Source organism: Stappia sp. G46H5W (assembly GCF_058448995.1).
In genome coordinates, this window is record NZ_JBZFLL010000002.1 from 893,390 (window position 1) to 948,825 (window position 55,436).

At 65.3% G+C, this 55,436-nt stretch carries 56 protein-coding genes (1 of these 56 cut by a window edge); 26 read left to right on the top strand and 30 right to left on the bottom strand.

The features are described from left to right. Both parC and ACVJ6E_RS09820 read left to right on the top strand, forming a co-directional pair. Positions 1–508 carry the 3' end of a DNA topoisomerase IV subunit A gene (gene parC, locus ACVJ6E_RS09815; protein ID WP_120268085.1) on the top strand. 1,742 nt of this gene lie to the left of the window's left edge, so only the last 508 of its 2,250 coding nucleotides appear in the window; the start codon falls outside the window, past its left edge; its stop codon occupies positions 506–508. 21 nt (positions 509–529) lie between these two features. Further along, a complete protein-coding gene (locus tag ACVJ6E_RS09820) occupies positions 530–967 on the top strand; it encodes an acyl-CoA thioesterase (RefSeq protein ID WP_120268086.1) in 438 nt (145 codons plus the stop codon). An 87-nt stretch (positions 968–1,054) separates the two neighbouring features. Here ACVJ6E_RS09820 and smpB read toward each other — a convergent pair whose 3' ends face one another. Together smpB and dapA are read right to left on the bottom strand one after the other, a co-directional pair. Beyond that, positions 1,055–1,534 carry an SsrA-binding protein SmpB gene (gene smpB / locus ACVJ6E_RS09825; protein ID WP_120268087.1) on the bottom strand — a complete coding sequence of 160 codons (480 nt, stop codon included), beginning with the start codon at positions 1,532–1,534 and terminating at the stop codon, positions 1,055–1,057. A gap of 52 nt (positions 1,535–1,586) precedes the next feature. Beyond that, positions 1,587–2,465, bottom strand: coding sequence for a 4-hydroxy-tetrahydrodipicolinate synthase (gene dapA / locus ACVJ6E_RS09830; RefSeq protein ID WP_120268088.1), 879 nt, complete (start codon positions 2,463–2,465; stop codon positions 1,587–1,589). A gap of 205 nt (positions 2,466–2,670) precedes the next feature. Here dapA and ACVJ6E_RS09835 point away from each other — a divergent pair, with 205 nt between their 5' ends. Then, complete coding sequence (locus tag ACVJ6E_RS09835) at positions 2,671–3,555, top strand: alpha/beta fold hydrolase (RefSeq protein WP_120268089.1); 885 nt, start codon at positions 2,671–2,673, stop codon at positions 3,553–3,555. A gap of 18 nt (positions 3,556–3,573) precedes the next feature. Here ACVJ6E_RS09835 and pbpC read toward each other — a convergent pair whose 3' ends face one another. After that, positions 3,574–5,691 carry a penicillin-binding protein 1C gene (gene pbpC / locus ACVJ6E_RS09840; protein ID WP_120268090.1) on the bottom strand — a complete coding sequence of 706 codons (2,118 nt, stop codon included), beginning with the start codon at positions 5,689–5,691 and terminating at the stop codon, positions 3,574–3,576. 24 nt (positions 5,692–5,715) lie between these two features. After that, complete coding sequence (locus tag ACVJ6E_RS09845; RefSeq protein WP_120268091.1) at positions 5,716–11,229, bottom strand: alpha-2-macroglobulin family protein; 5,514 nt, start codon at positions 11,227–11,229, stop codon at positions 5,716–5,718. A 253-nt stretch (positions 11,230–11,482) separates the two neighbouring features. Between ACVJ6E_RS09845 and ACVJ6E_RS09850 the strand changes: the two genes are divergently transcribed. Further along, positions 11,483–12,181, top strand: coding sequence for a glutathione S-transferase C-terminal domain-containing protein (locus tag ACVJ6E_RS09850; RefSeq protein ID WP_120268092.1), 699 nt, complete (start codon positions 11,483–11,485; stop codon positions 12,179–12,181). Between the two features lie 27 nt (positions 12,182–12,208). Here ACVJ6E_RS09850 and ACVJ6E_RS09855 read toward each other — a convergent pair whose 3' ends face one another. Continuing rightward, positions 12,209–12,841, bottom strand: a complete 633-nt coding sequence (locus ACVJ6E_RS09855) for a glutathione S-transferase N-terminal domain-containing protein (protein WP_120268388.1) — start codon at positions 12,839–12,841, stop codon at positions 12,209–12,211. Positions 12,842–13,107: 266 nt separating this feature from the next. Here ACVJ6E_RS09855 and ACVJ6E_RS09860 point away from each other — a divergent pair, with 266 nt between their 5' ends. From ACVJ6E_RS09860 to ACVJ6E_RS09885, 6 genes are all read left to right on the top strand, one after another. Beyond that, positions 13,108–13,683: a YceI family protein gene (locus ACVJ6E_RS09860; protein ID WP_120268093.1), complete on the top strand. Its 576-nt coding sequence runs from the start codon at positions 13,108–13,110 to the stop codon at positions 13,681–13,683. Positions 13,684–13,755: 72 nt separating this feature from the next. Then, positions 13,756–14,343: a cytochrome b gene (locus ACVJ6E_RS09865; RefSeq protein WP_120268094.1), complete on the top strand. Its 588-nt coding sequence runs from the start codon at positions 13,756–13,758 to the stop codon at positions 14,341–14,343. An 87-nt stretch (positions 14,344–14,430) separates the two neighbouring features. Further along, a complete protein-coding gene (locus ACVJ6E_RS09870; protein ID WP_120268095.1) occupies positions 14,431–15,003 on the top strand; it encodes a YceI family protein in 573 nt (190 codons plus the stop codon). A gap of 142 nt (positions 15,004–15,145) precedes the next feature. Beyond that, positions 15,146–16,780, top strand: coding sequence for a fumarate hydratase (locus ACVJ6E_RS09875; protein ID WP_120268096.1), 1,635 nt, complete (start codon positions 15,146–15,148; stop codon positions 16,778–16,780). Between the two features lie 330 nt (positions 16,781–17,110). Further along, positions 17,111–17,701, top strand: coding sequence for a L,D-transpeptidase (locus ACVJ6E_RS09880; protein WP_120268097.1), 591 nt, complete (start codon positions 17,111–17,113; stop codon positions 17,699–17,701). A gap of 346 nt (positions 17,702–18,047) precedes the next feature. After that, complete coding sequence (locus ACVJ6E_RS09885) at positions 18,048–18,284, top strand: hypothetical protein (RefSeq protein WP_120268098.1); 237 nt, start codon at positions 18,048–18,050, stop codon at positions 18,282–18,284. Positions 18,285–18,286: 2 nt separating this feature from the next. On the opposite strand, the gene ACVJ6E_RS09890 is transcribed toward ACVJ6E_RS09885, so the two are convergent. Together ACVJ6E_RS09890 and ACVJ6E_RS09895 are read right to left on the bottom strand one after the other, a co-directional pair. Beyond that, on the bottom strand, positions 18,287–18,937 hold the full coding sequence (locus ACVJ6E_RS09890) for a L,D-transpeptidase (RefSeq protein WP_120268099.1): 651 nt from the start codon (positions 18,935–18,937) through the stop codon (positions 18,287–18,289). Between the two features lie 136 nt (positions 18,938–19,073). Beyond that, entirely contained in the window at positions 19,074–19,445 is a 372-nt protein-coding gene (locus tag ACVJ6E_RS09895; RefSeq protein ID WP_120268100.1) for a gamma-butyrobetaine hydroxylase family protein, read from the bottom strand. Positions 19,446–19,672: 227 nt separating this feature from the next. Between ACVJ6E_RS09895 and moaA the strand changes: the two genes are divergently transcribed. Together moaA and ACVJ6E_RS09905 are read left to right on the top strand one after the other, a co-directional pair. Further along, positions 19,673–20,674: a GTP 3',8-cyclase MoaA gene (moaA, locus tag ACVJ6E_RS09900; protein ID WP_120268101.1), complete on the top strand. Its 1,002-nt coding sequence runs from the start codon at positions 19,673–19,675 to the stop codon at positions 20,672–20,674. A gap of 1 nt (position 20,675) precedes the next feature. Then, positions 20,676–21,017 (top strand): hypothetical protein, encoded by a 342-nt coding sequence (locus tag ACVJ6E_RS09905; RefSeq protein WP_120268102.1) that lies wholly within the window; start codon positions 20,676–20,678, stop codon positions 21,015–21,017. Between the two features lie 36 nt (positions 21,018–21,053). On the opposite strand, the gene ACVJ6E_RS09910 is transcribed toward ACVJ6E_RS09905, so the two are convergent. After that, positions 21,054–21,815: a DUF3306 domain-containing protein gene (locus ACVJ6E_RS09910; protein WP_158592642.1), complete on the bottom strand. Its 762-nt coding sequence runs from the start codon at positions 21,813–21,815 to the stop codon at positions 21,054–21,056. Next, complete coding sequence (locus ACVJ6E_RS09915) at positions 21,812–22,348, bottom strand: DUF3305 domain-containing protein (RefSeq protein WP_158592643.1); 537 nt, start codon at positions 22,346–22,348, stop codon at positions 21,812–21,814. Before ACVJ6E_RS09915 ends, ACVJ6E_RS09910 begins: the two co-directional genes overlap by 4 nt. Before the next feature lie 248 nt (positions 22,349–22,596). Between ACVJ6E_RS09915 and ACVJ6E_RS09920 the strand changes: the two genes are divergently transcribed. Further along, the gene (locus tag ACVJ6E_RS09920; protein ID WP_120268105.1) at positions 22,597–24,636 is read left to right on the top strand and encodes a 4Fe-4S dicluster domain-containing protein; all 2,040 of its coding nucleotides are present in this window, start codon (positions 22,597–22,599) and stop codon (positions 24,634–24,636) included. Between the two features lie 51 nt (positions 24,637–24,687). Here the strand turns inward: ACVJ6E_RS09920 and ACVJ6E_RS09925 are convergent, their stop codons facing one another. The 18 genes from ACVJ6E_RS09925 to ACVJ6E_RS10010 all read right to left on the bottom strand — a co-directional run bounded on the left by ACVJ6E_RS09925 (position 24,688) and on the right by ACVJ6E_RS10010 (position 41,775). Then, on the bottom strand, positions 24,688–24,990 hold the full coding sequence (locus ACVJ6E_RS09925; protein ID WP_120268106.1) for a DUF3144 domain-containing protein: 303 nt from the start codon (positions 24,988–24,990) through the stop codon (positions 24,688–24,690). Between the two features lie 58 nt (positions 24,991–25,048). Next, positions 25,049–26,467 carry a multicopper oxidase family protein gene (locus ACVJ6E_RS09930; protein ID WP_120268107.1) on the bottom strand — a complete coding sequence of 473 codons (1,419 nt, stop codon included), beginning with the start codon at positions 26,465–26,467 and terminating at the stop codon, positions 25,049–25,051. A gap of 111 nt (positions 26,468–26,578) precedes the next feature. Continuing rightward, entirely contained in the window at positions 26,579–27,802 is a 1,224-nt protein-coding gene (locus tag ACVJ6E_RS09935; protein WP_120268108.1) for a multidrug effflux MFS transporter, read from the bottom strand. 57 nt (positions 27,803–27,859) lie between these two features. Further along, positions 27,860–28,762 (bottom strand): DMT family transporter, encoded by a 903-nt coding sequence (locus ACVJ6E_RS09940; RefSeq protein ID WP_120268109.1) that lies wholly within the window; start codon positions 28,760–28,762, stop codon positions 27,860–27,862. 44 nt (positions 28,763–28,806) lie between these two features. After that, entirely contained in the window at positions 28,807–29,820 is a 1,014-nt protein-coding gene (locus ACVJ6E_RS09945) for a DUF6352 family protein (protein ID WP_120268110.1), read from the bottom strand. Further along, complete coding sequence (locus tag ACVJ6E_RS09950) at positions 29,820–30,308, bottom strand: DUF6505 family protein (RefSeq protein WP_120268111.1); 489 nt, start codon at positions 30,306–30,308, stop codon at positions 29,820–29,822. The genes ACVJ6E_RS09945 and ACVJ6E_RS09950 overlap by 1 nt, the downstream gene beginning before the upstream one ends. Next, on the bottom strand, positions 30,305–31,105 hold the full coding sequence (locus ACVJ6E_RS09955; protein ID WP_147421836.1) for a biotin/lipoate--protein ligase family protein: 801 nt from the start codon (positions 31,103–31,105) through the stop codon (positions 30,305–30,307). The genes ACVJ6E_RS09950 and ACVJ6E_RS09955 overlap by 4 nt, the downstream gene beginning before the upstream one ends. A 73-nt stretch (positions 31,106–31,178) precedes the next feature. Continuing rightward, positions 31,179–31,370 (bottom strand): DUF6494 family protein, encoded by a 192-nt coding sequence (locus ACVJ6E_RS09960; protein WP_120268113.1) that lies wholly within the window; start codon positions 31,368–31,370, stop codon positions 31,179–31,181. Positions 31,371–31,462: 92 nt separating this feature from the next. Next, positions 31,463–32,380 carry a trypsin-like peptidase domain-containing protein gene (locus ACVJ6E_RS09965; protein WP_158592644.1) on the bottom strand — a complete coding sequence of 306 codons (918 nt, stop codon included), beginning with the start codon at positions 32,378–32,380 and terminating at the stop codon, positions 31,463–31,465. Next, entirely contained in the window at positions 32,377–32,541 is a 165-nt protein-coding gene (locus ACVJ6E_RS09970; RefSeq protein WP_158592645.1) for a hypothetical protein, read from the bottom strand. Before ACVJ6E_RS09970 ends, ACVJ6E_RS09965 begins: the two co-directional genes overlap by 4 nt. Beyond that, positions 32,538–33,926, bottom strand: a complete 1,389-nt coding sequence (locus tag ACVJ6E_RS09975) for a c-type cytochrome (RefSeq protein ID WP_208996648.1) — start codon at positions 33,924–33,926, stop codon at positions 32,538–32,540. The genes ACVJ6E_RS09970 and ACVJ6E_RS09975 overlap by 4 nt, the downstream gene beginning before the upstream one ends. A gap of 13 nt (positions 33,927–33,939) precedes the next feature. Beyond that, positions 33,940–35,097 (bottom strand): formate dehydrogenase subunit gamma, encoded by a 1,158-nt coding sequence (locus ACVJ6E_RS09980; protein WP_491676438.1) that lies wholly within the window; start codon positions 35,095–35,097, stop codon positions 33,940–33,942. A gap of 55 nt (positions 35,098–35,152) precedes the next feature. Beyond that, complete coding sequence (locus ACVJ6E_RS09985; RefSeq protein WP_147421837.1) at positions 35,153–35,350, bottom strand: hypothetical protein; 198 nt, start codon at positions 35,348–35,350, stop codon at positions 35,153–35,155. 107 nt (positions 35,351–35,457) lie between these two features. Next, positions 35,458–36,057 (bottom strand): formate dehydrogenase FDH3 subunit beta, encoded by a 600-nt coding sequence (gene fdh3B / locus ACVJ6E_RS09990; RefSeq protein ID WP_067214644.1) that lies wholly within the window; start codon positions 36,055–36,057, stop codon positions 35,458–35,460. Between the two features lie 12 nt (positions 36,058–36,069). Beyond that, positions 36,070–39,051: a formate dehydrogenase subunit alpha gene (locus ACVJ6E_RS09995; protein ID WP_120268115.1), complete on the bottom strand. Its 2,982-nt coding sequence runs from the start codon at positions 39,049–39,051 to the stop codon at positions 36,070–36,072. A 121-nt stretch (positions 39,052–39,172) separates the two neighbouring features. After that, positions 39,173–39,364, bottom strand: coding sequence for a twin-arginine translocation signal domain-containing protein (locus ACVJ6E_RS10000; RefSeq protein WP_120268116.1), 192 nt, complete (start codon positions 39,362–39,364; stop codon positions 39,173–39,175). 84 nt (positions 39,365–39,448) lie between these two features. After that, complete coding sequence (locus tag ACVJ6E_RS10005; RefSeq protein WP_199681042.1) at positions 39,449–40,120, bottom strand: molecular chaperone TorD family protein; 672 nt, start codon at positions 40,118–40,120, stop codon at positions 39,449–39,451. 473 nt (positions 40,121–40,593) lie between these two features. Further along, on the bottom strand, positions 40,594–41,775 hold the full coding sequence (locus ACVJ6E_RS10010; RefSeq protein ID WP_120268117.1) for an Mrp/NBP35 family ATP-binding protein: 1,182 nt from the start codon (positions 41,773–41,775) through the stop codon (positions 40,594–40,596). Between the two features lie 269 nt (positions 41,776–42,044). Between ACVJ6E_RS10010 and ACVJ6E_RS10015 the strand changes: the two genes are divergently transcribed. The 10 genes from ACVJ6E_RS10015 (at position 42,045) to ACVJ6E_RS10060 (ending at position 50,428) form a co-directional block, all read left to right on the top strand. Continuing rightward, complete coding sequence (locus tag ACVJ6E_RS10015; protein WP_120268118.1) at positions 42,045–42,500, top strand: BLUF domain-containing protein; 456 nt, start codon at positions 42,045–42,047, stop codon at positions 42,498–42,500. 131 nt (positions 42,501–42,631) lie between these two features. Beyond that, positions 42,632–43,090, top strand: coding sequence for a BLUF domain-containing protein (locus ACVJ6E_RS10020; RefSeq protein WP_158592646.1), 459 nt, complete (start codon positions 42,632–42,634; stop codon positions 43,088–43,090). A gap of 133 nt (positions 43,091–43,223) precedes the next feature. Then, positions 43,224–44,144, top strand: coding sequence for a formate dehydrogenase accessory sulfurtransferase FdhD (gene fdhD / locus ACVJ6E_RS10025; RefSeq protein ID WP_208996649.1), 921 nt, complete (start codon positions 43,224–43,226; stop codon positions 44,142–44,144). After that, positions 44,141–44,767 (top strand): molybdenum cofactor guanylyltransferase MobA, encoded by a 627-nt coding sequence (mobA, locus tag ACVJ6E_RS10030; protein WP_120268120.1) that lies wholly within the window; start codon positions 44,141–44,143, stop codon positions 44,765–44,767. Before fdhD ends, mobA begins: the two co-directional genes overlap by 4 nt. After that, on the top strand, positions 44,764–45,318 hold the full coding sequence (gene mobB, locus ACVJ6E_RS10035; protein ID WP_120268121.1) for a molybdopterin-guanine dinucleotide biosynthesis protein B: 555 nt from the start codon (positions 44,764–44,766) through the stop codon (positions 45,316–45,318). The genes mobA and mobB overlap by 4 nt, the downstream gene beginning before the upstream one ends. After that, the gene (locus tag ACVJ6E_RS10040) at positions 45,293–46,582 is read left to right on the top strand and encodes a molybdopterin molybdotransferase MoeA (protein WP_120268122.1); all 1,290 of its coding nucleotides are present in this window, start codon (positions 45,293–45,295) and stop codon (positions 46,580–46,582) included. Before mobB ends, ACVJ6E_RS10040 begins: the two co-directional genes overlap by 26 nt. Before the next feature lie 195 nt (positions 46,583–46,777). Continuing rightward, positions 46,778–47,554: an ABC transporter substrate-binding protein gene (locus tag ACVJ6E_RS10045; protein ID WP_120268393.1), complete on the top strand. Its 777-nt coding sequence runs from the start codon at positions 46,778–46,780 to the stop codon at positions 47,552–47,554. Between the two features lie 64 nt (positions 47,555–47,618). Further along, positions 47,619–48,332, top strand: coding sequence for an ABC transporter permease (locus ACVJ6E_RS10050; RefSeq protein ID WP_120268123.1), 714 nt, complete (start codon positions 47,619–47,621; stop codon positions 48,330–48,332). Continuing rightward, complete coding sequence (locus ACVJ6E_RS10055; RefSeq protein ID WP_120268124.1) at positions 48,329–49,165, top strand: ABC transporter permease; 837 nt, start codon at positions 48,329–48,331, stop codon at positions 49,163–49,165. Before ACVJ6E_RS10050 ends, ACVJ6E_RS10055 begins: the two co-directional genes overlap by 4 nt. 99 nt (positions 49,166–49,264) lie before the next feature. Beyond that, positions 49,265–50,428, top strand: a complete 1,164-nt coding sequence (locus ACVJ6E_RS10060; protein ID WP_120268125.1) for a trans-sulfuration enzyme family protein — start codon at positions 49,265–49,267, stop codon at positions 50,426–50,428. Here the strand turns inward: ACVJ6E_RS10060 and ACVJ6E_RS10065 are convergent. After that, on the bottom strand, positions 50,425–51,315 hold the full coding sequence (locus ACVJ6E_RS10065; RefSeq protein WP_120268126.1) for a LysR substrate-binding domain-containing protein: 891 nt from the start codon (positions 51,313–51,315) through the stop codon (positions 50,425–50,427). The genes ACVJ6E_RS10060 and ACVJ6E_RS10065 overlap by 4 nt on opposite strands. A gap of 433 nt (positions 51,316–51,748) precedes the next feature. Between ACVJ6E_RS10065 and ACVJ6E_RS10070 the strand changes: the two genes are divergently transcribed. The 3 genes from ACVJ6E_RS10070 (at position 51,749) to ACVJ6E_RS10080 (ending at position 54,193) form a co-directional block, all read left to right on the top strand. Beyond that, entirely contained in the window at positions 51,749–52,627 is an 879-nt protein-coding gene (locus ACVJ6E_RS10070) for an NAD(P)-dependent oxidoreductase (protein WP_120268127.1), read from the top strand. Positions 52,628–52,849: 222 nt separating this feature from the next. Continuing rightward, positions 52,850–53,701 carry a helix-turn-helix domain-containing protein gene (locus ACVJ6E_RS10075; RefSeq protein ID WP_158592647.1) on the top strand — a complete coding sequence of 284 codons (852 nt, stop codon included), beginning with the start codon at positions 52,850–52,852 and terminating at the stop codon, positions 53,699–53,701. Positions 53,702–53,773: 72 nt separating this feature from the next. Beyond that, positions 53,774–54,193 carry a VOC family protein gene (locus ACVJ6E_RS10080; protein WP_120268129.1) on the top strand — a complete coding sequence of 140 codons (420 nt, stop codon included), beginning with the start codon at positions 53,774–53,776 and terminating at the stop codon, positions 54,191–54,193. Between the two features lie 24 nt (positions 54,194–54,217). Here ACVJ6E_RS10080 and ACVJ6E_RS10085 read toward each other — a convergent pair whose 3' ends face one another. Then, entirely contained in the window at positions 54,218–54,721 is a 504-nt protein-coding gene (locus ACVJ6E_RS10085; protein ID WP_120268130.1) for a DUF302 domain-containing protein, read from the bottom strand. Positions 54,722–54,746: 25 nt separating this feature from the next. Beyond that, positions 54,747–55,241 carry an Lrp/AsnC family transcriptional regulator gene (locus ACVJ6E_RS10090; RefSeq protein WP_185926488.1) on the bottom strand — a complete coding sequence of 165 codons (495 nt, stop codon included), beginning with the start codon at positions 55,239–55,241 and terminating at the stop codon, positions 54,747–54,749. Between the last annotated feature and the right edge of the window lie 195 nt (positions 55,242–55,436).

The following is a 55,436-nucleotide window of genomic DNA, read 5'->3' on the forward strand; positions in this document are numbered from 1 at the left end:
CGAACCGATCCGCCTGATGGTCGACATGGAGGAAGGCCAGGACGTCGTCGACGTGTTCGTCTATCGCGGCGACCGCAAGCTTCTCGTCGTCTCCGACGAGGCGCGGGGCTTCGTGGTCAACGAGGCCGACGTCATCGCCAACACGCGCAAGGGCAAGCAGGTCCTCAACGTCACGATGCCCGTTGAGGCGCGGCTTTGCGTTGCCGCCGAGGGCGACCAGGTGGCGATCATCGGGCGCAACAGGAAGCTGCTCGTCTTCCCGCTGGCGCAGGTCGCGGAAATGTCGCGCGGACGTGGCGTGCGACTGCAGCGTTACCGCGATGGCGGCGTGTCCGACGTGACGGTGTTCAAGTCCGAGGAAGGCCTCTCCTGGGTCGACTCGTCCGGGCGCAGCTTCAACCGCAAGATGGAAGAATTGACGGACTGGCGCGGCGACCGAGCCCAGGCCGGGCGCCTGCCGCCCAACGGCTTCCCGCGCACGAATACGTTCGGGCGCCGGACGCTCTGAAGTTTCCGAGGAGCGATCAGAATGCCCCGCGCCGTACCGCTGACCCGCAACGACTTCCAGCTCTTCCGGGAAATCCCAACGCGCTGGATGGATGTCGACATCTACGGCCACGTTAACAATGTCGAGTATCTGAGCTATTTCGACACGGCGGTGAACGGATGGCTGATCGAGGAAGGCGTGCTCGATCCGCGCCACTCCGAGACGGTGTTTCTCGTCGTCGAGACGCAATGCGCCTACTTCGCCGAGCTCACGTTTCCGGGCACGGTGACCGCCGGCATCCGGGTTAGCCGGCTTGGCGGCTCGTCTGTGTCCTATGAGATCGCCCTGTTTGCGGACGAGAGCGGCAGCGCCAGCGCACAAGGGCGTTTCGTCCACGTCCAGGTGGATCGATCCACAAGGCGGCCGGTTCCGATCGAAGGCGAAAGACGGGATCTTTTGGCCACGATCCTTCGAGGCTAATTCTTCAAACTTGCGAATCTGTTGAGGCAGTTTCTTCAAGTAAATTCAGAAGAACGAACCGAAAACCCGCCTTCAGCCATTCACAGCTTATCCAGCTGTTTTCAACAGGCGTGCCTTCTCGCGATTCCAGTCGCGCTTGCGCTCGGTCTCGCGCTTGTCATGCAGCTTCTTGCCCCTGGCAAGCGCCAGTTCCAGCTTCGCCCGTCCCTTGTCATTGAAGTAGAGCTTCAGCGGAACGATCGTCTTGCCGTCCTTTTCTACGGCAAGGGCAAGCTTAGCCATCTCCCGCTTGTGCAGCAGGAGTTTGCGCTTGCGGCGCGGCTCGTGGTTGAACCGGTTTGCCTGCAGGTATTCGGGAATGTAGGAGTTGATCAGCCAGAACTCCCCGCCCTCGAAGCTGGCGTAGGATTCGGCGATCATCGACTTGCCGTCGCGCAGCGCCTTCACCTCGGTTCCCTTGAGCTCGATCCCCGCCTCCAGCGTGTCCTCGATCTCGTAGTTGAACCGAGCCTTGCGGTTGTCGGCGATAAGCTTGCGATTGCTGTCGGCGGCGCTCTTGCTGGCCATCGTCACTAGCGGCGCCGGGCAGCGCAAAGCACCGCCCGGCAAGCCGTCCTTGTCAGTTAAGCAGGCCCGCGTGCGTCATCGCATCGCGGATCGCGGCCTTGGTGGGCTCGGAGACCGGAACCAGCGGCAGGCGCAGCTCGTTCTCCAGCTTGCCGAGCAGCGACAGGGCGTATTTCGCGCCCGTCGGGTTCGGCTCGATGAACAGCGCATTGTGCAGCGGCGCCAGCCGGTCCTGGATCGACAGGGCGGTCGCGAAATCGCCCGCCAGCATCGCTTCCTGGAACTGCGAGCATAGCCGCGGCGCGACATTCGCCGTGACCGAGATGCAACCCGATCCGCCATGAGCGTTGAAGCCGAGCGCGGTGATGTCCTCGCCCGACAGCTGTACGAACTCCGGCCCGCACAGCTCGCGCTGGCGGCTGGCACGCGCCATGTTCGCCGTTGCGTCCTTCACGCCCTTGATGTTGCGCGACGTCCTGAACAGCTCCGCCATCGTCTCCGGCTGCATGTCGATCACCGACCGGCCGGGGATATTGTAGATGTAGATGGGGATGCCGACGGCGGCATCGATCGCACGATAGTGGGCGATCAGGCCGGCCTGGTTCGGCTTGTTGTAATAGGGCGTCACGATCAGCAGCGCATTCGCGCCGGCCTTCTCGGCATGGGTCGCGAAATCGATGGCCTCGACGGTGTTGTTCGAGCCTGCGCCCGCCATCACCGGAACGCGGCCGCCGGCGGCCTCGATGCACAGCTCGATGACGCGCTTGTGCTCCGCATGGCTGAGCGTCGGGCTCTCGCCCGTGGTGCCCACCGGAACGAGGCCGTGGCTGCCCTCTTTTATCTGCCAGTCCACAAACTCCTGGAACGCTTTCTCGTCGACCGCTCCGTTGCGAAACGGCGTGACGAGTGCGGGGATGGATCCCTTGAACATGCTGGACCTCTTGGAGTGTGGCGTTTGACCGGACTGACCGTCCGGGAGGCGCACAATAGTCGTCACACGGGACCGACGCAACATCGACCCGGCTTTCGCGGTGCATCCGCGGCGGACTTCGCCGGCAAGGCACTTTTCGCCGTATCGTGGCGATGTCTATGATCTCTCCGAGTTGAGCGAATCCTGGAAAAACGTGGTGGTGGAAATGGATACAGCAGAGACAGCAGGTACGCAGCCGCACTACCACGAATGGCGTTCGGACGATGGCATCCCCCTGTCCGCGACCCTCTGGGAACCGCAGAACGGCATCGCTCTCGACGTCCTCTGCCTGCCCGGCCTGTCGCGCAACACGCGCGACTTCGCGCCGCTCGCCCGCTATCTCGCCGGCTGCGGACATCGGGTCATCGCCATGGACTATCGCGGCAGGGGGCGTTCGGGACGGCACCCGGACTGGCGGACCTACTCCATCGAACGCGAGGCACAGGATATCGATGCGGGACTCGAGTCCCTGTCGCTCGGCCGCCTTGCCATCATGGGGACCTCGCGCGGAGGCCTGCATGGCATGCTGCTGGCCTGGCGCGCACCCGATCGCGTCGCAGGCCTCGTCCTCAATGATATCGGGCCGGCAATCGAGCGCGGCGGGCTGAAGCGCCTCTCCGGCGAAATCGGCAGCAACATGCGCGTAGACACCTGGCAGGAGGCGGCGGAGCGGTTGCATGGCGCACTCGGTAGCCAGTTTCCCGATGTCGAAGCGCAAGGCTGGTTGCGGCTCGCCCGGCAGCTCTACGTGGAGACCGAGGACGGGATCCAGCTCGACTACGACGCGCGTCTCGCCAACACGCTGGGTACCATCGACGACGAGACCGCATTGCCGGATCTCTGGCCCGTCTTCGATGCGATCGCCAGCGTGCCGATGCTGGCGATCCGGGGGGCTCTCTCGGATATTCTGAGCACCGAGACCTACGCGCAGATGAAACAGCGCAGTCCGGGGCTCGAGCGGCACACGATTGCCAACGAGGGTCACGCCCCGTTGTTGTGGGACGCAGAAACCCAGGGCGTGATTGCCAGGTTCCTGTCGCGTCTTCGGTAACAGACGCGGCGCCTGCCCCTACCTCAGATCCAGCGTCACGCGGGCGGAGTTACCATCGGCATCGATGACCGAAATGGTCGAGGCGCCCGGCCCGTCCGGCTGCCAGACGAGCGAGGTCGCGAAGGGGCCGCTGGCAACGGGCGCCCCGTTGGCCAGCCAGAGAAACGGGGCCCTGCCCCGCCGCAGCTTCACGACGAGCGACGCCTCGCTGCCTTCGCCAAGACCAAGATCGACCGTCGCGCCATCCGGCGGATAGAAGATCTCCGGCCCGCTCTGCGTGTGCATGCCGTCGGGACGCGTCGCCGTGCGGGCATAGCGCAAGGGCGCGGGCACGGCGTCCGCCACCGGGTCGAACTCCTTCGGAGGCTGCGGCAGCGGTGTCCTGCGGGCTGCCACCCGCTGGAAAGCGTCGAACAGAAGCGGTGCGGCGGACTTGTAGCCCGTCAGTCCCGGCACCGGCGTGCCGTCTGCGCGGCCGACCCAGACCCCGATGGTATGGCGCCCGTCGAACCCGACGGCCCAAGCATCGCGATAGCCGTAGGAGGTGCCGGTCTTGTAGGCGATTCCGGCACCATTCGCCGTATCCGGCGGCGGCACTTCGGACAGGATGTCGGCGATACGCCAAGCGGCCATTTCCGACAGAAAACGGCGGTCGTCGCTGCGCAAGGCCTCGCCCACTCCCGGTTCATCCGTACCCGCTGCCAGGCTCTCGTGCAGCGAGATGGCCGTGCCTCCGCGCGCGATTCCGGCATAAAGGGCAACGAGCTCGCGAAGCGAGATGCCGAAGCCGCCGAGCGCCACGGCCAAGCCCGGCGCCTCGCCCTGCGGGAAACGGGGCGTCGCCCCGGCCCGCTTCAGGCGCGACACGAAGCGCGACACACCGACCGCGTCGAGAAGCGTCACCGCCGGCACATTGAGCGAGGCGGTCAGCGCCTCGCGAACGCGAACAGTTCCTTGAAACGACAGATCGAAATTGGTCGGGCTGTAGCCGGCGACTGTGGTCGGCCGGTCCTCGATCAGGCTGTCGGGATGGGCCACGCCCTGCTCGAAGGCCAATCCGTAGATCAGCGGCTTCAGCGTTGAACCCGGAGAGCGGATCGCACCGCTCATGTCGACATGGCCGCGGCGTGCTTGCGACAGCAGGTCGGCAGAGCCGACACGCGCCAGGATCTCGCCGCTGGCATTGTCGGCAACGATCAGCGCAACGGACACATGGCTGCCGAGCCGGCCGGCCCGCTCCGCCACCATCGCTTCCAGCCGCGCCTGCAATTCCGCTTCGATGGTCAGCCGCTGGTCGGTCGCCTCATTGCGGGCGAGCGCCTGCCGCGTCGCGTGCGGGGCAAGCATCGGCACCGGCCGCCGGCGCGCGGGGACCGCCTCACGGCTGGCTGCTGCGACGTCTCCGGGGGGCAAAAGACCTGCCTCCATCGCCGTCTGCAGGACCCGGTTGCGGGCACTGCGCGCAGCTTCGGGGAACCGGTCGGGCCGGCGCGCCTCCGGCGATTGCGGCAAAGCCACCAGCAGCGCCGCCTGCGCCGGGGTCAGCCGCGCCGGTTCCTTGCCAAACCACGCGTGGCTTGCCGCCCGCACACCCTCGATATTGCCGCCGAAGGGTGCGCGCGCGAGGTAGAGCGACAGGATCTCATCCTTGTCGAGATGCCGCTCGAGCGCCAAGGCCAGCACGATCTGGCGCCACTTCGACAAGGGCGAGCGCGTCGGCGCTTCCGTCAGAAGCCGCGCAGTCTGCATGGTCAGGGTCGAGGCACCCGAAACGATCCGCCCGTTGGTCGCCAGTTGCCAGCCGGCCCGCAGGATCGCCAGCGGATCGACACCGTGATGGTCGTGAAAGCGCCTGTCCTCGTAGGCGAGCAGCATCGACAGGTAGAGCGGGTCCACCTCATCGGGCGACACAGGCATTCGCCACCGGTCGTCGCTGGTCTGGAACGCGCGCAACAGGCGCCCGTTGCGATCGCTGACCGAGCGGGACATCTCGACAGCGCCGGGCAGATCCTCCCGGCCGAGAGAGAGGACCTGAACGCCCAGGGTCGCGCCGATGGCGAGGACGCACAGAACGACGATGCAGCACAGGCCGATCGCCAGCCACCACCATCGCCTGCCCTGTCCGGTCCGCGCCACCTGCCGCCCCTTCCGGTTGCGGCGTCAGCGCAGCGGGCCGAGCACCTCGAGCCGCCCCGTGTCGGTGCGGGCCGCGAGGTCGGGCCGGTACATGTCCTCCACGGTTGCCGGCGGATGGGCGAAGCTGCCCGGCAGCGCCGCCCTCGCCAGATAGGCGAAGGTCATGACGTCGATGTTCTGCTGGGACTCGTCCAGCGCGACAACGAAGCGATCGTCGCGGAACTCGACATGGTCGGTATTGTCGACCGTCGACAGCCAGTCGAGACCGCCGAGATCACCCGAGCGGACCAGCCTCGGATTGTCGATCACGAGACCGGCCGGCAAGCGGTCGACAACCATGATCCGCCCCTTGCCCGGCCGGTCGCGCGTGACCGTCAGCACGACCGCGACCCGGGTATTGAGCGGCACCGCATCAGGCGAAAGCTCGTTCCCATCGAGGTCGTAGAGCGCACGGGTGATGCTGTAGCCCGTTCCGCCCGCCGGCTCCGGCTCGACCGGGCGTCCGGTGACGGTGATCACCACATCGGCGGCCTTATCACCCCGGTTCTCGACCCGCATGGGCTGTCCGGAGACGGTCTCGCCGGTCATGCGCCGGTACAGCCGCCCGCTCACTGCCGTCCCGTCGACCGCAAAGCTTGCGGCCTCCGCCTTCTGCTCCAGTTCGTGACCGGCCACCAGCAGCCAGGCCATGTCCTGGGTGGACAGAGCAGGCGTCGAATCCTGCCGGTTGGCGACCTCGCGGGTCAGGGCAGCGGTATCGACGGAGGCAGCGCTGGCACGGGTCACATAGGCCAGCACACCGGCGGAGTCGCGCAGGGCCGTTCCATAGTCGGTACGATAGCTCGTGTTTTCCGGCTGACCGGTCCCATCGACCGCGTTCTCGAAGGCGCGCTCCGCCCGACCGCTCTCGCCGTAAAGGGAGAGCGCTGCGGCGATCTGCGACTTGGCAAGAGGCGTCGCGAAATCGCCGAGCTTCACATCCGCATAGTAGCGCAGGTCGCCGATGGAGGCGCGCCCGGCACTCGCCAGAACGTAGAGCGCATAGGCGATCCCCTCTCCGCCATCATCGAAGTCCGAGGCGTAGGCGATGCGGTTTTCCAGGTTCTCCAGAGCCGATTCCAACGCCTGGGTCGGGATGTTGTAATCCCGGTCGCGGGCGCGCAGCAGGAAGTCGGTGACATACGCATCCAGCCAGGTGTCCTGCGTACCGAAGCTGGACCACAGGCCGAACGAGCCGTTCGAACTCTGGTTGCCCAGCACCCGCACGATGGCCTGCTCGATCCGACCGCGGATCTCGCTGTCGGTCTTCAGGCCGCTCGCGACGGCCAACTCGTTGAGATAGAGCAGCGGCAGAGCACGGCTCGTCATTTGCTCCGTGCAGCCGTAGGGATAGCGGTCGAGAGCCCCGAGAAGTCCCGGAATGTCGATCCGCGCAGCCCCGCCGGCGGCAACGCTTACACTGGCGCTCGCCGGAACGACCCCGGCCAGCGTGCCGTCGTCGAGCGTCAGGCCGGCACCGGCTGCCAGCGTCACGAAGGACCGGCGCGTCAGCGGCGGCATCGTGTCGCGAACACCGAGCGACAGCACCTTTTCGGCAACCGGGCCGTCCGGCCCTTCCAGCGTCAGGGTCAGGGTCGCGTCGCCCGTGCCGGTCTCCGCCATCAGCGGCATGCGCAAGGTCTGGCGCTCGCCAGCGGCAAGCGAAAGAGTGCGGGAGGCGTCTTCCGCCTGTAACCAGACCGGTCCTTCGACGGCAGCCTGCAGCACGTAGTCGCCCGCAGCCCCTTCAACGTTGTCGATCTCCACGAGAAGGCGCGACTGGTCTTCCGGAGCGAGGAAGCGCGGCAGTGTGGCAGTCACCACCACCGGATCGCGCACCGTCACGTCCTTCTCGGCATGTCCGACGCCGCTCTCGCTCCAGGCAACCGCCGTGAGCCGCACAGTGCCGTTGAAGTCGGGCACCTCGAAGGTCACGGTCGCCTTTCCGTCCGCATCCGTCTCCACGACGCCGGAGAAGAGCGCCATCGGCTCTTCCTGCGGGGGCGGAGCAGCAAAGGAGAGGCCTCCGCCGTCGCCGCCCGAGCGCACCAGCCCGAGATCGCCGACCGTGCGGTCGATGAGCTCGCCGTAATAGTCGCGGATCTCGACGCCAAGCCGGCGCTGACCGAAATACCAGCCCGCCGGATCCGGCGTCTGGAAGCGCGTGAGGTTCAGGATGCCGACATCGACCGCTGCGACCGTCACGAAGGCCGGCTTGCCTGCGGGCTGGCCGGAGATCGTCAAACCGACTTCCATGGTCGAGCGCGGGCGCATCGTCTCCGGCGCATCGATTTCCACCGTATGCCGGCGCTCGCCGGGATCGACGGACAACCACTGCAGGCCGAGAGCGCGCGAGGGCATACGCTTCGCCTCGATATCCATCGGGCGCAGAAGGGTAGCGGTAACGTAGGCGCCGCTCCCCCAGTCGTCGGTCACGGCCAGATCGATTTCCGTCTCGCCTTCGGAGACCTCGACCACTCGGCTTTCGATCAAGCGGTCGGCCATCACGGAGACCAGCGCGATACCGTCGAAACGCGGCTTCAGCCGCAGCTTCGCCGTGTCGCCAGAGCGGTAGGCCTTCTTGTCCAGGCCGACATCGAGCACGTCCGGCGTCTGCGAAGAGGCAGACGAGACATACCATCCGGCATTGAACGTGATGCTGGTCGCAGCCGGCTCGGCACCGTTCGCCGCGACTTCGAGGCGATATTCGCCCCACTCCACGGGCACGGACAAGCGCCCGGCCTGATCCGCGGCAAGGCTCAGCTCGCCGGTCGCAACGCGCCGGCTGGTGGTCACCGGTTCGAAGGACCAGCGACCGTCGGCGCGATACCACTGGTAGCGCGTGTCGATGCGCGACAGCGTCCACTGGACGTCGGCCGCGATCCGCTCTGCCTGCCGGTCGAGCGCCACGAGCTCGAACTCGGCCGGAGCACCCTCATCGACACCGCCGTCGAATGCCGGCTTGATACCGATCCGCCGACCGTCTGCAAGAACGGGAAGATCAAGACTGCGCTCGACATAGCGCCCGCCGGCCTCGACCACGCGTGTGACCACCTTGGCGGTGTAACCTGCCGTCGTCGGCTGCAGCTGCGGAACAGGCAGAGTGAAGCTGGCCTTGCCTTCCTCGTCGGTCACCACGCCATCCGGCAGGGGCGTGCGCTCAGGCCAGATCTGCTCGTCGGCGAGGCCAAACGTGTAGCCGGCATAGCCGGGGAACTGGCGGGTGGGCGAAACGACGACCTCGCCCTCGACCCGCTGGGCCGATGCCGGAGCCCCGTAAAGGAAGCTCGCCTGCAGCGAGAGGGTCGGCGGCGCCTCGGGGTCGAAGACCTTGGCTTCCGTCTCCGGCGTGAAGTCGACGCGCTCGGGTTGGTAATCCTCGACCAGGAAGGAAAGACGCGCCAGCGCCTCGCCCTTGGGATCTGCATGGACACGGACAGACCAGCTGCCCTGCTGGGCGCTTGCGGGTATCTCCAGCGCATGGGCACGGCCGCCCGCGCCCGCCTCGGAGACCTGGACCCGGCTGTACTCGACGCCATCAGGCCGCTCGTAGATGAAGGTGAGCGGCAGGTCGGCGACAGCCATGGCCTCGCGGTCGCGCGCCATCGCGCCGACGTGAACCGTCTCCCCCGGTCGGAAGACACCCCGGTCGAGCCAGGCGAAGACATCGACAGGGCCCGGCGCTGCGCGCCCTTCCACACCACGGTCGGAAAGATCGAAAGCTGGTTTGGTCAGGTCCAGGAACGCGTAGTCCGCGTTACCCGGCGTCTCGACACTGACGAGGGCAGGCGCACGCCCGCCGGTTCCGCGCGACAGGCCGGGAGCAAAGCGCGCAAAGCCCTGCGCGTCGCTGGTGGTCTCCCCGAGAATGTCGTTGTTGACCGCAACCAGCCGCACCTTGGCGCCCTCGACGGGGCCGGCATCGGACAGCTTGCGAACGGAGACGACGGTTTCCTGCGAGCCAGTATAGGAGCTGATGCCAAGATCGGACACCAGGAACCACTGTGTCGCCCAGGGCCCCCATTCGTTCTGCTTGTCCTCGCGGGCGCGGGCCACCATGGCATAGATGCCGGGCTGCATGGTCAGCCCGAAATCCGCCACCGGAACCGCGGTCGTCACGTCCTGGTTCAACCGAAGTTCCGTCTCGACGGTGCCGGACCAGAGCTTCTCGCCGTACTCGTCGCGCACTTGCTCCGACTGGTAGTTGTTGAGCTGCGACAGGATGCGGCTGTCCCTGAGGGCCGGCGTCAATCCGCGTTCGCCGATACGGTAAATCTCCGTCTCGACGGTCTTGGTGTTCACCGTGACAAGGGGGATCGTCGCGCCATCGCCGGCCGGCAGCACATAAGCCCGACCAAGGAAGCGCACGGTCGGCGCGCGGTCGCGCACATAGACCGTCAGATTGGCTGATTTTTCCAGCTTTTCGCCATCGGCGGACGGGATGCCGGAACGCAGCTGCAGCGCGTAGCGCTCGCCGTGACGGATCCCGTCGACGCAGACCTGGGCCCCATCGCCTTCGACCGAATAGGTCCCCTCGCCTGTCACCTGCACGAAGGGCGAGAAGTCGGCGCCCCGTTGCAGCGTGTCGGAGAAAACCACGCAGATACGCGGGTTCACCGCGTCGGAATCGACCTGGTGATCGAGAATGCGGAAGCCGTGGGTGGCGACCATGACGTCATAGCGTTCACGCCGCGCGGGTACCTCGTCGAGCGCCAGTCCGGCACGCAGTGCCTTGATGGCGGGCTTGTAAAGCTGGCGGCGCTCGAGCGAAGACGCCAGCAGGTCGAGGGCACTCACCCGCTCGTCCTCGCTGGCCGCCGTCAGATAGGTGTTGATCGCTGCCAGGGTGCTGTCGGTTTCGACCTGGTTGCGCCGCTGCCAGTCAGAGGGTTTTTGCGCCAGGAGCGAGCCGACCAGCCCCGACCAGAGGTCGTTGCGCTCGACATCCAGGGTGAGTGCGCGGGCAAACTGACGCTCCGCCTCGTCGAAGTTGCGGGATCCGAAGGCAGTGCGCGCCTGCGATTCAAGCTGACCGACGCTCTCGCCGCCCGCCTTGAAGTTACGTGGCAGGCGACGGGCATAGGCGGCGGCATCGTCCATCAGCGAGCGCGAGAGGAAGGAAAGCTCCTCGCTCCGCGCCTTGCGGCTCGCATCGTCCCGGCGCGCCACCGTCACCACACGGCCGGCCACCGCACCGGCGAAGGACTGCATCTGCCCGACATCGGACTTCATGAAGCACCAGCGGGCGGAGGTGTTGTAGGTGAAGGCCCGGCACTGGTTGCTGTCGAGGCAAGCGGTCTTGCAGGTGTCGAGATCGACCTCCTTCAATGTGCGGAAATCGGCGCCGAAATAGTCGGCATCATCGACCGTCACGATCCGCCGCTCACCGGCCTCCTGAGCCAGCGCATGCGGAGTGGCCGCGAGAGCGAAGGCGAGTACCCCGGCCAATGCCGGGACAAGAATGCCGCCGAGACCGAATGTTCCGAACCTGCCGTGCATGACGTCCCCCCGAGCTACCAGCTGGCTTTCCGGTCCCTTGCGGACCGTCCCTCCCTGGGGCGCCATTCGCCGGTGCGGTTCTGATTTCACATCGGAGCGGATCGGAGCATGCAATCGTGACAAGTCCAAGACCAAAATGCACCTTCGCTCAACTGAGGCGCCGCGGCTGACGCTCTTCCCTCAAACATGCCGCGACAGGTCACCGGAGATTTCCTAAGAATGGCGCACCCAACCGCTTTCCGGGAGCAGACCCATGGCGTCACTTGCCGACTTTCCGATCACGCGCCGCTGGCCGGCAGCCCACCCTGACCGTCTTCAGCTCTACTCGCTGGCAACCCCGAATGGCATCAAGGTATCCGCAGCTCTGGAAGAGCTTGGCCTTCCCTATGAGGCCCACAAGGTTTCGTTCGACACGAACGACCAGATGACGCCGGAATTCCTGTCGCTGAACCCTAACAACAAGATCCCGGCGATCCTCGACCCCAACGGGCCGGACGGAGAGCCTCTGGCCCTGTTCGAGAGCGGCGCAATCCTGCTGTACCTTGCGGAGAAGACCGGCAAGCTGATCCCCGCCGATGCGGCGGGACGCTATCACTGCATCCAGTGGCTGATGTGGCAGATGGGCGGACTGGGGCCGATGTTCGGCCAGCTCGGCCATTTTCACCATTTCGTCGCCGATAAGGTCAAGGATCCCTATCCGCGCGAGCGCTACACGGCGGAGGCGAAGCGCCTTCTTGCCGTGCTGGAGCAACGTCTGGACGGGCGCCCCTACATCCTGGGCGACGACTACTCCATCGCAGATATCGCGGTCTGGCCCTGGATCCGCACGCTCGGCGGCTTCTACGGCGCGGGCGAGATCACCGGCCTCGACACGCTGGCGAATGTCCAGCGCTGGTTTGCCGACTGCTCCGAGCGCCCTGCCTCGCAGCGCGCCGTATCCATTCCGTCCTGACGGAAAGAGACCTTCCCTGTGCCGGCCTCAAGCCGGCATGGGGATCCCGCTCGTAACGCTGGGTACGTCGTAGCCGCTCCGCACTGCCGGCCGTGCCGCCACCTCGAGATACCAGCGCCGAACGTTGGGATAATCGGCGAGGTTGATGCCCTGCCATTCGAAGCGGCTTGCCCAGGGCCAAATCGACATGTCGGCGATGGAATACTCGCCCGCCACGAACTGGTGTTCCGAGAGCTGGCGATCCAGCACGCTGTAAAGGCGCTTGGCCTCGCTGGCATAGCGCTCCTCGGCGTAGGGTGCCTTGCCGGGATTGAAATGCAGGAAATGGTGGGCCTGGCCCAGCATCGGGCCGAAACCACCCATCTGCCACATCAGCCATTCGATGACCCGCAGCCGCTCCGGCCCCTCCGGAGGGAGAAAACGACCGGTCTTTTCGGCGAGATAGAGCAGGATGGCACCCGATTCCATCAGGCTCACGCCGGCTTCGCGGTCGATGATCGCCGGGATCTTGCTGTTGGGAGAAATGTGGACGAACGCCGGCGCATGCTGTTCGGCATTGGTGATATCGACCGGGAACACCTCATAGGGAAGCCCGCATTCTTCCAGCATGATCGAGACCTTGCGGCCGTTCGGCGTGCTCCAAGTGTACAGGTCGATCATATTCCGCATCTCCATTCCCGATCCGGCCGGCCCGTCCAAGGCCTTATTGCCGCGCAGCCTGCGCGCGGCCAACGCGAAGGTGCCCGACCTGACGATCTTGCGCAAGCGTCATACAGTGAGCCCCCACATCCTTTTATTGTTCACCTCGCGCGTACAGTGAATTCAGCTGCATGCGGTTGATGACGCCGCGCCTTCATACGATCTCCTGCCGAGGCCGCAATCGCGGTCGCTGCCCACTACCGCAAACAAAATGCCAGGAGTTCTGTATGATCCGTCTGACCGCCGCCGCACTGGCGCTCGCCCTTGCCGCCGTTCCCGCAATTGCCGAGCCGGTTGCCTACGACTTCGACAAGTCCCACGCCAACCTGACCTTCTCCTACAACCACCTCGGCTATTCGACGACCGACGGCCGCTTCGGCGACTGGGAAGGCGAACTGGTGATCGACCAGGAGACGCCGGCCAACTCGCGTATCTCGATGACCGTCAACACCGACAGCCTCGACACGTTCTGGGGCGAGCGCGACACGCACCTCAAGAGCGCTGACTTCTTCGAGGTCTCCGCGCACCCGACCGCGACCTTTGTCTCCACCAATGTCGAGAAGACCAGCGAGAACACGCTGGCCGTCTCCGGCGACCTGACCATCAAGGGCATCACCAAGCCGGTGGTGTTCGACGTGACGGTCAACACCATCGGCGAGCATCCGATGGCCAAGACCCCGGCCGTCGGCCTGGATGCGACCACCGTCGTCAAGCGTTCGGACTTCGGCATGAACATGTTCGTGCCCTATGTCGGCGACGAGGTTACGATCTCCTTCAGCGCCGAAGCTCTGCAGGCGAAGTAATTTGGAGTTTTCGGGAACGGGCCTCCTCCCAGGCTCGTTCCCGCCCCTCCGGCAGCGAGGAATGGATACGCCATGCAACTGCGCAATACCCGCTCTGGCTATGGCCTTGTTGCCATCCTGTTTCACTGGACGATGGCGCTGCTCATCATCGGGCTGTTCCTGTTCGGCAAGTACATGTCGGGGCTCGACCCGATGGCGCCGGACACTTTCACGCTCTACCAGTTGCACAAGTCGCTCGGCTTCCTGGTGCTCGCGCTTGTGCTGGCACGGCTCGCCTGGCGTTTCGCCAATCCCTCACCGGCCCTGCCGGAGACGATGCCGAGAATCGAGCGTCTCGCAGCCCATCTCGGACATGCCGGCCTTTACGCCTTGATGCTGGCGATCCCGCTGTCCGGCTGGCTGATGGTCTCCGCGTCGCCTTGGGGAATTCCGACCGTGGTGTTCGACACCCTGCCTGTCCCTCATCTGCCCGTACCATCGGCGCTGGGCACAAAGGCTGAGGCCGAAAGCGCGCTGAAGGAGGTCCATGAGCTGTTGGCCAACGGATTGCTTCTTCTTGTGCTGCTCCACGCGGCGGCCGCGCTCAAGCACCATTTTCTCAACAGGGACGATGTGCTGCGCCGCATGGTCCGTACCGCCTCCACAGGGCGCAAGGACTGACCTCCACCGCCCCTGACAGCCCTCAAGCTGCGCCTCGCACCGCGTCCCCTCCCGTCGCGGCGATGCGGAAGCCTAGACACAAGGTTCATGACGATGTTCGCATATCGAAATTTCCACGGCCGTGCTCTCGGCCTCGCCCTGGCGAGCCTTCTTGCCGCCGGTCCGGCGGCTGCCAGCGACTGGTCCGTCGACGCGGCCCAAAGCAGCCTTTCCTTCGTCGCCACGCAGAACGGCAGCCCGGTCGAGGGTCGTTTTGAAAACTGGTCGGCGGAGATTTCACTCGACCCGGACAACCTCGCCGATGCCCGTATCCGCGCTGTCATCGAAACCGGCACTGCCGGCACCGGTCAGCCGCAGATCGACCAGACGCTGTCGAGCGCCTCGTGGTTCGACCCGTCCAGCCATCCGCAGGCGGTCTTCGAATCCTCGCAGATCACGGCCCTTGGCGATGGGCGCTATCAGGCCGCCGGCGAGCTGTCGATCAAGGGCAAGGCAGTCCCGCTCACCCTGCCCTTCACGTTGGAGATCGACGGCGACACCGCCCGTGCCCAGGCCGAGGTTCCGTTGATGCGCCTGGTCTTCGGCATCGGCTCGGACATCCCGGCCTCCACGGTCGGCGACGAGGTCTCCGTCAAGATCGGCATCACCGCCACGCGGTAACGACGGGTGCCGCCGGGAGGGCGCGGGAGCCTGCGCTCGCCTCCCGTACTCCCTCCCGCGCAAGTCGACTTGGCGGGCGGCAAGGTGATGGCGTAAAAGGCATCCAAACCTATCCACCTCAGCTTCCAGCCAAGGCAGACCGATGTCCGAGACCACGCCTCCCGACTATCGCCACTCCACGCTGTTCCCCCTTGCGGCAGACCCCACGCCCTACCGCAAGCTCACCTCCGACTACGTCTCGACCGCAACGTTCCAGGGCGAAGAGGTGCTGGTGGTGGAGCCGGAAGGGCTGCGCATCCTCGCAGAGGAAGCTTTTGCCGATATCAACCACTACCTGCGGCCCGGGCACCTGGAGCAGCTGCGCAAGATCCTCGACGACCCGGAGGCAACCGAGAACGACAAGTTCGTCGCCTTCGACCTGCTGAAGAACGCCAATATCTCGGCTCATGGCGTGTTGCCGATGTGTCAGGACACCGGCACCGCCATCATCATGGGCAAGAAGGGCCGCCGCGTGTGGACCGACGGCAGCGACGAGGCGAAGCTCGCCGAAGGCGCGCGCGACGCGTATTTCAAGAAGAACCTGCGTTATTCGCAGCTCACCCCGCTGTCGATGTTCGAGGAGAAGAACACCTCCAACAACATGCCGGCGCAGGTCGAGCTCTATAGCGAGGGCGACGACGCCTACAAGTTCCTGTTCATGGCCAAAGGCGGCGGCTCGGCCAACAAGACCTTCCTCTACCAGGGCACCCCGTCGCTGCTGACGCCGGACCGGCTCGTCGAGTTCATCAAGGAGAAGATCCTGACGCTCGGCACAGCCGCCTGCCCGCCCTATCACCTTGCCATCGTCATCGGCGGCACTTCCGCCGAGACCACGCTCAAGACGGTCAAGCTCGCCTCCGCCCGCTACCTCGACCAACTGCCGACGACAGGCTCCGAACTCGGGCATGCCTTCCGCGACCTGGAGATGGAAGAGCAGATCCACAAGCTGACCCAGGCGACCGGTGTGGGAGCGCAGTTCGGCGGCAAGTATTTCTGCCACGACGTGCGCGTTATCCGCCTGCCCCGTCACGGCGCCTCGCTGCCCATCGGCATCGGCGTCTCGTGCTCGGCAGACCGCCAGGCGCTCGGCAAGATCACCCGCGACGGCATCTATCTGGAGCAGCTGGAGCGCGAGCCGCACAAGTACATGCCCGAGGTGACGGACGACACCCTGTCCGATCACGTCGTCAAGGTCGACCTGACCCGGCCGATGCCGGAGATCCTGGCCGAGCTGACCCGTCATCCGATCAAGACCCGCCTGTCGCTGAGCGGACCGCTGATCGTGGCGCGCGACCTCGCCCATGCCAAGCTGCGCGAGCGGCTGGAAAAGGGCGAACCGCTGCCCGACTATTTCAAGAACCACCCGATCTACTATGCAGGTCCCGCGAAGACGCCGGAAGGCTATGCCTCCGGGTCCTTCGGCCCGACCACGGCCGGTCGTATGGATGCCTATGTCGACCAGTTCCAGGCAGCCGGCGGGTCCATGGTGATGCTTGCCAAGGGCAACCGCTCCGCGCAGGTGCGCCGCGCCTGTCAGGCCCATGGTGGCTTCTATCTGGGCTCCATCGGCGGCCCGGCCGCCCGTCTTGCCCAGGACTGCATCAAGAAGGTCGAGGTCGTCGAGTTCCCCGAACTCGGCATGGAAGCGATCTGGCGGATCGAGGTCGAGGATTTCCCCGCCTTCATCGTCATCGACGACAAGGGCAACGACTTCTTCAAAGAGCTCAATCTCGGCTGACGGCCGAGGCACCTACCTACCTGCGAGCGTGACGACGGCATTGCGACCACCTTTCGGTCGGCAAACTCACGATCATGTGACCGCCGTCACGCCAACCATTTTCCGATTATGGCAGTTTCCTGTCCGTCGAGACCTTTGCATTAACCGCATTGCAAGGGACACTGGGAAGTATCGTTACGGAGCCAGATCGTTACACAGCGCCACGCAGGCAACGCACCGGAGCCTCCTCCGCAACACCATTCCTCCGGGGACGGGTTGTCATCCGAGTTTCATCGCGTTGTTGCATGGGTTCAGGCTGGTTCGGACGACCACCGGATGGGGAAACTGGATATGCGCCTTTTCAACCTGCTTGCCGCCACGCTCGTCGCCGCGACCATCGCGACGCCTGCGGCTGCGAACAGCTTCTTTGATCCCGCCACCCGCAAGTGGGTGGACTTCAGCGCTCACGGCGCCCCGAGCGGCAAGTCGCCGATCCCTCGTGAAACCGTGCGCTACAATGGTCCCCATGCTCCGGGCACGATCATCATCGATACCGGCGAGCGCCGCCTCTACCACGTCCAGGAAAATGGCCGTGCGATGAAGTACGGCATCGGCGTCGGCCGCGAGGGCTTCCAGTGGGCCGGCACCCAGCGCATCAGCCGCAAGGCCGAGTGGCCGGGCTGGACGCCGCCGCCGCAGATGCGCGCCCGCGAGCGCGCCAAGGGGCGCGTGCTGCCGGCGCATATGCCGGGCGGTCCGAACAACCCGCTGGGCGCGCGCGCCATGTATCTCGGCAACACGCTGTACCGCATCCACGGTTCCAACGAGCCCTGGACCATCGGAACCGCGGTTTCGTCGGGCTGCATTCGCATGGCCAATGACGATGTCGTGCATCTCTACGACCGCGTCGATGTCGGCGCGCGGGTGGTGGTCAAGCGCTGAGCTGCGAACCAGCTTCGAAAATGATAAAGGGCCGGCGATTGCGCCGGCCCTTTTTCGTTGATCCGCCCGCATTCCAACGCAATCCTTCATCCTGACAAGCACGCGCAGGGAGAGCGGGCACATGACGGGACGCAGGACGCAGCGGCGGCACGCCGCATCTTCTCATCAGCTGACAGGATTCCAGACCGCTGTCCTTGGGGGGCTTTTCGCTGCCACCCTTTGCCCTGCGCTGCTGGCGCCCGGGTCAGCTGCCGCGCAGACGCCCGACGATGCGCTTGCACAGCGCGGCAAGGCCCTATCGCAACTCCATTGCGCGCGGTGCCATGTGGTGACGCCGGAGAACCGGATGACCGGCATCTCCTCCACCCCGTCCTTCATGATCATGGTCAGTGCGCTGGACGACTGGCACGACCGGTTTGCCACCTTCCTCGCGCGCCGTCCTCACCCTGCGCATCTGCGCTTCGAGAACGAGCCGCCCCGCCCCCAGGACAGTCCGGCCACGCTGGCCGAGGTCATCCTGACCCAGGACGACCTTGAGGCGATCCTTGCCTATGCCGAAAAGCTGGCAGTCACGTCGCGCTGATCTCAGCCGAGCACGACCACCTTGGCGCCCACCTCGACCCGGTCGTAGAGATCGATGATGTCCTGGTGCCACATGCGGATGCAGCCCGACGAGGCGTTGGTGCCGATGGAACGCGGCTGGTTGGTACCGTGGATCCGGTACAGCGTGTCGACATTGCCCTGCCACAGGTAGAGGCCGCGCGCGCCGATGGGATTGCGCGGGCCGCCGTCCTGGCCATCGCGATACTTCTCGAGGGATGGATCGCGGTCGATCATCTCCGCCGGCGGGAACCACTTGGGCCATTCGCGCTTGAAGCGGATCGTCGCATCGCCAGACCAGGCAAAGCCGGCACGGCCGACACCGATGCCGTAACGGATCGCCTTGCCGCCCGGCTGGATCAGATAGAGAAACTTGGCATGCGGGTCGACGACCACGGTTCCCGGCTCGTGGCGGCTCATGTAGCGAACCGACTGGCGGAGATAGCGCGGATCGAACTCCTTCCACGGAATGGCCGGAATATTGAAGCCGCCGTCGCGTCGCGCCGCATAGGCCAGCGCATAATTGGGCGCCCCTTCCGTCGTCACCTCGAGGCCGGCATTGCGGATCGCGCCGCTCTTGGTCTGGCATGCCGCAAGCAAAAGCGGCAGACCGGCCAGAAGCGCCCGGCGGCTCATCCCGCTTGCATTGCTTGCGACCTGCTGTCCGGCCGACCGGACTGTCGCTCCATCACCGCTCACGATTCGCACTCTCCGAAGTGATTCCAACTGCTGCAACTATGCAGACGATTCCAAGCGGCTGTCGACGCCAGTTTCAGCGGCTCGGCTCGCGGGAAAGGCCCTTTTCCTCCAGCTCGCGCAGATAGCCGCCCCACAGTTCCTCGCGCTCGTTCGCCAGCTTGAGGAAATAGTCCCAGGAGAAGATCCCGGTATTGTGAAGGTCGTCGAAATGGATGCGCACCGCATAGTTGCCGACCGGATCGAGCTGCAGGATCCCCACATTCATCTTGCCGGGCACCGTCTTGCGCTGCGCCGGAGAATGTCCCTGCACCTCGGCAGAGGGGGAGCAGACCCGCAGATACTCAGCGGAGTATTCGTGCGCCTCGCCAGTGTCGAAGGTGACGGTGAGCCGCTTGCGGTCCTTGCTCAGGCGGAGTTCCGTCGGCCAGGGCTTGCTGTCGGTCACGTTTCACATCCTTCCCGGTTGCGTTGCTTGCGTTGGTCGCGACGATAGAGCGGCTGCGGCAAACTGCAAGCACGACCGAGGCTGTCGGCCTCTCCTTCCTGCGCACAATTGACGCAAGTCTTCTTTCCGCTACCTTCATACCCAAAATGGGGAGGAGTCCGGAGGCACCGCGCATCCGGCGTCCAGGTATCAAGAGGCCGCACCGGCGGCCGGGCAAGGAACACACGATGTCCCAGCAGATGATCGACCCGTTCGGGCGAACCGTCAGCTATCTCCGCGTTTCCGTCACCGACCGTTGCGACTTCCGTTGCGTCTATTGCATGGCCGAGGACATGACTTTCCTGCCGAAGCGGGAGGTTCTGAGCCTTGAGGAACTCGACCGGCTGTGCTCCGCCTTCATCGTCAAGGGTGTGCGAAAGTTGCGCCTGACCGGCGGCGAGCCGCTGGTGCGCAAGAACATCATGAGCCTGATCCGCTCGCTCTCGCGCCATATCGACAGCGGCGATCTGGAGGAGCTGACGATCACCACAAACGGATCGCAGCTCGCCCGCTACGCCTCGGAACTCTACGACTGCGGCGTGCGCCGCATCAACGTGTCCATCGACACGCTGGACCCGGCGCGGTTCCGTGCGATCACCCGTTGGGGCGACCTTGCCAAGGTGATGGACGGGATCCGCGCGGCCACCGAAGCCGGCCTCTCGGTCAAGATCAACATGGTCGCCCTGAAGGGCGTCAACGAGCACGAGATCGTGCCGATGATCGAATGGTGCCACGGCAACGGCTACGATCTGACGCTGATCGAGACCATGCCGCTCGGCGAGATCGAGGAAGACCGGACAGACCAGTACCTGCCCCTTTCTCTGGTACGCGCCAACCTTGCCGAGCGCCTGACCCTCGAGGACATTCCCTACAAGACCGGCGGCCCGGCCCGGTACGTGCGCATCGCCGAAACAGGCGGACGGCTGGGTTTCATCACGCCGATGACCCACAATTTCTGCGAAAGCTGCAATCGCGTCCGCGTGACCTGCACCGGCATGCTCTACATGTGCCTCGGCCAGGATGACAGCGCCGACCTTCGCGCGGCGCTGCGGGCCTCGGAGAGCGACGAACTGCTCTATTCCGCCATCGACGAGGCGATCGGGCGCAAGCCGAAGGGCCACGACTTCATCATCGACCGGCGCACGCGCCAGCCCGCTGTTTCCCGCCACATGAGCGTGACGGGCGGCTGACATGACGGAGGCTCCCGTCGCCCCCCGCTCCCCGCGACCGCGAGCCATCGACGGGATCGCCGCACGTCTTGCGGCGCTCGCGATCGCCGCGGGACTGGCGGGGGCCATGGTCTGGATCGGAAAGGTCGGATTTGCCGGCGTTGCCATGACGCCGTTCGAAAGTTCGGGCACCGTCGCTGCCGGCATGGCCTCGTCCGGCAACCCGCAGCTCGATGCGTGCCTCGCCGAGCGTGTCGGCGCTGTCGACCAGATGCGCAAGGAAGGACTGGTCGACGCGGCTCGCTACGAGACGTTCCGCTCCCGAGCGGTCAGCTATTGCGAGAGCCAGTTTCCGCCCCAGTAGCACCCCGCCTCAGCAGGACTACCTCGGTTCGTCCTTTCAGGTGAAGCGAACCCGCCGGCGCGCCGGGCGGGCCGGCTCTTGAACGGCCTGCGTTCGAGAAGGCACCGTGTCATCGTCGTCGCGGGCCTGCGGAACGGCGAGCGAAAGCGACCCCTCCTGCCCGTCCTCGGCCTCTGGCGCCTGCGCCGTCAGGGCGTGCGGTTCCTCATCCTCCGGCGGCGCACTTTCGGCGACCTGCGCGTCGGCGCCTTCGGGAGCGTCCGGCTCAGCCACGTCGGAAGCGGGTTCGTCCGCGTCCTCTGAAGTCGCAACGGTATCGACCGCATCCGCGACCGCCTCCAGCTTTTCCTCCACCTCGGACATCCAACTGTAGCCTTTGCCGACCTGCCAGGACGAGCGGATCCCATCGGCGAAGGTCTCGACCGTACGATAATCCTCGTCGTAGTCGTTGAGGCCGTCGACGCAGGCCAGAACCGGGTTGGAGCGCCAGAGCTTGCGCAGCGCCGCGTTCTTTAGCTGGGTGGACACGCCGTCCTTGAGGAACAGCGAGAAATCGGAGTCGAAGCCGAGTGTCTCGAGATCGACAGCCTCCGCTGCCGCCCGGTTGGCGTCGGCGATTTCCTCCCGGGTCGGCTGCTGACGCCCAACGCCTCCCTCCGGCTCGCCGCCGGCAAGCTCGGAGACGGGCTCCAGGGGCTCCGCGCGCTCCTCTTCGGCACTCTCGTTGACCTGCTGACGCGCCGCCTGCTTGCGCTGCGACCAGCGCGAGAGAAAGCCGCGGTCGGTCTCGGTGCTCACGACTCCCGCTCCTCTCTGCGGCCGAGCGGCGAGAAGATCGGCTCCTTGCCGAAAATCTGCTTCTCGGTCTCGATGCGGTCTCGGCGGCGCTTGCGGAAGGCCGGCGCCTCCGGCAACGAGGCAAGGTACTGTGCCATCCAGGCAACCGTCTCCCGGGGCATCGCCACCCGCTCCACCAGTCCGGCGGCGCTGTCGAGAACACCCTGCGCCTCGTAAGGGTCGGCGGTGACACCGCGCGGCCTGTAGGGCGGCATGGCAGGTGTGATCTCGTCATCCAGCATTGCCCAGATCGACGGGGAGCCGGTCTCGATATTCGCGTCGTAGGCCTCCACCATCTTGTGATGAAGCACGAGCATGTGCGGCGAGGACAGATAGCGCGTGACGCCATCGTCTTCGTGGATGACCGTCCAGCCGTCGGTTGCCGGAGCGTCGGAGATCACTTCCGTGATCTTCCACGACCAATCCGCCCATTTCGAAGAGGACGGACGACGCTCCAGCACGATGCCGAACGGCGCAATCACTTCCCTTTGCACGTAAATTCCTCCCCGCAAGGTGCGGTCCGATATTGTTGTATCTGCGTAATTCTGGGGCACCCGAGAGGGAAAGGCAATGCGGCCGTATCGGCTCCCGCCCTCACCGCCCCTCGACTTCCGACAAGGATGCGCACAAGTTCAGGCAGGTAAGGAAAATCCTCACGAATTGCGCTAGTGTCGAGCAAATCGAACAAGAGCGGCTCGCCAGTGCTCCAGAGCAGGACGGGCACGCGCCACGGAGGAACGACATGGCGTCGAGCAAACCCCGGATCATGCTGTGCAACTGCGAAAAGACCATGCGTCTCGACGCAGGCCGGATTGCAGGACTGGACAAGGACCACACCGTGCACACCCAGCTGTGCCGCGCGCAGATGGCCTCGTTCGAAAAGGCGCTGGCGACCGGCGAGCCCCTCCTTGTCGCGTGCACGCAGGAAGCCCCGCTGTTCCAGGAAGTCGCGGAGGAACGTGGCGCCGAGCAGGAACTGTCCTTCGTCAACATCCGCGAGCGCGCCGGCTGGTGCGCCACCTCGACCGATCCCCATCCCAAGATCTCAGCCGTGCTCGCCGAAGCGCTGGCACCCTCGGTCCCTGCCGCCCTGCACTCGATCGAGTCTGATGGGGTCTGCCTCGTCTATGGCGCGGGCCAGCAGGCGCTCGATGCGGCCCGGGCCCTGGAGGGGCGGCTGTCGGTCTCTCTGCTGCTCAGCGATGCCTCGGATCTAATCCTGCCCGGCACGCTGGAAATCCCGGTACATATGGGACGCATCCGCACTGTTGGCGGGTCGTTGGGCGATTTCGAGGTCACGGTCGACGGCTATGCCCAGATGCTGCCATCCTCGCGCGGGGCTCCCTCCTTCGCCCTGCCCCGTGACGGCGCACGCGCCAATTGCAGCCTGATCCTTGATCTGTCCGGCGAGACCCCACTGGTCAGCGCCCCGTCCAAGCGCGATGGATACATCCGTGTCGATCCGGGCAATCCGGCCGCGGTGGCGCGGGCGATGTTCGACATGGCCGACATGGTCGGCACGTTCGAAAAGCCGCTCTACGTCACCTACGACGCTTCGATCTGCGCCCATGGCCGCTCGGGCAAGACCGGCTGTACCAACTGCCTGGACGCGTGTCCGGCAGGAGCGATTTCCAGCACCGGGCGCGAGATCGCCATCGATCCGGGCATTTGCGGCGGCTGCGGCTCCTGCGCGGCGCACTGCCCCACCGGTGCGGTCAGCTACCGCTACCTGAACCGTAGCAGCCAGATCCGCCGCCTCCAGGCCTTGCTCGGCACCTATCGCGAGGCCGGCGGCAAGAATGCCGTTCTCCTCGTCCACGAAAGCCAGCATGGCGGCGACATCATCAATGCGCTCGCCCGCCTCGGCGAGGGCCTGCCGGGCAACGTGCTGCCGCATGGCGCCCATGCCGTCACGAGCTTCGGCCATGACGCGATTCTTGCCGCCGTGCTTGCCGGTGCACAGCGCATCGTCTTCCTCTGCCCGCCCTCCAAGGCGCACGAGCTGGATGCCCTGCGCATGGAAATCGAGCTGTGCGAGAGCCTGCTGGCCGGCATGGGATACAAGCCGTCCGGCACCTTCGCCATCGCTGTCGAAGACGACCCCGACGCGGTGTCCGGCTATTTCCCCGTCGAGGCGAATGCCCTCGCCGTCCGGTCGGCAAGCTTCGATCCAGTCGGTGGCAAGCGCGACGTCGCGCGTAGCGCGATCGCCCGTCTGCTGGAAGGTGCCCCGGCGTCGCAGGAGTTGATTGCGCTGCCCGCGCACGCGCCTTATGGCCGCATCCAGATCGCTTCCGACGGTTGCACGCTCTGCCTTGCCTGCGTTTCCGCCTGCCCGACGGCTGCGCTTTCCGACAATCCGGACAAGCCCCAGGTCAGCATCACGGAAGCGGCCTGCGTGCAGTGCGGTCTGTGTGCCAATACCTGCCCGGAACAGGTCATCACGCTGGACGCGCGCTACAACGCCGCTCCGAGCGCCATGCGGCCCGAGGTCTTGCACGAAGAAGAGCCGGCGACCTGCGTTTCCTGCGGCAAGGCCTTCGGCACGCGCTCGTCCATCGCCCGCATCCGCGAAAAGCTGTCCGGCAAGCACTGGATGTTCCAGCGTGCCGACCAGATCGCCCTGATCGAGATGTGCGACGACTGCCGGATCTCGGCCCAGTGGGAAATGGACGACACGCCGCTGCGGGGCGGCGCAAGGCCGCGGATCGTCACGACCGACGATTATCTGGCGATGGAAAAGGGCTCGCTCACCGCGGACGATTTCCTCAAGGACAACTGAAATCGACCGGTCGCTGCCGCCCGGCGGCGACCGGTTTTCGCCCCAGCGGCGTCACGCACTTCCAGCCGGCGGATCCAGCTCCGGATCGGCAAGGTTCTGACGCAGCATTTCCCGGTAGCTCTCGACCATTTTGGTCACGAAGTCCTCGTGATCCTCGACGCCGACCACCGCCTTTGCCACATGGGCGTTGTAGCGGGCCGCCGCCCAGAGGAAGGCCATCTGCAGGTCCGTGGCCGGGATCTTGCGGTTCTCGCGGTTCGCCACGTCGATGAACTTGCCCGCGACCTGCAGGAAACCGGTCGTATCGAGTGTCCCTGACGCGCGTCCTGCGCGCCGTTCCTGTCTGTTGGCCATGCGGGAAACGTTCCTCTCCTGTTGATGTGGTCTGGACCTGTCCGCCTTGCAGCGAAGGTCAGCTTATCTCGAACCAGCTCATCATCCCGGCTTCCTGATGTTCGAGCATGTGACAGTGAAGCATCCACTTGCCGGGATTGTCGGCAACGAAAGCGATCTCGACGCGCTCGCCCGGCGCGGTCAGCACCGTATCGCGCCACTCTTCCCGTGCGACCGGGGCACCGTTTCGGCTGAGAACCCGGAAGTGGTGTCCATGCAGGTGGATCGCATGCGGCCAGCGCGTGTCGTTGACGATGGGCATGCGCACCGTTCGGCCGAGCGCGGTCGAAAACAATGCCGGGTCATGATGGCTGCCGGCGACGCCGTTGAAGCTCCAGAGCTTGCCGGCCTCCATGAGGTCGCGCATGCCCTTCCTCTCGCCATGCAGCATCGCGGCGCCCATGCGCCCCATCGCCCCACCCTCCATCAGGAGGTCGACCGAAAGCGCGCCTTCGAGATCGAGCGCGCTCGCCAGCGGGTTCCCCGGCAGCCGCAAAGTCTCGGGCAGCGGTGCCGTACGAGCGATCGGCTCGCCTTCTGCGCGCAGCTCGCAGGCCGCGAAGGGATCGCGCGAGACTTCCTCGATCTTGAACACGCCCGCCTCGCCCGGCACGTCGACCACAAGGTCGCAGCGCTGCGCCGGCGCGATCTCCAGCGTCTCCTCTGCCAAGGGATAAGGCTCGACCGGCTGGCCATCCAGCGCCAGGACGACCGGCGCTAGCCCGGCAAAGCGGAGCTGGAGCACACGCGCATTGGCGGTGTTGAGGACACGCAGACGCAGGCGCTCGCCGGGCCTGACAGTCTGTTTCAGATAGGGCTGGCCGTTGACGGTCAGCACATTGCCGAGACGCCCCGCATGGGCCCAGTCGTGCAGCATCCCCAGGCTTGCGACATCGATCTGCCGCGCCTCGTCGAGCCGCCAGTCGTCGAAGGCCAGGACAATGTCCTGATCGACAGCCACCGGCTCCTGCTCCTCCACGATCAGAACGCCGTAAAGGCCGCGCGCCAACTGTTCCCAGCTGCGGTTGTGCGGGTGATACCAGAAGGTGCCCGCGTCCGGCGCCTTGATCAGATACTCGAAGGTCTCGCCGGGCTCGACGGGCTCCTGCGTCAGGCCGGCAACACCGTCATAGGCATTGTCGATCCGGATGCCATGCCAATGGATGGTTGAGGGCTGCTCGAGTTCGTTGCGGAAGCGCACGCTCAGGGTTTCACCCTGGCGCATGCGCAGCACCGGTCCCGGCACGCCGCCGTCATAGCCCCAGATGTCCGCCAGCGGGCCGCCCTCTTCCCAAAGCGAGGCCTTGCCCGGCTTTGCCACCAGCTCCGTCGGCCCGGACGTGCTCGCCAGCGAGAGGCGCGGCAGGAACGGCAGGGCGCTTGCGGCAAGCGCGGACTGGAGCAGGAAACGGCGCGACGGCCCGGAGCTTCTCGTCATTGCAGAACCTCGTGTGGCTTTTGGCTTCACGGACTGCCGGTAAATGGTGCAAGGCGCAGCGCCGGCAAGCAGCATATGGGAGACGAAGATACCGTCTGCCGCACGGCTTGCCTATTCCACCGCTTCCAGCAGCCTCGCAAACACGCCGGAGGCGACGGCAACGCAGCAGCAGACAGTCATGACAAGAACCAGCGGCCAGATGGTTCCCGGCCAAAGAACACCTGTCAGCAGCCAACCGACCAGCGCGGAGGTGATCGCACCGGCGCCGATCTGCATGCTGCCGGTAAAGCCCGAGGCGGCGCCGGCAAGGTCCGGCCGGACGCTGACGGCACCGGCGATCGCATTGGGCAAGGACATGCCATTGCCGATGCCGACGAGGAACATCGGACCGAACAGCGAGAGCGGACGCGGCTCCCCCATCCAGAACGCGGTCGCCATGATGATCACCGCAAGACTGAGGACGATGTTGCCGCCGTTGATCATCCGGCCGATGCCGATCCGTGCCGAAAAGCGCCCCGACGTCCAGTTTCCGACGATGTAGCCCCCGGCGACCATCATAAAATAGAGCCCATAGGTCGAGGGCGTCATGTTCATGAGTTTTGCCGCGATGAAAGGCGCGCCTCCAAGGAAGGAGAAGAACACCGCGGACGTGAAGGCCGAAGTCAGCGCATAGCTGACGAAGAGCGGCGAGCGGGCGAGCACGCCGTAGCTGCGCGCCAACCCGCGCAATCCGCCGCCTGCGGCAGCGCGGTTGTGATTGGTCTCATGCAGCTCGAACCAGGCCCAGATGAAGACGATGATGCCGAGAACGACCATCAGATAGGAACTGGTGCCCCACCCGAAATTCTCATCCAGCGCACCACCTATGGCCGGCCCGACCATCGGGGCGACGGCCAGGCCCATGGTGACGTAGCCGATCATGCTGGCCGCCTGGCTGCGGTCGAACAGGTCGCGCACGATGGCGCGCCCCAGCACGATGCCGGCGCAGCCGCCAGATGCCTGCAACATGCGGCCGACGAGCATCGTCTCGATGGTGTCCGCCAGCGCACAGATGATGCTGCCGACGATGAAGATGCCAAGGCCCCACATCAGCACGGGACGCCGCCCGTGCCGGTCGGACAACGGGCCGATGCCGATCTGCGCGATCGCCACGGCGGCGAGGTAGAGCGACAGCGTCAGCTGCACCATGCCTGCGGTCGTGTCGAAGATATCCACCAGCGTCGGCATCGACGGCAGGTAGATATTGAGAGCAAGAGGATTGACGGCGGAGACGGCAACGAGGAGCGCAATGGTGGGGCGCCGCTCCGGCACTGCCGAAGGGAGAGGATTTGTCATACGATCTGCTTTAGGGCGTGCGATGGCACGTTGGCAAGCCTTGGAAAATCCCGCCGCTCATCGCGGCAAGTCGGCCGTTGCGGCAGGTCCGGCCTCTTGCAACTTCTTGCGCTCGCGCATCAGGCTGTAGAGCCCCGTTGCCACGACGATGGCAATACCCACGAGCGTCGGCAGGTCGGGCACGTCGCCCCAGACGAAGTAGCCGATGATGATTGCCCAGACGATGATCGAATAGCGGAACGGAGCGACCAGGGAGATATCGCCGATACGCATCGCGTTGATGATGCAGACGAAGCCGATGAGGATGAAACAGGCTGCCGCGGCAAGGAATGTCAGATCGAGGAGCGACGGCATCGTCCAGGTCTCGCGGAGCGAAAGCGCAAGCCCGGTCACGGTGACCCCGACAAGCGTCGCGAAGGTGACGCCGAGCGTCGGAACGTTCTTCGGCAGTACATTCGTCGTGAGATCCCGCAGCGCCATGAACAGAACGCCGGCAAGCGCCATCAGCGCCCACGCGTTGAACCCCTCCATGCCCGGGCGCACGATCAGCAAGACGCCGCCAAAGCCGACCGCGACGGCCGTCCAGCGGCGCCATCCCACCGGAGCGCCCAGGAATACGGCGGCTCCTGCCGTGACCAACAGCGGCAGCGCCTGCAGGATCGCTGTCGCGTTGGCGATCTCCATGTTGAACAGCGCTGTGAGATAGAGAACGGTTGCCGTCACCTCGGCAAAGACGCGCTGACCGACAAGCCTGTTCGCCAGGAGGTAAAAGCGCCTCACCTCTCCGTTGGCTATGCCAAGGCCCAGCACCAGGGCGAGCGCCATGATGCCGCGCACGAACATGATCTCGCCAAGCGGCAGACGCTCGGAAACCAGCTTCACGAAACTGTCGTTCACGATGAACCCGGCCATGGCCAGCATCATGAACAGGATGGCGCGGCCGTTTTCCGAAGTGAACATGGCGATGTCCGATTGCTTGCGGACACGGGCCGCGGGCGGGACGTTCAGTTTCGAGGCCGAACGGGCAGGTTTGTCAACAGGTTCTGAGGCTTCATGCGCACGATATTGTCGGCGCCCATCGCAAGTCCCATCCAGACCGGCTTGCCGCGCATGCTCTCGATGGCGTCCCCCCGATTGTCGAAGTCCATGCGGAACAGGGCGACGATCCGGCCAAGATCCGTCTCCCCGACCTGCTGCCCCTGATAGAGGGCATTGAGGATGCGTGTTGCTTCCGCATCGAGCCCGACATGCCAGGACCAACGCTCGTCGCGGACCGACTGTTGCGGCTGAATGCGCACGGACACCCCGTGGAAATGGCCGATCCAGCTTTCCAGAACCCGGGCGAAGGCGTCCAGCGCAGGCTCGGTAAAGCGGAAGTCGATGGCCGTGTCGAAGCGGTCCGACCGATCCCAGTAGATCGAGGCATTCTCCTCGGTCAACACATCGAGCGAGACCGACGGCACGGGCGTTCCCGCCTCGGCGAGCAGCGCGCCGAGGCCACCCAGACCGCCGGTGCGCGAATAGGTCTCCACCGTCTCGGCGTCGGCCAGCATCAGCTGTCCATCCGCGGTCGTCACGGCCTGCTCCCGGAACAGGAGCTCGCCGGCGCGTACCCGCATCGGGTCCGCCACCTTGCGCAGCACGTTGTGGGCGATCAGGTGGACGAGTTGGTCGATGAACATCGGCGGGATGTCGATGCCATTGCCCTTGAACAGGGCAGCATAGCCACTCTCGATGCTGCCATGGGCGACCAGGTGGTCCCGGAAGCGTAGGACGACGCGATAGTTGTCGGCCGCATCCGGATCGACGATGGCCGCAAGATCGTCATCGCCAACCGCGGCGAAAGGATCGGTCATCAGCCGTTCGAAAAGGCGATGCTCAGCCTCGCAGGACTCCTCCACGGGATGGATCTCGGGCCTGGTGAAATAGGCTCGCAGGAAGTCCGGCGTCACCTGGAGGTAGCCGCTGGCATCGCGGCTCAACAGGTGCGCCCCTGACGATTTCCAGAATTGCGGCATCAGTCGTCCTCGGTCACGTCCCAGATGCGGGCATGGGGCGCATCGTCCGGGGGCGTCACAAGATGGAAGCTCTCTCGGATCGTTCCGTCGTCCTCATCGATCTCCCGGCTGACCGCCAGCAGCGCGTTGAGGTCGAGCTCGGACGCGATCTCGGCCGTATCGTTCAGCTCCGCCTCGGCGACGGGACGCGCCGCCTCTATGGATGGGGCGCCGTGCTCCTCGACGAAATGCTCGCAGAGCCGATCCAGCAGCCGCTCCCGCTCCTCTTCGGAGATCTCGGCAGGGGTCGCAAGCGTCGACCAACCGAAGTTCTCCAGCGACAGGAAACCGGAGACGAATGCCTGCCGCAGCTTCCCGGTCAGCCCCTCATCGGTATAGGCACGAAAGGCAAAGGTTCCCGGGATGACCCAGTCTCCCGCCTCCGCCGCAAGCGGAAACACCTTCGTATCCGATACATCGAGCCGGATCGCCTTGAGCAGCCGGGTCATTGGTCCATTCCCTTGTTGTGCAGCGCCAATGCGGCATCCTCGCTGTCGCGATGATCGAGATGCGCCAGGTGCTCATCGAGCGCCAACGCCACGGCGGAGCCGCCGTCGGCGGGCTTGAGCAACAGGCTGCCGGCCTCGTCGATCCCCAGGAACGTGCCACGCCGCTCGCCTTTCGGCCCGGGTACCACGATCTCCTGCTTATAGCCATCGGCACGGAACAGCCAGTTGTCGAGAACCGGAGCGAAGCCGTCAATGTCCCAGGAATGGATCCATGTCAGCATGTGCCGCGACAAGGATTCGACCGCCAGCCTGTGCCCAAGGTCGGCCGCGCCCTCGTCGACGAGGCTTGTGAGATGCGGCATCTCGCCAGGCTCCATCGCCCCATCGACGGGCGCAAGACGCAACTCGATCCCCACCACCAGCCAGAGCGGTGCCCCGTCCTCGCCGGTTTCTTGCGCCTGAGCGAACCGAGCTCGACCGACGCGCGCTCCGTTCGCGCGCAGCACCGCCGGCCATTCGTAGGTCAAGGCAACCTCCGGCGGGATCAACGCACCCATGGCGTCCGTCGTCGCGACCATGGCGAGGAACAGCATCTCGATGCCGCGCGCCGGCTCCACATCGGGCTCCAGCACCAGCGCGATGCGGACATGAGCGGGATCGGAAGACCACAGCAGGTCGCCGGCGGAGTAGTGCCGGCTCGCAGCGCCTGCCACCGCTGCCTCGAACGGATGAGCGCCGCCGTCCAGCCTGTGCCCCTTGAGCAGAGGCGGAAATACCGGCTCCGGGAGCTCGTTCATGTTGTTTTCCAGCAAGATGACAGCGTTCCTTCAAAAACTGAATCCGTCAGCGCCGAGCGCGACGATATCGATCTCATCCCAGGTCGATCTTGCCGGTGACGACGTGCTCGAACTCCTGCCCGTCCAGCGTCAGCACGACCTTCGCCGTGAGGGTGCCATCCGTCAGCCCATTGGTGCGAACATGAGTCTCCAGAGCCTGTTGCGAGGTCACGCCGACCTGCTTCAGAAACTTCCTGAGGGACATATTGAAGGTTTCGTCGTTCATGGACCTAGCCTTTCGATACGGGGCTGGAGGAGCCCCTGGTTGCACGAGATATTCTTGAGAAACTGAATCCGGGAGGGGCTCCAAGAGGTTGTTCAATCTGAAAGATCGAGCTGCACCTCAGAAACTGATTCACCCCGGCGCAACGTCAGGGCTCCGGTTGCGTCAGCCCGTTCCAGCCGACCGCGCAGGAGCGCGACGCTTGCGACCGGCCAGCCGTCGACCGCCAGGATCACGTCGTCGGCCTGAAGCCCCGCGCGTGCAGCCGGACTGTCCTCACGGACCGAAAGCACCCGCAGGCCGGCTGCAAGCGGTCCCGCTCGGGTCGGGCGCAGGCTCGCCCCGAGCGTACGGCGCGGCGAGCCCCCGGACCGGGCCACCTCGACCACCCGGCGCGCCAGCGGCTCCGACACGGCGAAATTGACGCCGATATCGCCGTCGCCGGACTTTGTGTAAATCGCGGAGAGAATGCCCACGAGACGCCCCTGGCCGTCGACCAGAGCCCCACCAGACGCGCCCGGATTGACGGCGGCATCAGTTTGCACGAAGTCCTCAACGGCATTGAAGCCGATGCCTCCACGGCCGGTTGCAGAGACGACACCGCAGGTCACGGAGACGCCAAGACCGAAGGCATTACCGATTGCACAAGCGGGACTGGCAGGCTGCGGATCGGATGCCGCCTCGAGCACCGGCAGGTCGACGTTGGCGCGAAGCAGTGCGAGATCCGTTTCCGTATCCCTGTGGACGATCTCGGCCGGATGCACGCTGCCGTCGCCAAGGCGAATGCGGACGCTTTTTGCCGCGCCGAGCACATGGTCGGCTGTCAACAAAAGACCGCCCTCACCGACTGCCACGGCCGAGCCTTCAGGCTCCTCCGTCCGAGGCTGGCTCGCCGGCCAGTCCGGCAACAGGGCGACGACGGATCGTGTTGCGGTGGCCGGGCCGGACGTCTGCGCCAGGGCCGCCGGCGCACCAGCGAAGAGGAACGCCAGCGCCGCCGCCAGGCGGATCATTCGCCCGGTCGCTTGCCGGAATCGGGCGACAGGCGGACTGCGCCCGGATTGTGGGACGAATAGACCGAGGCCGACGAATAATCGAGCTCGCGGGTCAGGTAGGCCCAGGCCCCGGTCCCGATCACCGCGAGCGCCACCATCGCGCTCAGGAACGCCTTCATTGCTTCTGTTCTCCTTGCCTCGCCGCGTCGCCTTCGGCGGGCGCGGTCGCATGTTTCAGATAGGCCACCAGCGCATCACGCTCCTCATCGCTCCGCAGACGCTGGATCGGCATCTTGGAGCCCGGCGTCACCACGTCGGGGCCATGGTCGAAAAGGTCCGAAATCGTCTGTTCGTTCCATACGAAATCGAGGCGCTTCAGCGCGGGCGAGTAGGGATACCCCGGCAAGGTCCCGACCCGTCGCCCGAACACGCCGTAAAGCGTCGGCCCGGCCCGGTTGCCGCCATCCGGCGTCAACGTATGGCAGACAGAGCATTTGCGCGCGAACTGCCGGCGTCCGAGATCATCCTCCGCCGAGACCTGGAAGCGGCGCGGAAACTGGCTGTCTACCGGTTCGAACGGCTTGCGCGGCGCCACCTGCCAGATGTTCACATAGTCGTCGAGACCCGCATACAGCGCCACTGTCCCGTCCGCCGGGAGAGCCAGACCCCAGACCGGGCCGTAAGGATTCTCGAATTCCTCCAGCAGCCCCCACTCGCCGGTATCGTAGACGCGAATACGCCCGTCGCCCCCGCCGCTGGCAAGCCGGCTGCCGTCGTGCGACAGCGCCAGAGACAGGACCGGTCGCTCGTGGCTGGCAAGCTGCTTGAACACGCTCCCTTGCGCGATGTCGACCACGGCCACGGCGCCATCTGTCGCGCCGAAGGCAAGATGCGCCTCTCCAGGCAGAAGAGCCATCACGTTGACGCCCCAGCCGTGGGAATAGACCTCTCGCAACAGTTCGCCGGTCTCCCGGTCGAACACCCGGATGGCGCCGTCGTAGGACGCGGTGAACACACGGCTTCCATCGCTGGAGAACTCGGCGGCATTAACGTTGCCGCGATGACCCTCCAGTACCGCGCGCTCGGACAGCCGGTCACCCTCAAGCGCGTAGATCCTGGCGGTACGGTCCCAGGAGGCCGTTACCGCGAAGCGCCCGTCGGCGCTGACGGACACCGCCAGCGTCTTGTCCTCGCCGGTGTCGATGCGGTCGAGCATCGCGCCATCGGCAAGGTTCCAAAGGATGACCGCGCCATCGTCTCCGACAGAGACGGCGCGCTCCCCGCCGGCAAAGGCGGCATCGTTGGCCGCCGCCTCGTGACCGATCATCCGATGGACGACGCGTCCCTCGCCTGCCTCGAACGCCCACAGGATGACCGAGTAATCGAAGGACGTTGTCAGCGCGCGCCCATCGTCTCTATCGAGCACGACAGAGCGCACCGGGCCACCGTGCCCTTGCAGCCGCTCCGGCCAGGCCGGCACCGGGTCGTCACCGGCGGCGACCGCATGGCCGCCTGCCAGTGCCAGAACCAGCGAAACGACGAAGGTTCTGACCACTGCCGACACGACGCGCTCCCGGCTACTCTGCGGGCTGGACCTTGCTCGGTCCCTTGTGCTCCGCCTCGCGGGCCATCACTTCGTCGACCCAAAGCGAATGGTGCTCCTTCGCCCAATTGAGATCGACCTCGCCGGAGCCCATGGCGTCGAAGGCGCCCTCCATGCCGATGGTGCCGATATAGATGTGCGCGATGATCACGCAGATCAGGAACACACTCATGATCGAGTGCCACAGCGAGGCAAGCTGCTGTTCCTGCAGCGGCGACAGGGAGGCCGGCAGCGAGGTTCCGAACACGGTATTCACCAGCTCGAACGTGCCGGAGAAGAAGTGCGTGGTGTACGGGAAAAGGAGGGTCCAGCCGGACATGGAAATCGACAGGCCGCCAAGGATCGTCAGCCAGAAGATCACCTTCTGACCGGCATTGAACTTCTTCGCAGGCGGATGGAGCTTGCGCGAGAAGATGCCCCCGCCCTGCAGGACCCACTTGATGTCGGTCTTGTGCGGCAGGTTATGGCTGACCCACATCACGAAGATGATGACGAGACCCGCCATGAAGGCGAAGGCGAGATAATTGTGCAGATACTTGCCGAAGATCGTCAACGCTCCGAAGGCCTCGGGACCGATGACCGGCAACAGCACATACCGGCCGTACATCACGTTCAGGCCGGTCAGCGCCAGGATGATGAAGGACGAAGCCAGAAGCCAGTGGCCGAAGCGCTCGAAGGCGGCAAAGCGGGTGATGGTCTGTTCGGACCGTCCATGCTCGATGCGGATCCGTCCACGGATCGCAAAGAACAGGCTCAGAACCACGACCATGGCCAGCATCGCCCAGCTTGCATAAAGCGCCAGCGGTCCATTGCGGATGGAGCGCCAAAGTTCGCCTTCCGACTGAACGAGCGTTGCCGCGTTCTTGTCCGGGATGGAAACCTGCCCGGCGACGCCCTGGCGGACCGCACGCCACATCTCGGTGTCGGAATCCGTCCCCAGCGTGTTGCCCGGCACCTGTCCCTGAACGGGCGATACGGTTGCCGGATCGTTGTCGACCGGCTGCGCCAAGGCCGAATCCTGGACCGAGAGCGCCAGGACCAGAGCGGCGACCACCACCATGAGCGCGGTGCGAAGCCGCCAGACAATGCCGTTCGAGATGTATGCGGGGCGCATGGTTCCCGTGTGGTACATCCTAGTCCCTCCCCTGTTCCGTCCGCAGGTTTGATCTTCAGGCTGTCGACGCGCCTCAGAAGCGCTGCCGGTTGCCGCGTTCTTGCAGCGCGCGGCGCTCTTCCGCGGTGAGCGGAGCATCGTCCGCACCCTGATAGACGCCCTTTTCGAGATGCAGCGGGCGATTCTGCTCATCGTCCCGGCACCCCGGAACGAGCACCAGCAGCGCTCCCGCGACGACCAACATGCCCCACGTGGCTGATCCCGATTTCACGTCACTCTCTCCTCAGTCGGGTTTCGGCGGGTTCCATGCCCCACCGACGCAACAGAGGCGGCCGCAGGCCGCCCCTGTCATTCTTAACGGCCTTAAAAAGGTACCGATCAGAAGCTGCCTGCCTTCTGCTCGTAGGCAGTGCCCCAGCCCCAGGCTCCGGAGCCGAAGCCGCGGGCCACGACGCGCTCACGATAGATCGACGAGACCACGTCGCCGTCGCCAGCCAGCAGAGCCTTGGTCGAGCACATCTCCGCGCAGAGCGGGAGCTTGCCCTCGGCCAGACGGTTGCGGCCGTACTTGGCGTATTCGGCCGAGGAGTTGTCCGCCTCGGGACCGCCGGCGCAGAAGGTGCACTTGTCCATCTTGCCGCGCGAACCGAAGTTGCCGGCCTGAGGATACTGCGGCGCGCCGAAGGGGCAGGCGTAGAAGCAGTATCCGCAGCCGATGCACAGGTCCTTGGAGTGAAGGACCACACCCTCGTCGGTCTGGTAGAAGCAGTCGACCGGGCACACCGCCATGCAGGGCGCGTCGGAGCAGTGCATGCAGGCGACGGAAATCGAGCGCTCGCCCGGCTTGCCGTCCTGAATGGTCACCACGCGGCGACGATTGATGCCCCACGGCACCTCGTGCTCGTTCTTGCAGGCAGTCACGCAGGCATTGCACTCGATGCAGCGCTCGGCGTCACAGAGGAATTTCATCCGTGCCATGGTTTTTCCCCCTTACGCCACGCGCTCGATGCGGCAGAGCGTGGCCTTGGTTTCTTGCATCTGGGTGACGCTGTCATAGCCGTAGGTCTGGGCGGTGTTGGTCGCCTCGCCGAGCACATAAGGATCCGAACCGGTCGGATACTTGTGCCTCTGGTCCTCGCCCTGGAAGTGACCGCCGAAGTGGAAGGGCATGAAGGCCACGCCCACACCGACACGCTCGGTCACCATGGCCATCACCTTGACCTTGCCGCCCTCCGGACCGTGCACCCAGACCATTTCCCGGTCGCGAATGCCGAGATTGTTGGCATCGCGCGGGTTGACCTCGACGAACATGTCCTGCTGCAGCTCGGCTAGCCACGGGTTGGAGCGGGTCTCGTCGCCGCCGCCTTCGTATTCCACCAGGCGCCCCGAGGTCAGGATGATCGGGAAGTCCTTGGAATAGTCGTTCTCCTGGATCGACTTGTAGCGGGTGGGGACGCGCCAGAAGGTCTTGTCCTCATAGGTCGCATACTTGTCGAGCAGGTCACGACGGCTGGTGTAGAGCGGCTCGCGGTGCAGCGGCACCGGATCCGGGAAGGTCCACACCACTGCGCGGGCCTTGGCGTTGCCGTAGGGCGCGCAGCCATGCTTGATCGCAACGCGCTGGATGCCGCCGGACAGGTCGGTCTTCCAGTTCACGCCGCCGACCTTGTCATTGTAATCGGAGGGGATATCCCCGGTCTGCGAGGTCTCGCCGACCTCTTCCGACGAAGGCATGGCATCCACCATGCCGGCGACCCATTCGATCATCCGGCGCTCGTAGGGCGTCAGATCCTTGTCCCAGCCCAGCTTGATCAGCATGGCCATGGTGAACTCGGGATAGCCGTCCTCGATCTCCGAACCGACCGGCCAGGAGCCTTCGGCCAGCAGGTTGTCGCCATCCTTCTCGACGCCGAAGCGGGCGCGGAAGCCCATGCCACCCTCGGCAACCGGCAGCGACGTATCGTAAAGCACCGCCGAGCCGGGATGCTTCATCTCCGCCGAGCCCCAGCACGGCCAGGGCATGCCGTAGAAGTCGCCGTCCGCCGGCCCGCCATTGGCGCGCAGGGTCGTACGGTCGAACGTGTGCTGGTTCTGCATGTGCAGCTTCAGGCGCTCCGGCGACTGGCCGGTATAGCCGATGGTCCACATGCCGCGGTTGAACTCGCGGGTCACGTCCTCGATGAGCGGCTCCTCGCCGTTCACTTCGATGTTCTTGAACATGTCCTCGGCAAAACCGAACTTCTTCGCGAAGAGATACGCGATGGAGTGGTCGGTCTTGGACTCGAACAGCGGATCGATGACCTTCTCGCGCCACTGCAGCGAGCGGTTCGACGCGGTCACTGAGCCATAGGTCTCGAACTGGGTCGTCGCCGGCAGCAGGTAGACGCCGTCCTTGCGGTCATGCATCACCGCCGACATGGTCGGGAACGGATCGATGATGACCAGCAGATCGAGCTTCTCCATCGCCCGCTTCATGTCGGGCAGACGGGTCTGCGAGTTCGGAGCATGGCCCCAGAACACCATGGCGCGTGTGTTGTCGGGCTGAAGCAGGTTCGCCTTGTCTTCCAGAACGCCGTCGATCCAGCGCGACACCGTGATGCCGCTCTCGAACATCATGGCCTTGTCCTTGCCGTCGGCGCCCTTCATCGTGGCGAAGCGCTCGGCAAGGCTGTCGTAGGAAACGCCCCAAACGCGCGCCCAATGGCGCCAGGAGCCTTCCGCTAGGCCGTAGTAGCCCGGCAGCGTATCGGCAAGCACGCCAAGGTCCGTCGCACCCTGCACGTTGTCATGGCCGCGGAAGATGTTGGTGCCGCCGCCGGCCTTGCCCATGTTGCCGAGAGCCAGCTGAAGGGCGCAGTAGGCGCGGGTGTTGTTGTTGCCATTGGTGTGCTGCGTGCCGCCCATGCACCAGATGACGGTGCCCGGACGGTTGTTGGCGAGCGTACGGGCGACGCGCTTCAGCTGCGAACCCGGGACGCCGGTGACGCGCTCGGTCTCCTCGGGCGTCCACTTGGCCACTTCCACCTTGATCTGGTCCATACCCCAGACGCGCTGGCGCAGGAACTCCTTGTCCTCCCAGCCGTTCTCGAAGATGTGCCAGAGGATACCCCAGACCAGGGCCACGTCGGAGCCCGGACGGAAGCGGACATACTCGGACGCATGCGCTGCGGTGCGGGTGAAGCGCGGATCGCAGACGATCAGCGGCGCGGCGTTCTCTTCCTTCGCCTTCAGCACGTGAAGCAGCGAGACCGGATGCGCCTCGGCGGGATTGCCGCCGATGATGAAGATCGCCTTGGAATTGTGGATGTCGTTGTACGAGTTCGTCATCGCACCGTAACCCCAGGTGTTCGCGACACCTGCGACCGTGGTGGAGTGACAGATACGCGCCTGGTGGTCGACGTTGTTCGTGCCCCAGAAGGCTGCGAACTTGCGCACCAGATAGGCCTGCTCGTTGCTGTGCTTGGCCGAGCCGAGCCAGTAGACGCTGTCCGGACCGCTCTCGTCGCGGATCTTCAGCATCTGGTCGCCGATCTCGTTGATCGCCTGATCCCAGGAAATGCGCTCCCACTTTCCGCCGACCAGCTTGGTCGGGTACTTCAGGCGGCGCTCGCCATGGGCATGCTCGCGCACCGAGGCGCCCTTGGCGCAGTGCGAACCGAGGTTGAAGGGGCTGTCGAAGCCCGGCTCCTGGCCGGTCCACACGCCATCCTGCACTTCCGCCAGCACGGTGCAGCCAACCGAACAGTGCGTGCAGACAGTCTTCTTGATCTCGACCTTGGCATTGGTCGGCCCGGCCGCTTCGGCCTTGCGCACCATGCCACCGGTAAGTGCCCCGGCTGCGGCGAGCCCGCCCGCGGCAAGGCCCGACCTGCGCAGGAACGTACGGCGGTCCATCGCGCTGGCGCCGATCGCCTCGATCGCGGAAGCCAGGCTGGAACGACGCGCAGTCCCGCTCGTCTTCTTCCTCAGCATCACGTTTCTCCCTCGATAGCGCAGGGCCGCTTCGTAGCGACTGGTTCTGCGCATGCCCCATTCTTTTGCCTTCGGCACGGGGCGCTGATTGCGACTTCAGACAGTCCGGCGTCCTTGCGGATCAGAACCGGGCCGTGTCGTAGAAGGTCTTCACATGCTCGGTCTCGCGGTAGCCGCTCCCAGCCGCCTTGTCGGCCTCGACCGCTTCGGCCTCGCCAGTCACGAGCGTCGCCGTGCCGGCCACGGCACCGAGCCCTGCAAGCTTCAGGAAACTCCGACGATCCGCCTCAATCGCTGTGTCCTTGCGTCTCATGACACCCTCTCGTTCCACTTACATTGCCCTGGGCAGCAGTTTCGCCCGCCACCCGCCTTGCCCGGCCTGCGCCGGGCCAGATACTCAACCCGCCTTGCGGCGCTCCGCGAAAAGCCTGTCAGCCTCGATCTCGACCGCTGTGAAAGCCTGCCCCAGTCGCCCGAGCGCAGGATACAGTTCGCCGGTTTCGGACGCGGCCAGATCCTTGAAGAAATAGGGCGCCCAAACGGCAAGGTGAGCACGGAAGAAGGCGGAAGCCTCCTCCTCGTCGCCATCGCCGAAGCTGCCGTCGATCAGTCCGGCCATCATCGCGCAAATCGCCGCGATGTGATCCTCCGGCTCGTGAATGTCCGGATCGCGTTCGATGCCGAGCCGACGCATGTCCTGCCGTAACAGCGCCAGCGGCTTCTCGTTCAAAAATCCGGTCAGATAATAGGAAGCGTATGGGACCAGCTCGCCGCGCCCAACCCCGATGAAGAGGTCGTGATATTCGCGTCGCAGCACTTCGGGGTCCGCGGTTGCGGCGATACGAGAGAGCTCCGCCAACGGACCGCCGATTTCGCCCTCGAGACGCGGCAGCGCGGCGATCGCGGCCAGCCAGCCACGATCTGCAGCCCGCTCCAGACCGCTCGCCAGAATGCCATAAAGGATGGCCCGCTCCCGATCTTCGGGGACGACCATCATTTTCTCGGCAGCATGTGCGTCCGACGTTCCGGCTTCCGCAGCTGCGGCACCGAAATCCGGCTTGTTGATCATGCAATTAATCTCCCTCACCTTGCAGATTGTCATTTTGGACGGGTGCACGCAAACGCTTTCGGTTTTGCGTTGCGTGGGAGATGTTTATGCATTTCATGTACTTACAATCCATTTTTCGTATAAAAATACACGAAACAACACAGAATGCATGATCTCCGCACTGCAGACCATTGTGCGTCGCACAATAAACCGGTAGCGCGCACCCGATCGTGCGACAAAAAGGACTGATCGGCGGGGATGTTTTGCCTTGAGATAAAAGCTAACCTAAATAGTCATGTTTTAAAAACCCGCCGCCAAACAATCAATTGGCGGCCTGCGTAGGTTCTTTTCAAGAAACGGAGCCGCTTAAACGCGCCCCGATTCGCCTTCAGCAAAAAGGACTTCGCGACATCGGCCGCGAAGCCCTTGTTCACCAATCAGGATTGTCTAGCCGGCCGAACGCCATTTCCGGCCCAGATGCAGGGGACAGTCCCCTAGCTCTCGATGACGATACGCGGCGCAGCACGCTGGCCGTCCTCGCGATTTCGCTCGATCTCCGCCCAGACCTTGGTCGCGATATCACGATAGATCGCCGCATGGGCCCCGTCCGGATCGGTCACGGTCACGGGCGTTCCTGCATCGGAATTGATCCGGATCGCCATGTCGAGCGGCACCTCGCCCAGGAACGGGACACCGAGCTTCTCGGCTTCCGCGCGTGCACCACCATGACCGAAGATGTCGTGACGCCCGCCGCAGTCCGGGCAAAGGAAATAGCTCATGTTCTCCACGATGCCGAGCAGCGGCACATCCACACGGCGGAACATGTTGAGCCCCTTGCGTGCATCGATCAGAGCCAGATCTTGCGGCGTCGAGACGATCACCGCACCGGCAAGCGGCACGTTCTGAGCCATGGTCAGTTGCGCGTCGCCCGTGCCGGGAGGCATGTCGACCACCAGCACGTCCAGTTCGCCCCACGCGACCTCGCGCAGCATCTGGGTGATCGCCGAAATCACCATCGGCCCGCGCCAGATCATCGGGGTTTCCTCCTCCACGAGGAAGCCCATCGACATCACCTTGATGCCATAGCCTTCCAGTGGCTTGAGGATACGGCCGGACACCGGCTCCGGCCGTCCGGAAACGCGGAACAGGCGCGGGATCGACGGTCCGTAGATATCCGCGTCGAGCACGCCGACCTTGAGCCCGTTCGCCTGCAGCGCGAGGGCCAGGTTGCAGGTGGTCGTCGACTTGCCGACACCGCCCTTGCCGGAGGCGACCGCAATGATCGCTTTGACGCCGGGCACGCCGGGCTTTGCCGTCTGCTCTGGCGCGGCCGGAGCGGCGCGGCGCTGCATCGGCGGCGGGACACTGCCCATGTCGGCGGCCGCGGGCGCGGGCCGTACCGGCGGCGGCGCCTTCGCGCCTGCCCCGCCCTGGCGTTCGGAGGTCAGGGCAGCCAGCACCTTCTCGACACCGGCAAGCTTGCCGACGACCTTCTCGGCCGCCTGCCGCATTGGCTCCAGCTCCTGCGCCCGTTCCGCAGGGACGGTGATCGAAAAGATCACCCTGCCATCGGAAATGAAAATATCCGAGACAAGGCCGAGCGATACGATATCCCCTTCGAGATCCGGCCCCTTGACCTTGGAAAGCTCGGCCAGGACCTCTTCACGCGTCGGCATTGCATCCCTCTTTTTCTTCCAGAACATCACAATTCCCGTGCCCGATCACATGCGCGGAACGTAAGGCCGTACCGGGAAACGTCAATTGCTTTCCCGTCGCAGGGCCCCTCACGCGGGCCCCACCTTGCCGCCTCCGGCCAGCGACAAGGGGAGAAAACCGCGACAGACGTGATTTTCACGACATCATCAGCCCCTTCTTAACCATTGATCGAGACCTTGCGCGCAAACTTCAAGGGCGGCTGGGGAGTCCGCAAGCAAGGATCGGAAAAATGGTACTGAGTGCGATCTGCTACAGGGCCCGTATCGACGGCAGCTCCCTCGACGGTCTGTCTTGCGCAGACGTCGACCTGTTGCTCGACCGGACGCGCCGCCTCAACCGCCTGAACGGCGTAACCGGCGTTCTTCTGCGACAGGGCGACCACGTCCTCCTTTGGCTGGAAGGCGAAGCGTCGGGACTTGCCGACAGCCGCACCTGCGCGGAAGGCGATCTTCGGCTATCCCGCGTCGAGATTCTCTGCGAAGGCCCGCTCGACTCCCGCCTCTTTCCGCATTGCTGGCTCTGCCTTGCCAACGGCCGGGATGACCGCATGGAAATGCCTGCGAAGGTTGCCGAAGTGTTGACCGGCACCGCCCCGGCAGACCTGTCCCGGGTGCGCGATGCGGTCGCTTGCCTAGCCCGGCGGCTCGAGGATTGCCGCTTTACCCGGGCAGCACTCCTCGTCTGACCCCGACGACCGCGATCCTGCTTGCTTGCCAGTGAGTTAATGACCACAGGCAAGACTTCGGTTTTCCACTTACGGAACGCGAAGGGGTTGTCACTAGACTGCACGCCATGACAGACGCATTGAGGCAGTCCATGACCATCACCCGGGTGAGTTACCGGAGCAGGATCAACTTCAGCGACATGACCTTGTCGCTCGACGAGGAAGTCGACCGGCTGCTCGCGGTCGCTCGCCGCAACAACACCCGAGACGGGCTCACAAGTGCGCTGCTGCTTGCCGGAAACACCTTCTTTCAGGTGTTGGAGGGAGAGCACGGCGCAGTCGAGCGCGCCTTTGCACGCATCATCGACGACACCCGGCACGTCGGCTGCCAGATCATCGACCGACGCGAGGACACCGCGCGCCTGCTTCCCGGCATGCCGATGTTCTTCGCCGATGCGCTCGATTCGCAGGATGCCGTCTTGTCGAACCTCTACATCCCGATCTGCCAGGCGCCGGAACTTGCCAGCTACGACGATCTCGCGTCTGCGGTGATCTTCAGCGCCGCCCGCCATGCCCGCCTCAATGCACAACCGCGTGCCATATCGGCTTGAGGCCGACACGCACACCGCACCCCTACCCTTGCCAGCCTCGCCTCTCCTTCCCTAGTTTGTGCCATAACAGACACCGTGCGCCGAGCACCCCGTAAAACGGGCGCATGACGGCCGGCACGGCAGGGAGGACAGCTTGCAGAATCTTCGCAACGACGCCGACCCGGAACGGTTGCCGGATTTTCTCGTCCGGCCCGACCCGCAGGACGAGCGCCTTTCAACACCCGTCACCGGCATCGACCAGACCGGCCGCGAGGTGGAAATCCGCGTCGTCACGGAACGGGCGCTGACGCTCTATCTCAACTCGCAGGAGATCGTCACCATGATGACGATCGGCGACCGGCCGGACCTGCTGGCAGTCGGCTACCTGCTGAACCAGAACATGTTGCGGCCGGACGACCGCATCACCGGCATCGACTATGACGACGATCTCGAGGTTGTGGTCGTGCGCACCGAGCGCGAGACCGACTACGAGGAGAAGATGAAGAAGAAGGTGCGCACCTCGGGCTGTGCGCAAGGCACCGTCTTCGGCGACGTGATGGAACGCTTCGACGAGATCTCGCTCGATCCGCAGGCCCGCCTGCGCACCTCCTGGCTCCACGCCCTCACCCGGAAGATCAACACCCAGCCCTCGCTCTACCTGGAGGCCGGCGCGATTCATGGCTGCGTGCTGTGCCAGGAAGACCGGGCTGTCGCTTATATGGAAGACGTCGGGCGGCACAACGCGGTCGACAAGATTGCCGGCTGGATGTGGCTCAACCACGTTCCGCCGCAGGACAAGATCTTCTACACCACCGGCCGGCTGACCTCAGAGATGGTGATCAAGACCGCAATGATGGGCATCCCCATTCTGGTCTCGCGCTCCGGCTTCACCGCCTGGGGCGTGGAGCTTGCCCGGCGCGTTGGACTGACGCTGGTCGGCCGGGCGCGCGGCCAGCGCTTCGTCGTGCTGTCCGGTGCCGAACGGGTGGAATACGACGCCGTTCCCGAGGCGGGCGACCGCGAGGACCCGCGCCATGCCCGCAAGGGATCGCGCAGCGAGGACGACGCCGCATGACCACGCCCGCTCTCGCAGGATGCATTCTGGCCGGCGGCCTTGCCCGCCGCATGGGCGGCGGCGACAAGCCGCTGTTGTCCCTGGGCGGCGAAACCATGCTCGCCCGCGTCATCGCACGGCTTCGGCCGCAGGTCGGCCCTCTCGTGCTTAACGCCAACGGCGAGGCCGGGCGCTTCGCCGGCTTCGGCCTGCCGGTCGCTCCCGATCCGGTCGAGAGTTTTGCCGGGCCGCTGGCGGGCGTGCTGGCCGGTCTCCGCTGGGCACAGGTTCATGCACCGCAAGCGGAGGGGATCGTCTCGGTCGCCGGCGACACGCCGTTCTACCCGGCTGACCTTGCTGTTCGCCTGATGGCCGCACGCGGCGAGGATCCCCACCGGATCGTCCTGGCTCGGGCCGATGGGCACATGCATCCGGTTTTCGGCTACTGGCCGGTCGCGGCGGCGGACTCGCTCGAGACTTTTCTGCGCGAGGGTACGACCCGCAAGGTGCTCGCCTTCGTCGACATGCACCCCAATGCCAGCGCCGATTTCACTCCGCCGCCCGGCGCGCCCGATCCGTTCTTCAACGTCAACACGCCGGAAGACCTTGCCGCAGCCGAAGAGCTGCTGAAGGCCGAGGCATGAGCAACAGCAGGCATCCCGCGCCGGTGTTCGGCATCGCCGGGTGGAAGAACAGCGGCAAGACCACGATGACCGAGCGCCTCGTTGCGGCGATCACGGCGCGCGGCTTTCGCGTTGCGACCGTCAAACACGCGCATCACGCCTTCGACATCGACCAGGAGGGCACGGACAGTCACCGCCACCGGACGGCCGGCGCCGTCGAGACCGCGCTGGTATCGGGCCGGCGGTGGGCCTTGATGCACGAGCTGCGCGAGGAGGCCGAACCTTCGCTTGCCGAGATTCTCGCCCGCCTGTCGCCCTGCGACCTGGTGCTGGTGGAGGGCTACAAGCGCGAGGCCCTACCCAAGCTTGAGCTGCGGCGGACTGCTGCCGCGCGCGGCGAGGCGCTTTCGCCGAATGATCCGCATGTGGTCGCCTTAGCCTCGGACGGCGCCGTGGCGGATGCGACTCTGCCGGTCTACCATCTCGACGATATCGACGGCATCGCCGACTTCATCCTGTCCACCTGCGGACTTTCCGGGAACCGAAATGGCTCCGACCAGACGACTGCTTGACGACTGTTTCCTGCACGACCGCGATCGGCTGCGCCATGCGGAGGCGCTGGCGATCCTGCGGGAGCGGATCGTTCCGGTGGCGGGACAGGAAAGCGTCGCACTCGGCGAAGCCCACGCCCGCATTCTCGCCCGCCCCGTCGTGGCAGCGCGGAATGTGCCGCTCGCCGACAATTCCGCCGTCGATGGCTACGCCTTCCTCCATGACCACTATCTGTCGGCCGGCGACGGCCTGCTGCCGATATCGGCACGCATCGCCGCCGGTCACCCGCTCAAGTCCCCTCTTGCTCCCGGCAGCGCGGCGCGGATCTTCACCGGCGCCCTAATGCCGGACGGGGCCGACACGGTTGTCATGCAGGAGGACTGCGAGATCACCGAGCGCGGCGGCCAGACCTTCGTCCATGTTCCACCCGGTCTGAAGCCAGGCGCCAACCGGCGCAAGGCCGGCGAGGACCTGAAGGCCGGTGAGGTTCTGGTGCAGGCCGGCGCCCGCCTGAGGCCCCAGGACATTGCCGCAATCGCCTCCACCGGGGCGGGCCGTGTCGATGTGTTTCGCAGGCTGCGCGTGGCGCTGGTCTCCAGCGGCGATGAGCTGCGCCGTCCCGGCCAGCCGCTGCCTGCCGGCGGCGTCTACGACAGCAATCACTTCCTGCTCTCCGGCCTCGTTGCCGCAAGCGGGGTCGAGATCACCGACCTCGGCATCTTGCCGGACCAGGCCGAGGCAGTGCAGGCCGCCCTGTCGGCTGCCGCCCTGACCCATGACGTCATCGTCACGACCGGAGGCGCCTCACGCGGTGAGGAAGATCATTTCGTCGCCGCCATCGACGAACTCGGCAGCCGGCACATGTGGCAACTGGCGATCAAACCGGGCCGGCCGATGAATTTCGGCCGCATTGGCGACTGCGTCACGCTGGGCCTGCCGGGCAATCCGGTTGCCGCCATGGTCTGCGGTCTGCTCTACGTGCTGCCGGTCCTGTCCGCACTCGGCGGCGGTGCCTTTTTCGAGCCGGTGCGCTACCAGATCCCGGCCGCCTTCTCCGTCCCCAAGAAAAAGCCCGACCGCCGGGAGTTCTATCGCGGCATTCTCGAGAGCGACTCAGCCGGGCGCACCGTCGTGCGCAAGTTCGCCCGCGACGGATCCGGCCTCATCACCTCGCTGCGCGAGGCCGACGGCCTGATCGAGATTCCCGAGGAAGCGACCTCGGTCGTCGAGGGGCAGCTGGTCAACTTCATCAGCTTCGGCGACTACGGCCTTGCCGCACGCTAGGCCAGGCGCAAACTCTCCCCCTTCCCCTGCGACACCTGAAACAATTGCGGAACAATGCTCCCCGCTCATCATGAGCAATGGGGACAGTCCAACGTAAAGCGGTTGAATTCCGGATAAATTTGGTGGGAGTATGAAATCTGATCCCGCGCCGGAAAAATGGACGCGGGCGGAAAACAGTACCGCAGGGGATACATGATGCGTTTGATGAAGATCGCGGCCGCGGCCGTGCTGGCCATTTCTACCGTAGGCGCAGCCGAGGCCAAGGACTGGACCAAGGTGCTGATCGGCACCGAAGGCGCCTACCCTCCCTTCAACAACCTGACTTCCGACGGACAGCTCGTCGGCTTCGACATCGACATCGCCAAGGCGCTCTGCACCGAGATGAAGGTGGAGTGCGAGTTCGTCGTCCAGGACTGGGACGGCATGATTCCGGCGCTGCAGGCCGGCAAGTTCGATGCCGTGATCGCCTCCATGTCGATCACCGAGGAGCGCCTGCAGAAGGTCGACTTCACCAACAAGTACTACAACACCCCGCCGGCAATCGCCGTGCCGAAGGACAGCACCATCCCGGCCGCCACCAAGGAAGCGCTGGCAGGCAAGCTGCTCGGCGCGCAGTCCTCGACCACCCACTCCAACTACGCCGAGGCCAAGCTCGGCGATGCGGAGCTGAAGCTCTATCCGACGCCGGACGAGTACAAGCTGGATGTGGCCTCGGGCCGTATCGACGCGGTGATCGATGACGTGGTGGTCCTGTCCGAGTGGCTCGCCACCGAAGACGGCGCCTGCTGCAAGCTGCTCGGCACCCTGACGCCGGACCCGGTGATCAACGGCGAAGGCGCCGGCATCGCCATCCGCAAGAACGAGCCCGAGCTCAAGGAACTGTTCAACAAGGCCATCGAGGCGATCCGCGCCAATGGCACCTACGAGCAGATCCAGTCGAAGTACTTCGATTTCGACGTTTATGGCGGCTGACGACCGTTGAACCTCGCGGGGCGGCAGTCACCTGCCGTCCCGCTAAGACCAGCGGTTGCGTCGCATGAATGAAGCCCTGACCCTGATATCGTTCGGCCCGGACGGCTGGGGCGACGAGATCGCGCGCGGCGTTCTCGTTACCGTGTCGCTGGCGCTGGCCTCGCTGCCCTTCGGCCTCGTGCTCGGATTCCTGATCGCGGTGGCAAAGAACTCCGGCGAGCCGTCGTTGCGTGCGGCAGCGAATGTCTACACCACCATCTTTCGCGGCCTGCCCGAGCTGTTGACGCTGTTCCTCGTCTATTACGGCGGGCAGATGCTGCTCAACGAGATCGCACGCGTTTTCGTCACCGGCGCGACCGTGGACGTGAACTCCTTCATCGCCGGCATGGTGGCGCTGTCGCTGGTGTTCTCGTCCTACGCCTCGGAGGCTTTCCTGTCGGCGTTCCGCGGGATCAAGCAAGGACAATACGAGGGCGGCTATGCCCTCGGCCTCAGCCGCTCACTGACGATGCGCCTCGTCATTCTGCCACAGTTGATCCGCCTCGCCCTGCCCGCGCTCGGCAATCTCTGGCTGATCCTGCTGAAGGAGACCGCGCTCGTCTCCGCGATCGGCCTGGATGACCTGCTCCGCTGGGCCGGCATCGCCGCCCGCGTCACCAAGGAGCCGTTTCTGTTCTTCGGCGGCGCCTGCCTGATCTACCTTGTTCTGGCGATCATCTCCTCCGCAGGCCTGACGCGGATCGAGGCCTGGACCAAGCGCGGCGAGGTGCCGCGATGAGCTGGGTCAGCGACCGTACCATCGCCCCGCAGCCGGCTCCGCCGGCCCTGGCACGCGGCTGGACCATGTCCCGCATCGCCGGCCATGTGCTCATGGCCTTGTGGATCCTCGCCGGTGCCAACCTGCTCTACTATCTCGCCAGCAATGTCATGTCGGACTTCTTCCGCGACTACTGGGAGAAGTATCTCGACGGTATCATCATCACACTGCAGCTCGTCGGCCTGTCGATGGTCGCCGGCGCCGCGCTGTCGCTGCCCGTGGCGCTGGCGCGCAACTCGCGCAACTCGCTGCTGTCCGGCCTTGCCTATGCCTATGTCTACTTCTTCCGCGGCACACCGCTGCTCGCCCAGACTTTCCTGATCTACTACGCCGCGGGCAGCTTCCGCCCGTTCTTCAGCGATATCGGACTGTGGTGGTTCTTCCGCGACGCCTGGTACTGCGCGGTCTTCGCCTTCACGCTGAACACCGCCGCCTATCAGGCCGAGATCCTGCGCGGTGCGGTCCAGAACGTCGACAAGGGGCAGTGGGAGGCAGCCGCCGCACTTGGCATTCCGAAGGGCGTGACGTTCCTGAAAGTGATTCTGCCTCAGGCGCTGATCGTGGCCCTGCGTCCCTATGGCAACGAGCTGGTGCTGATGATCAAGGGCTCGGCCATCGTCTCGCTGGTGACCATCTACGACCTGATGGGCGAGACGCGCCGCGCCTATTCCCGGACCTTCGACTTCCAGGCCTATATCTGGGCGGCCGTCCTCTACCTCATCGTCGTCGAGGCGCTGCGCCGGATCTGGGACAAGTTCGAACTGCGCCTGACCCGCCACCTGCGCCGCAGCTGACCGGTTTCTTGCCGCGCAACATCGTAATGCCTGCCCCATTGCGGGGCGGGCATTTCGCGGCTACCGCTTGGCGAAAGATCAGTTCCACCGGAGTTTCCCATGGCCGACACGACCGACCGCCGCCTCTCCCCTGCCTCGCTCCTGGCTCACGGGGGCGGCGGTATCGACCCGCTGACCGGTGCGGTGGTTCCGCCGATCCACACCGCGACCACCTTCGCCCGCGACACCGACTACCGGCTGACCAGCGCCGGCCACATCTATTCGCGCGACGACAGCGATCTCGTGCGTCAGATCGAGAGCCTGGTGGCAACCCTGGAGAACGGTGCGGAGAGCCGCGCCTTCGGCTCCGGCATGGCCGCGATCTCGGCAGTGCTGCGCAGTGTGCGGCCGGGCGGCACCATCGTCGCGCAGTCCGGAATCTACTGGGGCACCACCTCCTGGCTGCGCAAGCATTGCGCCCATATGGGAATCGCCCTGATCGAAGTCGATGCGGGCGACACGACGCGCTTCTGCGAGACGCTGGTGGAGACCGGCCCCGATCTGGTCTTCCTCGAAGTGCCATCCAACCCCTGGCTGACCGTCGCCGATATCGCGCCGATTGCCGAAGCCGCCCATACGCTGAACGCCGTCGTCGCGGTCGACGCGACCGCCGCCACGCCGCTGCTGATGAAGCCGCTGGAGCTTGGCGCCGATCTGGTGCTGCATTCGGCCACCAAGGCGCTGAACGGCCATTCCGACGTGCTCGCGGGCATCGTCACCTGCCGCGATGCGCAGACCGTCACCTGGCGCTTCATCCGTGAGGAGCGGCATGACGCCGGCGCAGTACTCGGCCCCTTCGAAGCCTATCTGCTGCTGCGGGGCCTGCGCACCCTGTCCCTGCGCATGGAGCGCATGTGCGCCAATGCGCAGGCCGTGGCCGAGATGCTTGAAGCCCACCCTTCGGTGGAAAGCGTGCTTTATCCGGGCCTTGCCAGCCACGCCTCGCACACTGTTGCCAGCCGGCAGATGGCGGGCGGCGGCTACCTGATGTCGGTGTTGGTCAAGGGCGGCGCTGCAGAGGCCCTGGCGGTCGCCGGGCGGCTGGACCTGATCAAGCGGGCGACCTCGCTTGGCGGCGTCGAGAGCCTCGTCGAGCATCGTCACACGATCGAGGGTGACGCCACGGGCGTGCCGGTCAACCTGCTCCGCCTGTCCATCGGCATCGAGAGCGCAGACGACCTGATCGCGGATCTTTCCGCCGCCCTTGCCCCGCTCGGCAGCTAGCCGGTCACGGCGTCCTGCCCGTCACGGTGGCTTCGCAGCCAGGCGATGAAGGTCTTGAGCGGCGGGCGCTGTACGCCCGGCCGCGTGACGATGTGATAGCCGTTGCCGCGCTCCTCGTCCTCGAACAGGACACGCAACTGGCCCGAGCGGATCTCCGGCTCGATGAAGGCGCGCGCGGCGGCGGTCACCCCGTCGCCGCGCCGAAGGCTTTCCAGCATCATGTAGCCAGGCATGTGCAGGTTGTTGCTGCGGCTGGGGGCAATGCCCTTCCGGTCCCACCAGTTGGCGCTTTCGTTGGCCCCGAACTCCTGTAGCCAGGGATAGTCGCGCAGCTTGGCGAGATCGGAGAAATCCGCGTCACCGACCAGCGAGCGCGCCGCCACGACAACGAAGCTCGTCAGCAACAGGGGCTCGGAGTTGAGCCCACGCCACTGCCCCTTGCCGAAGCGGATGGCAAGATCGACGCCGCCCGGCTCGAGCTCTACCACGTCCGCCGTCGGGTTCAGCATCAGCTCGATATCCGGGTGCCGGTGGCGGAAGTCCGAGATGCGGGGCATCAGCCAGCTCACTGCGAAGGTGGGTGTCATGGTCACCTGCAGCGGGCGGGTGCGATCCGCATCGGTCAGTTCCGCTACCGCCCGGTACATCAGGGAGAAGGCAGCCTCGAGATGCCCGGCGAGCGCAAGTCCCTCCTGCGTCAGGACCAGGCCCCGCCCTTCGCGCACCACCAGCTCGGCGCCGAGAAACGCTTCCAGGGCCCGCACCTGCTGACTGATGGCCGCGTGACTGACATTCAGCGTTCGTCCCGCTCCGGCGAGCGTCCCGGCCTCCGCGACGGCAGCGAAGGCACGTAGACTGGCGAGCGAAGGCATCCGGCTCCAATCCATATGTAAGCCTCACTTACATTCCGAAGTTTTTCCTGAGTCGCATGAATGCCGGAAAACAGCAATGCTTTCCACAATGGAAGCCCTTGATGGAGAGCAAACATGCTGGACCAACTTGCAAGAACCTATCTGATCGCGCTGCGTGCCGAGGATCAGGTCCTGCCTCCGCTGGAGGCGCCCCGCCGCATCTGGCGTCCCGTTCGGCGGCGCCCCGCACGGTTGAAGCCCGCCCCGGAGAAAACGTGACATGCAATGCAAGGGCGGCCCGCCCCGGCCGCCCTGTCGACCAGAGTGCAACCACGCCTCTCCGTGACGCTCGGATCCTGACACTCCGCCCCTGACACTGGCACCATGATGCGCTAAAGAGGATGCGACATCATACAATTGCCGTCCCGTCCGGGATGGCTCAGCCAACGAACTCAGGAGGAGGGGCGCAATGGCGAAAGTTGCATTCATCGGTCTCGGCGTGATGGGGTATCCGATGGCCGGTTACCTCAAGTCGCGCGGCGGGCACGACGTCACCGTCTACAACCGCACCGCCGCCAAGGCGGAGAAATGGGCGGCCGAGCACGGCGGATCCCATGCAGCGACGCCGGCTGCTGCGGCCGAGGGTTGCGACTTCATCTTCGCCTGCGTCGGCAATGACGACGACCTGCGGTCGGTCACCACCGGGCCCGACGGCGCCTTCCACGGCATGAAGAAGGGCGCAATCTTCATCGACAACACCACCGCCTCGGCGGAAGTCGCGCGCGAGCTCTACGAGGCCGCGAAAGCCAAGGGCTGCGGCTTCCTCGATGCGCCGGTGTCCGGCGGACAGGCGGGCGCGGAGAACGGTGCACTGACCGTCATGGTCGGCGGCGACGCCGATACATTCGAGGCCGCCCGCCCCGCTATCGAGTGCTTCGCCAAGATGGTCGGCCACATGGGCCCGGCCGGCGCCGGCCAGCTCACCAAGATGGTCAACCAGATCTGCATCGCCGGCTTGGTGCAGGGACTGTCCGAGGCCATCCACTTCGCCAAGAAGGCCGACCTCGACGTCGCCAAGGTGATCGAGGTGATCTCGAAGGGCGCGGCCCAGTCCTGGCAGATGGAAAACCGCTGGCAGACCATGCGCGACGACAAGTTCGACTTCGGCTTTGCCGTCGACTGGATGCGCAAGGATCTCGGCATCTGCCTGAAGACCGCCAACGAGACCGGCGCCCGCCTGCCGGTCACCGCGCTGGTCGACCAGTTCTACGCCGAGGTGCAGGCCATGGGCGGCAACCGCTGGGACACGTCCAGCCTGATCGCCCGCCTGCAGAACGCCGGCAAGTAACTGTGCCAAGGACCCGGCGGCGCCCTGCCGCCGGGTTTGGCCGGGGTTGCGCCCGACTGCGGACTGCGCCACCCTTCCCCAGCGTTCCAGAGCCGGTACGGCGAACAGGAAGCTGGAGCATCTTGGAAAATGAGCAAGCGCACAAATGCCCGGCGAGATCCCACCGCCCCAGGCGTCCGCGGGACCTCAGGCAGCGACCTTCCCGTCCTGCATACTCCTGGCATGACCATGCCCGCCGACTGCGGGGTCGTTTTCCTGCATCGGCCGGCGCCACTTGCCCTGCGCCCCTTCTACACCGAAGTCGCCACCTATGAGGAAACGGACGGATTTGCGATCCGCCAGATCGAGACCGCCTCGCTCTCCGCCCCCTTGATCATCAATTTCGGCACGCCTTTCCGCATCCGTCTCGGCCATGCCCCCGTAGCCGGAGACGAGCAGCCGAGCTTCATCGCCGGTCTCGATACCGCGCGCATCTTCATCGCCTCGAGCGGCCGCTCCGCCTGCCTGCAGGTCAACCTGACGCCGGTCGGCGCACAGCGCCTCCTGGGCATCCCGGCCTCCGAATTCGCCGGCCGGATGGTGCCGCTCGCCGATCTTGCCCATCCGCAGATCTCGGAGCTTCGTCGGCGCCTGGAGGATACCGACGACTGGAATGCCCGGCTCGACTGCGCGGAAAGTTTCCTCGCCGCCCGCTTCGGGGCGGCGGCCGCAGAGCCAGCCCTTCCCCTGGTGGATGCCGCCTTCGGCCTCATCGCTTCCGGAGCCGTGCGCCGCATCGACGATCTGGCGACGCGGATCGGCTGGAGCCGCAAGCACCTTGCCGACCGCTTTTCGCGCGCATTCGGCCTTTCGCCGAAGACAGTTGCCCGCATCGCCCGCTTCAACCGGGCACAGGCCCTGGCCAGAGAGGCTGTGCGGCCCGACTGGGCGGACATCGCCTTTGCCGGCGGCTATGCGGACCAAGCGCACATGATCCGGGAGTTCGAGGACTTCGCGGGACTCACGCCGCGCGCGTGGTGGTTGAGCCTCGACAAACTCGGCTCCGCGACATGGCCCGACCCGCCGGGCAGGTGACATTTGTTCAATCGTCTGCCGGATACCGCGGCTATCTCTGCCCTCGTTCCGCAACGAGGACAAAGACGACCCATGACCACATCCCCTGCCCCTTGCATCTTCCCGGCCCTTCGCTTCGGCAACGCCCGCCAGATGGTGGAGTGGCTGCAACAGGCCTTCGGCTTCACGGTCCACGCCTACCATGAGGCGCCTGACGGCACGATCGCCCATGCTGAGCTCGCGCTCGGCAGCTCGATTTTGATGCTGGGACAGGCGCGCGACGACGATTTCGCGCAGATCGTCGGCCAGCCGGACGGTCCGTCCGGCAAGACGCTCTACATCGCGGTCGAGGACATCGATGCGGCCTTCGCTCGCGCCGAGGCGGCAGGCGCTGTCATCGTCGAACCGCTCGTCACCCGCGACTACGGCAGCCGCGAGTTCATCTGTCGGGACCCGGAAGACAATGTCTGGTGCCTGGGTACCTACTGGCCGAAGGTCGGCGAGAGCGGATGACACGGGGCAACCGCTCCGGCCGGCTCACTCGCCGCCGGCTTCCTCGACGATGCCGGCCAGCAGCGCATTGACCTCGGCGATGGCGGCCCGCGATGCCTCGCTTCCCTGTTCGGGGAGCCGGCGATAGCCGACGGAGACCTTGCCGGGCGCATCGGGCGTTTCGTAGAGGAATACCGAATAGGGACAGAAGGCGACGTTTTCCGGCGCCGCCTCCATCGCCGCGCGCGACAGCCGGGCGGAGCAGAACAGCAACGCTTCCGCTTTCACGAAAACCTGCGTTTCCGAGCCCACATCCGCGGCCGTGCGGGCCAGCATGTCGCCGACATTGGAGATGTGGTCGATCACCAGACCACGATTGATGATCGCGTTCTCAAGATCGAACCGCACGTCCTCGTAAGACCGCTCCACCTGGCTGATCTGCGGCCCGTCGGCAGCCAGCGCCGGGGTCGCGGACACGGCACATGCCGCCAGGCATGCGGCGGCAAGCCGTCGCCATGCCGGCCCCTGTCTTTGCGAATGCTGTGCCATGTCTCGCCTCCCTTGCTGGCGCGGCCTACTGGTCGTCCCGTTCGGCGCGCGGCTTCTCCGTCTGGACATAGCCGAGCGGCAGCTGGCTTGTCGACTTGATCTGCTCCATGGCGAAGGAGGTGGAGACGTCGGAGATGTCGATCTTGGCGATCAGGCGCTTGTAGAACGCGTCATAGGCCTCGATGTCCGGCACCGCGACCCGCAGCAGGTAATCGACCTGCCCGGCCATCCGGTAGAACTCGATGACTTCCGGGAACTCGGAGATGACGTCGGCGAACTTGCGCAGCCAGTCGTCGTTGTGCCGCGACGTGGTGATCGCCACGAAGGCGGTGACCTTCACGTTGATCTTCTTCGGGTCGAGGATCGCCACCCGGCGCTGGATGACCCCGTCCTCCTCCAGCTTCTGGATGCGGCGCCAGCAGGGCGTTGTGGAAAGTCCGACGCGGCGGCCGATTTCGGCGACCGGAATGGTGCAATCCTCCTGGAGGATCGAAAGGATGCGTCTGTCGATGCGGTCGATCATGGGTTCCTGGCTCGGCGGCTCGAGAGGTTCTCGGATTCATTTTCCAATGAACCGGACTTTGACAACTCTCGTTTTCTTCTACTGGCGGGAGAATGGAGAATATTGGATTTTTCTTCCAATTTCCGTCTCGATTTCGCTTGCCGCGTTTTGTCTCCGGTGTCAACTCCTCCCTTGAAAAGGCCCCTGCAAGGC

Excerpts from the sequence above, each read along its gene's own strand:
- ACVJ6E_RS09980 (WP_491676438.1), bottom strand. The coding sequence starts at position 35,097 with ATGTACCACACGGGAACCATGCGCCCCGCATACATCTCGAACGGCATT.
- ACVJ6E_RS10080 (WP_120268129.1), top strand. The coding sequence starts at position 53,774 with ATGACCACATCCCCTGCCCCTTGCATCTTCCCGGCCCTTCGCTTCGGC.
- fdh3B (WP_067214644.1), bottom strand. The coding sequence starts at position 36,057 with ATGGCACGGATGAAATTCCTCTGTGACGCCGAGCGCTGCATCGAGTGC.
- ACVJ6E_RS10050 (WP_120268123.1), top strand. The coding sequence starts at position 47,619 with ATGAATGAAGCCCTGACCCTGATATCGTTCGGCCCGGACGGCTGGGGC.
- ACVJ6E_RS10045 (WP_120268393.1), top strand. The coding sequence starts at position 46,778 with ATGCGTTTGATGAAGATCGCGGCCGCGGCCGTGCTGGCCATTTCTACC.
- ACVJ6E_RS10020 (WP_158592646.1), top strand. The coding sequence starts at position 42,632 with ATGACCATCACCCGGGTGAGTTACCGGAGCAGGATCAACTTCAGCGAC.
- ACVJ6E_RS09955 (WP_147421836.1), bottom strand. The coding sequence starts at position 31,105 with ATGAACGAGCTCCCGGAGCCGGTATTTCCGCCTCTGCTCAAGGGGCAC.
- ACVJ6E_RS09935 (WP_120268108.1), bottom strand. The coding sequence starts at position 27,802 with ATGACAAATCCTCTCCCTTCGGCAGTGCCGGAGCGGCGCCCCACCATT.
- ACVJ6E_RS10040 (WP_120268122.1), top strand. The coding sequence starts at position 45,293 with ATGGCTCCGACCAGACGACTGCTTGACGACTGTTTCCTGCACGACCGC.
- ACVJ6E_RS10000 (WP_120268116.1), bottom strand. The coding sequence starts at position 39,364 with ATGAGACGCAAGGACACAGCGATTGAGGCGGATCGTCGGAGTTTCCTG.
- mobB (WP_120268121.1), top strand. The coding sequence starts at position 44,764 with ATGAGCAACAGCAGGCATCCCGCGCCGGTGTTCGGCATCGCCGGGTGG.
- smpB (WP_120268087.1), bottom strand. The coding sequence starts at position 1,534 with ATGGCCAGCAAGAGCGCCGCCGACAGCAATCGCAAGCTTATCGCCGAC.
- ACVJ6E_RS09885 (WP_120268098.1), top strand. The coding sequence starts at position 18,048 with ATGACCGGCATCTCCTCCACCCCGTCCTTCATGATCATGGTCAGTGCG.
- ACVJ6E_RS09905 (WP_120268102.1), top strand. The coding sequence starts at position 20,676 with ATGACGGAGGCTCCCGTCGCCCCCCGCTCCCCGCGACCGCGAGCCATC.
- ACVJ6E_RS09850 (WP_120268092.1), top strand. The coding sequence starts at position 11,483 with ATGGCGTCACTTGCCGACTTTCCGATCACGCGCCGCTGGCCGGCAGCC.
- ACVJ6E_RS09855 (WP_120268388.1), bottom strand. The coding sequence starts at position 12,841 with ATGATCGACCTGTACACTTGGAGCACGCCGAACGGCCGCAAGGTCTCG.
- mobA (WP_120268120.1), top strand. The coding sequence starts at position 44,141 with ATGACCACGCCCGCTCTCGCAGGATGCATTCTGGCCGGCGGCCTTGCC.
- ACVJ6E_RS09820 (WP_120268086.1), top strand. The coding sequence starts at position 530 with ATGCCCCGCGCCGTACCGCTGACCCGCAACGACTTCCAGCTCTTCCGG.
- ACVJ6E_RS09835 (WP_120268089.1), top strand. The coding sequence starts at position 2,671 with ATGGATACAGCAGAGACAGCAGGTACGCAGCCGCACTACCACGAATGG.
- ACVJ6E_RS10010 (WP_120268117.1), bottom strand. The coding sequence starts at position 41,775 with ATGCCGACGCGTGAAGAGGTCCTGGCCGAGCTTTCCAAGGTCAAGGGG.
- ACVJ6E_RS10055 (WP_120268124.1), top strand. The coding sequence starts at position 48,329 with ATGAGCTGGGTCAGCGACCGTACCATCGCCCCGCAGCCGGCTCCGCCG.
- dapA (WP_120268088.1), bottom strand. The coding sequence starts at position 2,465 with ATGTTCAAGGGATCCATCCCCGCACTCGTCACGCCGTTTCGCAACGGA.
- ACVJ6E_RS09945 (WP_120268110.1), bottom strand. The coding sequence starts at position 29,820 with ATGCCGCAATTCTGGAAATCGTCAGGGGCGCACCTGTTGAGCCGCGAT.
- ACVJ6E_RS10085 (WP_120268130.1), bottom strand. The coding sequence starts at position 54,721 with ATGGCACAGCATTCGCAAAGACAGGGGCCGGCATGGCGACGGCTTGCC.
- ACVJ6E_RS09875 (WP_120268096.1), top strand. The coding sequence starts at position 15,146 with ATGTCCGAGACCACGCCTCCCGACTATCGCCACTCCACGCTGTTCCCC.
- ACVJ6E_RS10065 (WP_120268126.1), bottom strand. The coding sequence starts at position 51,315 with ATGGATTGGAGCCGGATGCCTTCGCTCGCCAGTCTACGTGCCTTCGCT.
- moaA (WP_120268101.1), top strand. The coding sequence starts at position 19,673 with ATGTCCCAGCAGATGATCGACCCGTTCGGGCGAACCGTCAGCTATCTC.
- ACVJ6E_RS09845 (WP_120268091.1), bottom strand. The coding sequence starts at position 11,229 with ATGCACGGCAGGTTCGGAACATTCGGTCTCGGCGGCATTCTTGTCCCG.
- ACVJ6E_RS09940 (WP_120268109.1), bottom strand. The coding sequence starts at position 28,762 with ATGTTCACTTCGGAAAACGGCCGCGCCATCCTGTTCATGATGCTGGCC.
- ACVJ6E_RS09965 (WP_158592644.1), bottom strand. The coding sequence starts at position 32,380 with ATGATCCGCCTGGCGGCGGCGCTGGCGTTCCTCTTCGCTGGTGCGCCG.
- ACVJ6E_RS10070 (WP_120268127.1), top strand. The coding sequence starts at position 51,749 with ATGGCGAAAGTTGCATTCATCGGTCTCGGCGTGATGGGGTATCCGATG.
- ACVJ6E_RS10060 (WP_120268125.1), top strand. The coding sequence starts at position 49,265 with ATGGCCGACACGACCGACCGCCGCCTCTCCCCTGCCTCGCTCCTGGCT.
- ACVJ6E_RS09870 (WP_120268095.1), top strand. The coding sequence starts at position 14,431 with ATGACGATGTTCGCATATCGAAATTTCCACGGCCGTGCTCTCGGCCTC.
- ACVJ6E_RS09860 (WP_120268093.1), top strand. The coding sequence starts at position 13,108 with ATGATCCGTCTGACCGCCGCCGCACTGGCGCTCGCCCTTGCCGCCGTT.
- ACVJ6E_RS09960 (WP_120268113.1), bottom strand. The coding sequence starts at position 31,370 with ATGAACGACGAAACCTTCAATATGTCCCTCAGGAAGTTTCTGAAGCAG.
- ACVJ6E_RS10005 (WP_199681042.1), bottom strand. The coding sequence starts at position 40,120 with ATGATCAACAAGCCGGATTTCGGTGCCGCAGCTGCGGAAGCCGGAACG.
- ACVJ6E_RS09890 (WP_120268099.1), bottom strand. The coding sequence starts at position 18,937 with ATGAGCCGCCGGGCGCTTCTGGCCGGTCTGCCGCTTTTGCTTGCGGCA.
- ACVJ6E_RS10015 (WP_120268118.1), top strand. The coding sequence starts at position 42,045 with ATGGTACTGAGTGCGATCTGCTACAGGGCCCGTATCGACGGCAGCTCC.
- ACVJ6E_RS09920 (WP_120268105.1), top strand. The coding sequence starts at position 22,597 with ATGGCGTCGAGCAAACCCCGGATCATGCTGTGCAACTGCGAAAAGACC.
- ACVJ6E_RS09865 (WP_120268094.1), top strand. The coding sequence starts at position 13,756 with ATGCAACTGCGCAATACCCGCTCTGGCTATGGCCTTGTTGCCATCCTG.
- ACVJ6E_RS09880 (WP_120268097.1), top strand. The coding sequence starts at position 17,111 with ATGCGCCTTTTCAACCTGCTTGCCGCCACGCTCGTCGCCGCGACCATC.
- ACVJ6E_RS09970 (WP_158592645.1), bottom strand. The coding sequence starts at position 32,541 with ATGAAGGCGTTCCTGAGCGCGATGGTGGCGCTCGCGGTGATCGGGACC.
- ACVJ6E_RS10075 (WP_158592647.1), top strand. The coding sequence starts at position 52,850 with ATGACCATGCCCGCCGACTGCGGGGTCGTTTTCCTGCATCGGCCGGCG.
- ACVJ6E_RS09950 (WP_120268111.1), bottom strand. The coding sequence starts at position 30,308 with ATGACCCGGCTGCTCAAGGCGATCCGGCTCGATGTATCGGATACGAAG.
- ACVJ6E_RS09930 (WP_120268107.1), bottom strand. The coding sequence starts at position 26,467 with ATGACGAGAAGCTCCGGGCCGTCGCGCCGTTTCCTGCTCCAGTCCGCG.
- ACVJ6E_RS09995 (WP_120268115.1), bottom strand. The coding sequence starts at position 39,051 with ATGCTGAGGAAGAAGACGAGCGGGACTGCGCGTCGTTCCAGCCTGGCT.
- ACVJ6E_RS09925 (WP_120268106.1), bottom strand. The coding sequence starts at position 24,990 with ATGGCCAACAGACAGGAACGGCGCGCAGGACGCGCGTCAGGGACACTC.